50 protein-coding genes and 4 pseudogenes (2 of these 54 cut by a window edge) are annotated in these 57671 nt (G+C 39.7%); 43 read left to right on the top strand and 11 right to left on the bottom strand.

The window, feature by feature from the left end; translation table 11 throughout:
- On the bottom strand, positions 1–714 hold the 5' portion of the coding sequence (ispE, locus tag ACFORE_RS07770; RefSeq protein WP_154454153.1) for a 4-(cytidine 5'-diphospho)-2-C-methyl-D-erythritol kinase. 135 nt of this gene lie to the left of the window's left edge; 714 of the gene's 849 nt are visible here — the first part of the coding sequence; its start codon is at positions 712–714; its stop codon lies beyond the left edge, outside the window.
- A gap of 127 nt (positions 715–841) precedes the next feature.
- Positions 842–2098: a tyrosine--tRNA ligase gene (gene tyrS / locus ACFORE_RS07765; RefSeq protein ID WP_154454152.1), complete on the bottom strand. Its 1257-nt coding sequence runs from the start codon at positions 2096–2098 to the stop codon at positions 842–844.
- A gap of 111 nt (positions 2099–2209) precedes the next feature.
- Between tyrS and pbp1b the strand changes: the two genes are divergently transcribed.
- The 14 genes from pbp1b (at position 2210) to ACFORE_RS07695 (ending at position 19432) form a co-directional block, all read left to right on the top strand.
- Complete coding sequence (gene pbp1b, locus ACFORE_RS07760; protein ID WP_154454151.1) at positions 2210–4525, top strand: penicillin-binding protein PBP1B; 2316 nt, start codon at positions 2210–2212, stop codon at positions 4523–4525.
- A gap of 343 nt (positions 4526–4868) precedes the next feature.
- Positions 4869–8441, top strand: a complete 3573-nt coding sequence (rpoB, locus tag ACFORE_RS07755; protein WP_154454150.1) for a DNA-directed RNA polymerase subunit beta — start codon at positions 4869–4871, stop codon at positions 8439–8441.
- Positions 8442–8595: 154 nt separating this feature from the next.
- On the top strand, positions 8596–12237 hold the full coding sequence (gene rpoC, locus ACFORE_RS07750; protein ID WP_167829244.1) for a DNA-directed RNA polymerase subunit beta': 3642 nt from the start codon (positions 8596–8598) through the stop codon (positions 12235–12237).
- Between the two features lie 116 nt (positions 12238–12353).
- Entirely contained in the window at positions 12354–12662 is a 309-nt protein-coding gene (locus ACFORE_RS07745; protein WP_154454148.1) for a DUF1033 family protein, read from the top strand.
- A gap of 131 nt (positions 12663–12793) precedes the next feature.
- Positions 12794–13735 carry a competence type IV pilus ATPase ComGA gene (gene comGA, locus ACFORE_RS07740; RefSeq protein WP_293677872.1) on the top strand — a complete coding sequence of 314 codons (942 nt, stop codon included), beginning with the start codon at positions 12794–12796 and terminating at the stop codon, positions 13733–13735.
- Positions 13617–14702, top strand: coding sequence for a competence type IV pilus assembly protein ComGB (comGB, locus tag ACFORE_RS07735; RefSeq protein ID WP_373875644.1), 1086 nt, complete (start codon positions 13617–13619; stop codon positions 14700–14702). The genes comGA and comGB overlap by 119 nt, the downstream gene beginning before the upstream one ends.
- Positions 14702–14965, top strand: a complete 264-nt coding sequence (gene comGC / locus ACFORE_RS07730) for a competence type IV pilus major pilin ComGC (protein WP_294423173.1) — start codon at positions 14702–14704, stop codon at positions 14963–14965. The genes comGB and comGC overlap by 1 nt, the downstream gene beginning before the upstream one ends.
- On the top strand, positions 14958–15410 hold the full coding sequence (gene comGD, locus ACFORE_RS07725; RefSeq protein WP_294423174.1) for a competence type IV pilus minor pilin ComGD: 453 nt from the start codon (positions 14958–14960) through the stop codon (positions 15408–15410). Before comGC ends, comGD begins: the two co-directional genes overlap by 8 nt.
- Before the next feature lie 22 nt (positions 15411–15432).
- Positions 15433–15657: a competence type IV pilus minor pilin ComGE gene (gene comGE, locus ACFORE_RS07720; protein WP_264879593.1), complete on the top strand. Its 225-nt coding sequence runs from the start codon at positions 15433–15435 to the stop codon at positions 15655–15657.
- Positions 15617–16078, top strand: coding sequence for a competence type IV pilus minor pilin ComGF (gene comGF / locus ACFORE_RS07715; protein ID WP_264879589.1), 462 nt, complete (start codon positions 15617–15619; stop codon positions 16076–16078). The genes comGE and comGF overlap by 41 nt, the downstream gene beginning before the upstream one ends.
- Entirely contained in the window at positions 16050–16376 is a 327-nt protein-coding gene (gene comGG, locus ACFORE_RS07710) for a competence type IV pilus minor pilin ComGG (RefSeq protein WP_154454144.1), read from the top strand. Before comGF ends, comGG begins: the two co-directional genes overlap by 29 nt.
- Positions 16377–16450: 74 nt before the next feature.
- Positions 16451–17407, top strand: a complete 957-nt coding sequence (locus ACFORE_RS07705; RefSeq protein ID WP_154454143.1) for a class I SAM-dependent methyltransferase — start codon at positions 16451–16453, stop codon at positions 17405–17407.
- Between the two features lie 51 nt (positions 17408–17458).
- On the top strand, positions 17459–18673 hold the full coding sequence (locus ACFORE_RS07700; protein WP_154454142.1) for an acetate kinase: 1215 nt from the start codon (positions 17459–17461) through the stop codon (positions 18671–18673).
- Between the two features lie 120 nt (positions 18674–18793).
- Positions 18794–19432, top strand: coding sequence for a CPBP family intramembrane glutamic endopeptidase (locus ACFORE_RS07695; RefSeq protein WP_154454141.1), 639 nt, complete (start codon positions 18794–18796; stop codon positions 19430–19432).
- 33 nt (positions 19433–19465) lie between these two features.
- Here ACFORE_RS07695 and proC read toward each other — a convergent pair whose 3' ends face one another.
- Both proC and pepA read right to left on the bottom strand, forming a co-directional pair.
- On the bottom strand, positions 19466–20236 hold the full coding sequence (proC, locus tag ACFORE_RS07690; protein ID WP_154454140.1) for a pyrroline-5-carboxylate reductase: 771 nt from the start codon (positions 20234–20236) through the stop codon (positions 19466–19468).
- A 17-nt stretch (positions 20237–20253) separates the two neighbouring features.
- Positions 20254–21321 carry a glutamyl aminopeptidase gene (gene pepA, locus ACFORE_RS07685; RefSeq protein ID WP_294423175.1) on the bottom strand — a complete coding sequence of 356 codons (1068 nt, stop codon included), beginning with the start codon at positions 21319–21321 and terminating at the stop codon, positions 20254–20256.
- A 55-nt stretch (positions 21322–21376) separates the two neighbouring features.
- On the opposite strand from pepA, the gene ACFORE_RS07680 reads away from it, so the two are divergent.
- From ACFORE_RS07680 to ACFORE_RS07660, 5 genes and pseudogenes are all read left to right on the top strand, one after another.
- Positions 21377–21667 carry a DUF4651 domain-containing protein gene (locus ACFORE_RS07680; RefSeq protein WP_154454138.1) on the top strand — a complete coding sequence of 97 codons (291 nt, stop codon included), beginning with the start codon at positions 21377–21379 and terminating at the stop codon, positions 21665–21667.
- Positions 21664–21981, top strand: coding sequence for a thioredoxin family protein (locus tag ACFORE_RS07675; RefSeq protein ID WP_168261077.1), 318 nt, complete (start codon positions 21664–21666; stop codon positions 21979–21981). Before ACFORE_RS07680 ends, ACFORE_RS07675 begins: the two co-directional genes overlap by 4 nt.
- A gap of 8 nt (positions 21982–21989) precedes the next feature.
- Complete coding sequence (gene ytpR / locus ACFORE_RS07670) at positions 21990–22619, top strand: YtpR family tRNA-binding protein (RefSeq protein WP_154454136.1); 630 nt, start codon at positions 21990–21992, stop codon at positions 22617–22619.
- Positions 22620–22689: 70 nt separating this feature from the next.
- Positions 22690–23085: pseudogene (locus ACFORE_RS07665) on the top strand (single-stranded DNA-binding protein).
- 164 nt (positions 23086–23249) lie between these two features.
- Positions 23250–24215, top strand: a complete 966-nt coding sequence (locus ACFORE_RS07660; RefSeq protein ID WP_293677861.1) for a sugar ABC transporter substrate-binding protein — start codon at positions 23250–23252, stop codon at positions 24213–24215.
- Positions 24216–24540: 325 nt separating this feature from the next.
- Here ACFORE_RS07660 and ACFORE_RS07655 read toward each other — a convergent pair whose 3' ends face one another.
- Together ACFORE_RS07655 and ACFORE_RS07650 are read right to left on the bottom strand one after the other, a co-directional pair.
- Positions 24541–24777: a PTS fructose transporter subunit IA gene (locus ACFORE_RS07655; protein WP_366125226.1), complete on the bottom strand. Its 237-nt coding sequence runs from the start codon at positions 24775–24777 to the stop codon at positions 24541–24543.
- A 57-nt stretch (positions 24778–24834) separates the two neighbouring features.
- Positions 24835–25135 (bottom strand): annotated as a pseudogene (locus ACFORE_RS07650) (sensor histidine kinase); the annotation flags it as partial.
- A 210-nt stretch (positions 25136–25345) separates the two neighbouring features.
- Here ACFORE_RS07650 and groES point away from each other — a divergent pair.
- The 5 genes from groES to ACFORE_RS07625 all read left to right on the top strand — a co-directional run bounded on the left by groES (position 25346) and on the right by ACFORE_RS07625 (position 32267).
- Entirely contained in the window at positions 25346–25630 is a 285-nt protein-coding gene (groES, locus tag ACFORE_RS07645) for a co-chaperone GroES (protein ID WP_154454134.1), read from the top strand.
- A 51-nt stretch (positions 25631–25681) separates the two neighbouring features.
- Positions 25682–27310: a chaperonin GroEL gene (gene groL, locus ACFORE_RS07640; RefSeq protein ID WP_154454133.1), complete on the top strand. Its 1629-nt coding sequence runs from the start codon at positions 25682–25684 to the stop codon at positions 27308–27310.
- 125 nt (positions 27311–27435) lie between these two features.
- A complete protein-coding gene (locus ACFORE_RS07635) occupies positions 27436–28314 on the top strand; it encodes an Rgg/GadR/MutR family transcriptional regulator (protein ID WP_235281311.1) in 879 nt (292 codons plus the stop codon).
- A gap of 865 nt (positions 28315–29179) precedes the next feature.
- Positions 29180–31375 (top strand): PTS transporter subunit IIBC, encoded by a 2196-nt coding sequence (locus tag ACFORE_RS07630; RefSeq protein WP_235281154.1) that lies wholly within the window; start codon positions 29180–29182, stop codon positions 31373–31375.
- Positions 31376–31451: 76 nt separating this feature from the next.
- A complete protein-coding gene (locus tag ACFORE_RS07625; RefSeq protein ID WP_168261083.1) occupies positions 31452–32267 on the top strand; it encodes an endonuclease/exonuclease/phosphatase family protein in 816 nt (271 codons plus the stop codon).
- Positions 32268–32313: 46 nt separating this feature from the next.
- On the opposite strand, the gene ACFORE_RS07620 is transcribed toward ACFORE_RS07625, so the two are convergent.
- The 3 genes from ACFORE_RS07620 to ACFORE_RS07610 all read right to left on the bottom strand — a co-directional run bounded on the left by ACFORE_RS07620 (position 32314) and on the right by ACFORE_RS07610 (position 35448).
- Entirely contained in the window at positions 32314–33351 is a 1038-nt protein-coding gene (locus tag ACFORE_RS07620) for a M42 family metallopeptidase (RefSeq protein WP_154454130.1), read from the bottom strand.
- A gap of 85 nt (positions 33352–33436) precedes the next feature.
- Entirely contained in the window at positions 33437–33916 is a 480-nt protein-coding gene (gene nrdI, locus ACFORE_RS07615) for a class Ib ribonucleoside-diphosphate reductase assembly flavoprotein NrdI (RefSeq protein WP_154454129.1), read from the bottom strand.
- Between the two features lie 131 nt (positions 33917–34047).
- Positions 34048–35448 carry a glycoside hydrolase family 1 protein gene (locus ACFORE_RS07610; RefSeq protein ID WP_264879591.1) on the bottom strand — a complete coding sequence of 467 codons (1401 nt, stop codon included), beginning with the start codon at positions 35446–35448 and terminating at the stop codon, positions 34048–34050.
- A gap of 145 nt (positions 35449–35593) precedes the next feature.
- Between ACFORE_RS07610 and celB the strand changes: the two are divergent.
- The 7 genes and pseudogenes from celB to ACFORE_RS07575 all read left to right on the top strand — a co-directional run bounded on the left by celB (position 35594) and on the right by ACFORE_RS07575 (position 43803).
- Positions 35594–36863, top strand: a pseudogene (gene celB / locus ACFORE_RS07605) (PTS cellobiose transporter subunit IIC).
- 91 nt (positions 36864–36954) lie between these two features.
- On the top strand, positions 36955–37905 hold the full coding sequence (gene manA / locus ACFORE_RS07600) for a mannose-6-phosphate isomerase, class I (protein WP_154454126.1): 951 nt from the start codon (positions 36955–36957) through the stop codon (positions 37903–37905).
- 220 nt (positions 37906–38125) lie between these two features.
- Positions 38126–38839 carry a GntR family transcriptional regulator gene (locus tag ACFORE_RS07595; RefSeq protein WP_154454125.1) on the top strand — a complete coding sequence of 238 codons (714 nt, stop codon included), beginning with the start codon at positions 38126–38128 and terminating at the stop codon, positions 38837–38839.
- Positions 38840–38946: 107 nt separating this feature from the next.
- A complete protein-coding gene (locus ACFORE_RS07590; protein WP_293956430.1) occupies positions 38947–41166 on the top strand; it encodes a RelA/SpoT family protein in 2220 nt (739 codons plus the stop codon).
- Positions 41167–41246: 80 nt separating this feature from the next.
- Complete coding sequence (gene dtd, locus ACFORE_RS07585) at positions 41247–41690, top strand: D-aminoacyl-tRNA deacylase (protein ID WP_154454123.1); 444 nt, start codon at positions 41247–41249, stop codon at positions 41688–41690.
- Positions 41691–41721: 31 nt separating this feature from the next.
- Positions 41722–42570, top strand: a complete 849-nt coding sequence (locus tag ACFORE_RS07580) for a helix-turn-helix domain-containing protein (protein WP_154454122.1) — start codon at positions 41722–41724, stop codon at positions 42568–42570.
- A gap of 99 nt (positions 42571–42669) precedes the next feature.
- On the top strand, positions 42670–43803 hold the full coding sequence (locus ACFORE_RS07575) for an ABC transporter ATP-binding protein (protein ID WP_154454121.1): 1134 nt from the start codon (positions 42670–42672) through the stop codon (positions 43801–43803).
- Positions 43804–43940: 137 nt separating this feature from the next.
- On the opposite strand, the gene ACFORE_RS07570 is transcribed toward ACFORE_RS07575, so the two are convergent.
- Complete coding sequence (locus ACFORE_RS07570) at positions 43941–44711, bottom strand: DeoR/GlpR family DNA-binding transcription regulator (RefSeq protein ID WP_154454120.1); 771 nt, start codon at positions 44709–44711, stop codon at positions 43941–43943.
- Positions 44712–45006: 295 nt separating this feature from the next.
- Between ACFORE_RS07570 and lacA the strand changes: the two genes are divergently transcribed.
- The 7 genes and pseudogenes from lacA (at position 45007) to ACFORE_RS07535 (ending at position 50065) form a co-directional block, all read left to right on the top strand.
- On the top strand, positions 45007–45432 hold the full coding sequence (gene lacA, locus ACFORE_RS07565; protein WP_154454119.1) for a galactose-6-phosphate isomerase subunit LacA: 426 nt from the start codon (positions 45007–45009) through the stop codon (positions 45430–45432).
- Positions 45433–45448: 16 nt separating this feature from the next.
- Positions 45449–45964, top strand: coding sequence for a galactose-6-phosphate isomerase subunit LacB (gene lacB / locus ACFORE_RS07560; RefSeq protein ID WP_294607743.1), 516 nt, complete (start codon positions 45449–45451; stop codon positions 45962–45964).
- A gap of 11 nt (positions 45965–45975) precedes the next feature.
- Positions 45976–46908: a tagatose-6-phosphate kinase gene (locus ACFORE_RS07555; RefSeq protein WP_154454118.1), complete on the top strand. Its 933-nt coding sequence runs from the start codon at positions 45976–45978 to the stop codon at positions 46906–46908.
- 5 nt (positions 46909–46913) lie between these two features.
- Positions 46914–47909 (top strand): tagatose-bisphosphate aldolase, encoded by a 996-nt coding sequence (gene lacD / locus ACFORE_RS07550; protein WP_154454117.1) that lies wholly within the window; start codon positions 46914–46916, stop codon positions 47907–47909.
- A 97-nt stretch (positions 47910–48006) separates the two neighbouring features.
- Positions 48007–48903 (top strand): aldose 1-epimerase family protein, encoded by an 897-nt coding sequence (locus ACFORE_RS07545; RefSeq protein ID WP_293651027.1) that lies wholly within the window; start codon positions 48007–48009, stop codon positions 48901–48903.
- Positions 48904–49104: 201 nt separating this feature from the next.
- Positions 49105–49655: pseudogene (locus ACFORE_RS07540) on the top strand (CAT RNA binding domain-containing protein); the annotation flags it as partial.
- A 194-nt stretch (positions 49656–49849) separates the two neighbouring features.
- Positions 49850–50065, top strand: coding sequence for a hypothetical protein (locus tag ACFORE_RS07535; protein ID WP_235280689.1), 216 nt, complete (start codon positions 49850–49852; stop codon positions 50063–50065).
- Between the two features lie 43 nt (positions 50066–50108).
- Here ACFORE_RS07535 and ACFORE_RS07530 read toward each other — a convergent pair whose 3' ends face one another.
- A complete protein-coding gene (locus tag ACFORE_RS07530; RefSeq protein ID WP_216524745.1) occupies positions 50109–50942 on the bottom strand; it encodes an AraC family transcriptional regulator in 834 nt (277 codons plus the stop codon).
- 109 nt (positions 50943–51051) lie between these two features.
- On the opposite strand from ACFORE_RS07530, the gene ACFORE_RS07525 reads away from it, so the two are divergent.
- The 5 genes from ACFORE_RS07525 to gtfA all read left to right on the top strand — a co-directional run.
- The gene (locus ACFORE_RS07525; protein ID WP_154454114.1) at positions 51052–53214 is read left to right on the top strand and encodes an alpha-galactosidase; all 2163 of its coding nucleotides are present in this window, start codon (positions 51052–51054) and stop codon (positions 53212–53214) included.
- Positions 53215–53225: 11 nt separating this feature from the next.
- The gene (locus tag ACFORE_RS07520) at positions 53226–54497 is read left to right on the top strand and encodes an extracellular solute-binding protein (protein WP_269725677.1); all 1272 of its coding nucleotides are present in this window, start codon (positions 53226–53228) and stop codon (positions 54495–54497) included.
- Positions 54498–54509: 12 nt separating this feature from the next.
- The gene (locus ACFORE_RS07515; protein ID WP_154454112.1) at positions 54510–55376 is read left to right on the top strand and encodes a carbohydrate ABC transporter permease; all 867 of its coding nucleotides are present in this window, start codon (positions 54510–54512) and stop codon (positions 55374–55376) included.
- Between the two features lie 9 nt (positions 55377–55385).
- Positions 55386–56219: a carbohydrate ABC transporter permease gene (locus ACFORE_RS07510; protein ID WP_003063108.1), complete on the top strand. Its 834-nt coding sequence runs from the start codon at positions 55386–55388 to the stop codon at positions 56217–56219.
- A 112-nt stretch (positions 56220–56331) separates the two neighbouring features.
- Positions 56332–57671, top strand: partial view of a sucrose phosphorylase gene (gtfA, locus tag ACFORE_RS07505; protein ID WP_154454111.1) — the 5' portion only. The gene runs 106 nt beyond the window's last position; the window shows 1340 of its 1446 coding nt (coding positions 1–1340); it begins with the start codon at positions 56332–56334; the stop codon falls past the right edge of the window.

The raw sequence follows: 57671 nt of genomic DNA, 5'->3' as shown, positions 1-57671 counted from the left end.
ACAACTGAGCATTCGTTGTTTGATTTTTTGGATAAATGGTTTGCGTTTGATGGTAATGTCCTCGAGGGAATTGCCCATGTTTGCAATCATTTGCTTGTAATTGCCTGTCAAGATGGCTTCTTTTAAAGAAGCAATATCAACTCTTGAGATGGTTTGGCAATCGATTTCAGGAAAAATGGTTCGAGTGGAGATGCCAAAATCAGGTTTGACCAAGACTACCCAAGCTGAAGGGTGGTGGTCGAGGTGTTCAACGATTTCCCCTTTTCCAGACACAAAAGCACACCCCGCCTCTAGACAATACGGCACGTCTGTACCGATTTCAAGTCCGATTGCGACCATTTCTTGTTTGGATAAGTGGAGTTGCCATAATTGGTTGAGGGCACGAATCGTAGCAGCGGCGTCGGTTGACCCGCCTCCCAAACCTGCACAAATCGGGATAGATTTTTGCAATTCAATCTTGACGCCAGAGGAGATGTGGTAGGCTTCACGAATGAGTTTGGCAGCCTTAAACACATCGTTTTTATCGTTGAGTGGCATTTTATGATTGTTCGATTCAACGATAATGGCATTGTCATCTATTTCAGATACTGTGATGTAGTCGTTTAAATCCACGCTGACCATAATCATAGACAAGTCGTGATAGCCGTCAGAGCGACGCCCGACAATGTCCAATCCTAAATTAATCTTCGCGGGAGCTTTTTCAATAATAGCCATATAATAATCCTTTTAACATATTAAAGATTATTATAACAAATAAATGTGAAAGAGTGTATTTTGACCTCACTCAAAAAGGGCAGCCACAAAAAAGAAGACCAAACGGTCTTCTTAGAGTCAGGATAAATTAGTAAGTCAAGACGAAGTATTTTTTCTTACCACGACGGATAACAGTTAATTCATCGTCGATTTTATCGGTTTCTGAAAGCGTGTAGTTCAAATCTTGGATGCGTTCACCATTGAGGTAAATGGCTCCGTTTTGAACGTCTTCGCGTGCTTGGCGTTTTGAAGGTGAAATCTTTGCTGCCACTAAAATCTCAACAATATTAAGATTGTCGTCAGCTTGAACAGCGTAGTTTGGCACGTTGTTAAGCCCTTGTTTCAATTCTTTTGCTGAAAGGTTTTTGATGTTTCCTACAAATAGTTGTTCTGTGATATTCAAGGCTTCTTTGTAAGCTTCTTCGCCGTGAACCAAGGTTACCACTTCGCGCGCCAAGATTTTTTGGGCCAAACGTTCGTGACGAGCAGCGTTAAATTCTTTTTCAATGTCCGCAATTTCTTCCAATGAAAGGAAAGTGAAAATTTTCAAGAAACGAACAGCATCATCGTCCATGACGTTGAGCCAGAATTGGTACATTTCGTATGGTGATGTTTTGTCAGCATCAAGCCAAACGGCGTTACCTTCTGATTTTCCGAATTTTTTACCAGTTGAGTCGGTGATAAGTGGAACAGTCATCACATGGCCAGTTTTATCAGCTTTACGACGCAATAATTCTGTACCAGCTGTCATATTACCCCATTGGTCTGACCCACCGATTTGGAGTGTTACGTTGTATTTGTCGTTTAATTCGTAGAAATCGTAGCCTTGCATGATTTGGTAAGCAAATTCTGTGTAAGAAATCCCTGTTTCAATACGTTTTTTTACAGATTCTTTGCTCATCATGGCGTTGACTGTAAAGTATTTTCCGACATCACGCAAGAAGTCGATGAAGCTGATTTGCCCAAACCAATCGTAGTTGTTTACCATGACTGCTTTGTTGTCACCATTGTCAAAATCAAGGAAGCGGGATAATTGATTTTGAATTTTAACCACCCAACTGTCAACGGTTTCTTTGGTTTGGAGGCTACGTTCAACGTCTTTAAATGATGGGTCACCAATCAAGCCAGTTGCCCCACCAACAAGAGCGTAAGGTTTGTGCCCTGCTAATTGAAGACGGCGTGACGTGAGGATAGCCACCAAGTGCCCAAGGTGCAAGCTGTCAGCAGTTGGGTCATAACCAGTATAATAGGATACTTGCCCTTCTGTTAATGCTTTGACAAGGGCTTCTTCATCAGTTGTTTGAAAAACTAAGCCACGTTCTTTTAATTCTTCGAATATATTCATGAGCGTTCTCCTTCGTTGAAAATAGTATAGTTTACAGGCTATTATATCAAAATATTATCCCTCTATGCAAGCTTTATCAAAGTTTGGTATAATGGATAATGAGGTATTTGAATGTTTAAGAAAAAGAGAAAAAAACCACGTCAGTCGTTTGGTTTGTTAGAGTTGGGCTCTGTCATTTTAAGAACCTTCAAACTATTAGCTGACTTTTTTTATATTATTATTATTTTATTTGGTATGTTGGGCATAGGGATTGCCTTTGGTTATCTGGCTAGTCAGATTGACTCGGTTAAGGTACCTGATAAGGATACCTTGGTTCAACAAGTAACATCCTTGAGTCGGGTGTCTGAGATGACTTATTCTAATGGTAGCTCGATTGCAAGTATTGACACGGATTTGTTGCGGACCCCTGTTGAGAGCAGTGCTATTTCTGATAATGTCAAGAAAGCCATCATTGCGACTGAGGATGAAAATTTTGAAAACCATGATGGGGTAGTGCCTAAAGCTGTTTTTCGGGCAACCTTGGCATCTGTTTTGGGGTTGGGCGAAACCAGCGGTGGCTCGACTCTTACGCAGCAATTGATTAAACAACAGGTGCTGGGAGATGATCCGACCTTTAAACGCAAGTCGCGTGAGATTATTTACGCTTTGGCTTTGGAACGTTACCTCAACAAAGATGAGATTTTGACGGATTATTTAAATGTGTCGCCATTTGGTCGCAATAATAAAGGTGAAAATATTGCTGGGATTGAAGAGGCAGCAAGGGGTATCTTTGGCGTGTCGGCTAAAGATTTGACGGTGCCTCAGGCAGCCTTTCTAGCTGGTTTGCCACAAAGTCCGATTGTCTATTCACCTTATACAGCAACAGGGCAATTAAAAGACAAGGACAATTTAGCTTACGGCTTATCTCGTCAACAAGATGTTCTTTACAATATGTACCGTGCGGGCTACCTAACGGAATCCGAGTACGAAGAGTACAAGGCTTATGATGTGAGCCAAGACTTCATTCCGTCAGAATCAGCCACAACCAATGAGCACGACTTCCTTTACTATGCGGTTCTCAGTGAAGCTAAAGACATCATGTATAACTACTTGATTAAGCAAAATGGGGTTTCTGACCAAGAGCTTAAAAACGATACTACTAAAGAATCGTACAAAGAATTAGCTCTAGAAACCTTGCAACAAGGTGGGTACACGGTTAAGACGACGATTAACAAGTCGATTTATGATGCCATGCAAAATACCGTGGCACAGTACGGCAGTACGCTTGACCAAGATAATGCTAAAATGGTCGAAGTTGGTAATGTCTTGATGGCTAATGATACGGGAGCTATCTTAGGATTTGTCGGAGGAAGGAATTACACAACAAACCAAAATAACCACGCCTTTGACACCGCTCGCTCACCAGGGTCAAGTATCAAGCCAATTATCGCTTATGGTATTGCCATTGATCAAGGCCTTTTGGGTAGTGCCAGCATGTTGTCAAACTACCCTACGTCATTTTCAAGTGGTCAAGCCATTATGCACGGTAATGATGTCGGAACAGAAATGATTACCTTGCAAGAAGCTTTGAACACGTCTTGGAATATCCCAGCTTATTGGACTTACCAAATGTTGTTAAACAATAATGTTGATGTGGAATCTTACATGAAGAAAATGGGATACGATATCGACAATTACAATATTGAAAGTTTACCGCTGGGTGGTGGTATTGAAACAACTGTTCTTCAGCAAGTCAATGCCTACCAGATGATTTCAAATGGTGGTGTTTACCTCAAAGGGTACTTGGTTGATAGCATCACTGACAATAAAGGTCAGGTTATTTACCAACACAAGGCCAATCCTGTTCGTGTCTTCTCAGAAGCGACGGCAAGCATTTTGAATCAATTGTTGAAAGAAGTGGTCACAGGTGGGGCTACGACAGAATTTTACAATGATTTGAAAGACTTGAATCAAACGGCAGCAAGTGCTGATTGGACAGGAAAAACGGGAACGACAGACAACTACACCGATGTTTGGCTCATGTTGTCAACGCCAAAAATCACTTTAGGTGGTTGGGCAGGAAATGATGACAACACGTCTATGGATTCCCGCACGGGTTACAAGTACAATGCTCAATACATGGCTTATCTGGTCAATGCCATTTACAATGCCGATTCGAGCGCAATAGGGGTCAATGACAAGTACTCCCTATCTTCTAGCGTTATCAAATCAACCGTCCTAAAAGCGACAGGATTGCAGCCAGGAACTGTAACGGTTAATGGACGTCCACTCTTGGTTAATGGCGAAACCACGACAAGCTATTGGGCGAAAAATGGAGCAGGTAATATGACTTATAAATTTGCCATCGGTGGTACCGACAGCGACTACACCAAAGCTTGGGATAGTTTGCTGCATAATTCTTCTATTACCACAACAAGTAGCAACTAACATATCACTTGCAAAAAAATCAAAAATAAGGTATAATAGTGTCAACTATTTGTCGTCTACCTTAGTTGAAATATTGTCCAACTAAGGTTTGCAGCAGTTAAATCACTCTTAATGGTGTTAGATTTAGCTGCTCTTTTTGTGCTTAATTTTGGAAGAATACAGCATTTGTAACCTATATTTAAAAATTCTAAAAATTCACATTAAGGACAACTTTGGCAGAATACGGCAACGTATTCTAGAGCTAGTTGGGTCAATGCTAGGGTTTTGTGTGGTTATTAAACAAACAAAACAAAGCCGTCAAGCGTCGATTGACCTCTGTATTTTAATGAAGGAGTAATACACTTTGGCAGGACATGAAGTTCAGTACGGGAAACACCGTACACGTCGTAGCTTTTCAAGAATTAAGGAAGTTCTTGATTTACCAAACTTGATCGAAATTCAGACAGATTCTTTTAAAGACTTCTTGGATAATGGATTAAGAGAAGTTTTTGAAGATGTGCTTCCAATTAGTAACTTTACAGATACTATGGAACTTGAATTTGTTGGTTACGAGTTAAAAGAGCCTAAGTATACGCTTGAGGAAGCTCGTATCCACGATGCCTCTTATTCAGCACCAATTTTTGTCACTTTCCGTTTGATTAACAAAGAAACAGGCGAAATTAAAACCCAAGAAGTTTTCTTTGGTGATTTCCCAATCATGACTGAAATGGGAACCTTTATCATCAATGGTGGTGAACGTATCATCGTTTCTCAGTTGGTTCGTTCTCCTGGTGTTTATTTCAATGACAAAGTGGATAAAAATGGTAAGGTTGGATACGGTTCAACGGTTATTCCTAACCGTGGTGCTTGGCTTGAATTAGAAACAGATTCAAAAGACATTGCTTACACTCGTATTGACCGTACGCGTAAAATTCCATTTACAACACTTGTGCGTGCCCTTGGTTTCTCAGGTGATGATGAAATCATGGATATCTTTGGTGATAGCGAACTTGTCCGCAACACCATCGAAAAAGACATTCACAAAAACCCAGCGGATTCACGTACAGACGAAGCCCTCAAAGAAATTTACGAACGCCTTCGTCCAGGTGAACCAAAAACTGCTGACAGCTCGCGTAGCTTGCTTGTAGCTCGTTTCTTTGACCCACGTCGTTACGACTTGGCAGCTGTTGGTCGTTACAAAATCAATAAAAAATTAAACCTTAAAACACGTTTGTTGAATCAAACAATCGCTGAAAATTTGGTTGATGCTGAAACAGGGGAAATCCTTGTTGAAGCAGGAACTGTTATGACCCGCGATGTGATTGATTCTATCGCTGACCAATTGGACGGTGACCTTAACAAATTCGTTTACACACCAAACGATTACGCTGTTGTTACTGAGCCAGTTGTGCTTCAAAAATTCAAAGTGGTGTCACCAATTGACCCAGACCGCGTGGTAACAATCGTTGGTAACGCAAACCCTGATGATAAAGTGCGTGCCCTTACACCAGCGGATATCTTGGCAGAAATGTCATACTTCTTGAACCTTGCAGAAGGTCTTGGTAAAGTGGATGATATCGACCACCTTGGTAACCGTCGTATCCGTGCCGTTGGTGAGTTGTTGGCTAACCAATTCCGTATTGGTCTTGCTCGTATGGAACGTAACGTTCGCGAACGTATGTCTGTTCAAGATAACGAAGTCTTGACACCACAACAAATCATCAACATCCGTCCTGTAACAGCTGCGGTTAAAGAATTCTTCGGTTCTTCACAGTTGTCACAGTTCATGGACCAACACAACCCACTTTCTGAGTTGTCACACAAACGTCGTTTGTCTGCCTTAGGACCTGGTGGTTTGACACGTGACCGTGCAGGTTACGAAGTTCGTGACGTGCATTACACTCACTATGGTCGTATGTGTCCGATTGAAACCCCTGAAGGACCTAACATCGGTTTGATCAACAACTTGTCAACTTACGGACACTTGAACAAATATGGTTTCATCCAAACACCGTATCGTAAAGTTGACCGTGCGACAGGTGTTGTCACAAACGAAATCGTTTGGTTGACTGCCGATGAAGAAGATGAGTACACTGTTGCACAAGCAAACTCAAAACTAAACGAAGACGGTACATTTGCTGAAGACATCGTTATGGGACGTCACCAAGGTAATAACCAAGAGTTCCCAGCAAGCGTTGTTGATTTCGTAGACGTTTCTCCTAAACAGGTAGTTGCCGTTGCGACAGCATGTATTCCTTTCCTTGAAAACGATGACTCAAACCGTGCCCTCATGGGTGCCAACATGCAGCGTCAAGCCGTTCCGTTGATTGACCCACATGCACCATATGTTGGTACAGGTATGGAATATCAAGCAGCCCACGATTCAGGCGCTGCCGTTATCGCAAAACACGATGGACGCGTTGTCTTCTCAGACGCTGAAAAAGTAGAAGTGCGTCGTGAAGATGGTTCACTTGATGTTTACCACATTACAAAATTCCGTCGTTCAAACTCAGGTACAGCCTACAACCAACGTACCCTTGTTAAAGTTGGAGATATCGTTGAAAAAGGTGACTTTATCGCTGACGGTCCTTCAATGGAAAAAGGTGAAATGGCTCTTGGTCAAAACCCAATTGTCGCTTACATGACTTGGGAAGGGTATAACTTCGAGGATGCGGTTATCATGAGTGAACGTCTGGTTAAAGAAGATGTTTACACATCTGTTCACTTGGAAGAATTTGAATCAGAAACACGTGATACAAAGCTTGGCCCTGAAGAAATCACTCGTGAAATTCCAAACGTCGGTGAAGAAGCTTTGAAAGACCTTGACGAAATGGGTATTATCCGTATCGGTGCTGAGGTTAAAGAAGGGGATATCCTTGTTGGTAAAGTGACACCTAAAGGTGAGAAAGATCTTTCTGCTGAAGAACGCCTTCTTCATGCTATCTTTGGTGATAAATCACGTGAAGTGCGTGATACGTCACTTCGTGTGCCACACGGTGGTGATGGTGTTGTTCGTGACGTTAAAATCTTTACACGTGCTAACGGTGATGAATTACAATCAGGTGTTAACATGTTGGTTCGTGTTTACATCGCTCAAAAACGTAAAATCAAAGTTGGAGATAAAATGGCCGGTCGTCACGGAAACAAAGGGGTTGTTTCTCGTATCGTTCCAGTTGAAGACATGCCTTACCTTCCAGACGGAACACCAGTTGATATCATGTTGAACCCACTTGGGGTGCCATCTCGTATGAACATCGGACAAGTTATGGAACTTCACCTTGGTATGGCTGCGCGTAACCTTGGTATTCACATTGCGACTCCAGTTTTCGATGGGGCAACTTCTGACGACCTTTGGGATACCGTTCGTGAAGCTGGTATGGACAGCGATGCCAAAACCGTTCTTTATGACGGACGTACAGGTGAACCATTTGATAACCGTGTGTCTGTGGGTATCATGTACATGATCAAACTTCACCACATGGTTGATGATAAACTTCACGCTCGTTCAGTAGGTCCTTACTCACTCGTTACCCAACAACCTCTTGGAGGTAAAGCACAATTTGGTGGACAACGTTTTGGTGAGATGGAGGTTTGGGCATTGGAAGCCTATGGTGCATCAAATGTCCTTCAAGAAATCTTGACTTACAAGTCTGATGACGTGACCGGACGTCTTAAAGCTTATGAAGCCATCACTAAAGGTAAGCCAATTCCAAAACCAGGTGTGCCAGAATCATTCCGAGTTCTTGTCAAAGAATTGCAATCTCTTGGTCTTGATATGCGCGTGCTTGACGAAGATGACAACGAAGTAGAACTTCGTGATCTTGACGAAGGTGAAGATGATGATGTCATGCACGTTGATGACCTTGAAAAAGCACGTCAAAAACAAGAAGCCGAAAAAGCAGAAGCATCTATCAAAGAAGAATCTGAAGAAAAATAAAGCCAGTCAGGCTATGGGAAGCTTTCTTAGCTTTCCATAGTATTGATGGTGTGCTAAAACAGAGATAAAAAGCTTATGAAGTTTTCTTTGTAAGTTGTCGCATTTAAGAAAGTAGCTTGGCTATTTTCAAAGAACATAAAGAAAGGTAAATCTAGTGGTTGACGTAAATCGTTTTAAAAGTATGCAAATCACATTAGCCTCACCAAGCAAAGTCCGCTCATGGTCTTATGGTGAAGTTAAAAAACCTGAAACAATCAATTATCGTACGCTCAAACCCGAACGTGAAGGACTTTTTGACGAAGTTATCTTTGGTCCAACAAAAGACTGGGAATGTGCTTGTGGTAAATACAAACGTATTCGTTACAAAGGGATTATTTGTGACCGCTGTGGTGTTGAAGTAACACGTGCTAAAGTTCGTCGTGAACGTATGGGACACATCGAATTGAAAGCACCCGTTTCTCACATCTGGTATTTCAAAGGTATTCCATCACGTATGGGGCTTACATTGGACATGAGCCCACGTGCTCTTGAAGAAGTTATCTACTTCGCAGCTTACGTTGTTATTGATCCAAAAGATACACCGCTTGAACCAAAATCACTTTTGACTGAGCGCGAATACCGTGAAAAATTACAAGAATATGGACAAGGCTCATTTGTTGCGAAAATGGGTGCTGAGGCCATCCAAGACCTTCTTAAACGCGTTGATTTAAAATCTGAAATCGCTGAATTAAAAGAAGAATTGAAAACGGCTACTGGTCAAAAACGTATCAAAGCTGTTCGTCGTTTGGATGTGTTAGATGCCTTCTACAAATCTGGTAACAAACCAGAATGGATGGTACTTAACATCTTGCCAGTTATTCCACCAGATCTGCGTCCAATGGTTCAATTGGATGGTGGACGTTTTGCGGCATCAGACTTGAATGACCTTTACCGTCGTGTAATTAACCGTAACAACCGTTTGGCTCGTTTGCTTGAATTGAATGCCCCTGGTATCATCGTGCAAAACGAAAAACGTATGTTGCAAGAAGCGGTTGATGCCCTTATCGACAATGGTCGTCGTGGTCGTCCAATCACAGGTCCGGGTAGCCGTCCATTGAAATCTTTGAGCCACATGCTTAAAGGTAAACAAGGTCGTTTCCGTCAAAACTTGCTTGGTAAACGTGTTGACTTCTCAGGTCGTTCTGTTATCGCTGTAGGTCCAACACTTAAAATGTACCAATGTGGTGTGCCACGTGAAATGGCTATCGAATTGTTCAAACCATTTGTTATGCGTGAAATTGTAGCGCGTGACTACGCTGGTAACGTAAAAGCTGCTAAACGTATGGTTGAACGTGGTGACGAACGCATTTGGGATATTCTTGAAGAAGTCATTAAAGAACACCCAGTACTTCTTAACCGCGCACCGACTCTTCACCGTTTGGGTATCCAAGCATTTGAACCAGTCCTTATCGATGGTAAAGCCCTTCGTCTTCACCCACTTGTTTGTGAGGCCTACAATGCCGACTTTGACGGTGACCAAATGGCCATCCACGTGCCGCTTTCAGAAGAAGCGCAAGCAGAAGCACGTCTTCTTATGTTGGCCGCAGAACACATCCTTAACCCTAAAGATGGTAAACCAGTCGTAACCCCATCTCAAGATATGGTTCTTGGTAACTACTATTTGACAATGGAAGATCCAGGTCGTGAAGGGGAAGGTATGGTCTTTAAAGACCGTGACGAAGCGATTATGGCTTACCGCAATGGTTATGTTCACTTGCATTCACGTGTTGGTATCGCTGTTGATAGTATGCCAAACAAACCATGGACAGATGAACAAAGACATAAAATCATGGTGACAACAGTTGGTAAAATCCTCTTCAACGCTATCATGCCTGATGATCTACCATACCTTCAAGAGCCAAACAACGCTAACTTGACTGAAAAAACACCAGATAAATACTTTTTGGCACCAGGTCAAGAAATCCAATCTGTCATTGATAACCTTGAAACAAACATTCCATTCAAGAAGAAAAATCTTGGAAATATCATTGCTGAAATCTTCAAACGTTTCCGTACAACAGAAACATCTGCTTTCCTTGACCGTTTGAAAGACCTCGGTTACTACCACTCAACCCTTGCTGGTTTGACAGTGGGTATTGCCGATATCCCAGTTATTGATAACAAACAAGAAATCATCAATGCCGCTCACGCGAAAGTTGAACAAATTAACAAAGCCTTCCGTCGTGGTCTTATCACTGACGATGAACGTTATGTTGCGGTTACGACAACTTGGCGTGAAGCAAAAGAAGAGTTGGAACAACGTCTGATTGAAACACAAGATCCTAAGAACCCAATCGTTATGATGATGGACTCAGGAGCCCGTGGTAATATCTCTAACTTCTCACAACTTGCCGGTATGCGTGGTTTGATGGCCGCTCCGAACGGACGTATCATGGAATTGCCTATCCTATCTAACTTCCGTGAAGGTTTGTCTGTTTTGGAAATGTTCTTCTCAACTCACGGTGCGCGTAAAGGTATGACTGATACAGCCCTTAAGACTGCTGACTCTGGATACTTGACACGTCGTTTGGTTGACGTTGCCCAAGACGTTATCATTCGTGAAGACGACTGTGGAACTGACCGTGGTCTTGTAATCAGCGCCATTACAGACGGAAAAGAAGTGACAGAAACACTTGAAGAACGTCTTGTTGGTCGTTACACTAAGAAATCTGTTAAACACCCAGAAACAGGCGAAGTCATTGTTGGTCCTGATGTTTTAATCACAGAAGACTTGGCTGCTACTATTGTTAAAGCTGGTGTTGAAGAAGTAACCATCCGTTCAGTATTTACATGTAATACTCGCCACGGTGTTTGCCGCCACTGTTATGGTATCAACCTTGCGACAGGCGATGCCGTTGAAGTTGGTGAAGCTGTTGGTACAATCGCCGCTCAATCTATCGGTGAACCTGGTACACAGTTGACTATGCGTACCTTCCACACGGGTGGTGTAGCGTCAAATACCGACATCACACAAGGTCTTCCTCGTATCCAAGAAATCTTTGAAGCCCGTAATCCTAAAGGGGAAGCGGTCATCACAGAAGTTAAGGGTACTGTTGTTGACATCGAAGAAGATGCCGCAACACGTACGAAGAAAGTCTTTGTACAAGGTAAAACAGGTACAGGTGAATACGTGGTACCATTTACAGCTCGCATGAAAGTAGCTGTCGGTGACGAAGTACACCGTGGTGCCCCATTGACTGAAGGTTCTATCCAACCAAAACGCTTGCTTGAAGTTCGTGACACCTTGTCAGTTGAAACCTACCTTCTTGCTGAGGTACAAAAAGTTTACCGTAGCCAAGGGGTAGAAATCGGTGACAAACACGTCGAAGTAATGGTTCGCCAAATGCTTCGTAAAGTTCGTATCATGGATCCAGGTGATACAGAATTGCTTCCAGGTACTTTGATGGACATCTCAGACTTTACAGATGCCAACAAAGATATCGTTATTGCTGGTGGTATTCCTGCGACATCACGTCCAGTCTTGATGGGTATTACCAAAGCTTCCCTTGAAACAAATTCATTCTTGTCAGCAGCATCATTCCAAGAAACAACTCGTGTTCTTACAGATGCCGCTATACGTGGTAAGAAAGATCATCTTCTTGGTCTTAAAGAAAATGTTATCATCGGTAAGATTATCCCAGCTGGTACAGGTATGGCACGTTACCGCAATATAGAACCACAAGCTGTTAATGAGCTTGAACCTACTGAAGAAGTAGATGTTGTGGTGGAAGAAGAAATCATCACAAGTGCTGAATAAAACCCAAAAGAGAGAACGATTCGTTCTCTCTTTTTTTGTAATCATGATAAATAAGCAAAAATTTTTTAAAATAGCGTTAATTTTTATATAATAAATCTTAAAAGGAAGTGAGGTAAATGTATCAAGTTGTAAAAATATATGGCGACTGGGAACCCTGGTGGTCATTGGAAAATTGGCAGGAAGACATCATAGAAACAAAATGCTTTGATGATTTTGAAGAAGCACGTGCTTTTTACCAACAAGAATGCCAAACACTCAAATCATATTTACCAAGTTGTAAATGCCATGACAATTTTCAAGCAGCTTTTTGGAACCAAGAGGACCAACGCTGGTGTGAGATGTGTGGCAGCTACTTGCAACAGTACCATTCCATTGTTATACTCGAAGATGGTCGTGAGTTATCAAAAGAGGCATTGTCTTACTAAATGTATTTAATGGAGTAGGCAATGCTTATTCTTTATATAAACGAAGAAGGTAGCTTAGCTATCTTTTTTTGTTTTTGGCTAAATGGCCATGATACCTTTCTTTTTTCGAATAATGAGATGAGGAGGTTTTTATGATTCAAGATTTAGCAAAAGCTATCATAGCAAATGCGGTCGCTAAAGCTGCTCAAGATATTTATATCCTACCTAGGCAAAACCGCTATGAAGTCTATTATCGGCTAGGTAATGACAAGGAATTGATAGATTGCTTTGATGCTGACAAAATGACTAACCTGATTAGCCATTTTAAATTTGTCGCAGGCATAGACGTTGGGGAAAAGCGTCGTAGCCAACTAGGTTCGTGCGACTACACCTTTGCAGAAGATGAGCAAATCTCGCTACGTTTATCAAGTGTCGGGGACTACCGCGGTCGAGAGAGTTTGGTAATTCGTTTGCTTTATTATGGTCAAAAATCTCTCCATTATTGGTTTGATGGGCTAGAGGAAGCTTTATCTGTTGTCAATGGTAGGGGACTTTATCTCTTTTCAGGTCCAGTTGGTAGTGGAAAAACCACGCTGATGTATCAGTTGGTTCAGGAAAAATTTCCAGATAAACAAGTCATTACCATCGAAGATCCTGTGGAAATTCAGCAGGATAATATGTTGCAGCTGCAATTAAACGATGAAATAGGCATGACTTACGATGAGCTGATCAAATTGTCCTTGCGGCATCGACCAGATATTCTCATTATCGGAGAAATTCGTGATAGCGATACGGCACACGCGGTTATTAGGGCCAGTTTAACAGGAGCTGTGGTATTTTCGACCATTCATGCTAAAAGCATTTCAGGTGTTTATGCGCGTTTATTGGAATTAGGTATCAGTCAGCAAGAGTTGGAGAATAGTCTGCACGCAGTGGTTTACCAACGGTTAATTGGGGGAGGAGGTGTGATAGATGTTGCAAAAGATAGATTTAAAGAGCACCAGCCAAGCAACTGGAATCAAAAAATGGACCAGTTGGTTGCACAAGGACATCTTTCCAAAGAACAAGCGGCCATTGAAAAAATTACCCTTTAGCAAACAACGAAAACTCATTCAGTTATTTAATAATTTGTTTCATAGTGGATTTCATTTGTCGGAAATTCTGTCCTTTCTAAGACGTAGTCAGCTGCTGGAGGCTGATTATATCGATGTGATGCAAAATAGCTTATTGGCTGGAGGTAATCTATCGCTCATGATGTCCCAGCTAGGTTTCTCTGATACGATTGTAACGCAGATGGCTTTGGCGGATATTCACGGCAATAGTCAAAGGAGCCTTGTAAAAATTGATGCCTATCTAACTAGCATGGGTGCCGTGAGAAAGAAATTGCTCGAGGTTATGACCTACCCTGTCATGTTACTTGGCTTCCTTGTGTTGATTATGGTGGGGCTAAATCATTATTTATTGCCACAACTGGAAGGTAGCAATCTAGCCACTCAGTTGATTCAGCATTTTCCCCTGCTGTTTTTAGTGGGAACTGTGATGATTACGCTCGTGGTTCTTGCGCTTTATCTTTACCAAAAACGCTTGCCTCGCATTCGGGTGTACAGTCAACTCAGTCGCCTTCCTTTTATTGGAAATACCATTCGGTTGTATTTGACGGCTTATTACGCACGGGAATGGGGCAATCTCATCGGTCAAGGTGTTGAGTTGATTGACATTGTGGCGATTATGCAGCAACAAAAATCACGCTTGTTTCAAGAAATTGGGCAAGATATGCAAGAAGCTTTACTGTCAGGGCAAGCCTTTCATCAAAAAGTATTGGATTATCCTTTTTTTCTGACAGAACTAGGACTGATGATTGAGTACGGTGAAATCAAATCAAAATTAGGCAGTGAATTAGACATTTACGCCGAGGAAACCTGGCAACGTTTCTTTGGCAAAATGAACCAAGCAACCCAGTTGATTCAACCGCTAGTCTTTATCTTTGTGGCTTTGGTGATTGTCTTGATTTACGTAGCGATGTTGTTGCCAATGTATCAAAATATGGGAGGGTATTTTTAATGAAAAATAGATTAGCTAAATGGCGTAGAAAGACTGTTCGTGGATTCACTCTGGTGGAAATGTTAATTGTTTTGCTTATTATTAGCGTTTTGATGTTGCTTTTTGTACCAAATTTAAGCAATCAAAAAGATGCGGTGCGTGAAAAAGGTAACAAGGCAGTGGTCAAGGTGGTAGAAAGTCAGCTATCGCTTTATGAACTCAAAGAAGGTGAGAAACCAAGCATTGAACAACTTGTTAAAGCGGGTTATATTACAGATGATTAAGCCGAAACCTATCGCAAAACTAAGCAATAAAGGTGTTCCAGCTTTTACCATTTTGGAATCCTTGGTGACTTTGGGCATAACGTGTTTTATGGTCATGAGTTTGTCGGGTTCGCTAAACGGTATTTTTCAAAGTTTGGAAGAAACCTTGTTCTTTTTATCGTTTGAAAATCTTTATCGCGATACGCAAACGCTAGCCAACGTTAACCAAAGAGCAATGACTTTGACTATTTCAGAAGATGCGATTTCAAATGGCGTGTCTAAGGTGAGCCTTCCACGTCAGGTAAAAGTGGGAGATACCGAGCAGATTGTATTGAGCAAGGAAGGGGGCAATTCATCTTTGGGCAAGGTTGTTTTTCAATTACAAGACAAAGAGATTTATTATCAATTGTATTTAGGGAGTGGTAAATATAAAAAAACAGAGAGTAGCCGCCTACATACTCCTTGAGAGTTTAGTTGCCTTGGGCTTAATGGCGACCATTACCAGTCTTGTTTTGGGAGAAGTCACCAAAAGCAGGCAACAGATGCAAGCAAGCCTGCACCAACAAGCAGTATTAAATGTGGCAACAATGGCGATTCAAACAGAACAAGGTCATTTGGCAATCAATGGGGTTGAGGTCAGCATTGTAGAACAAGAAGGTGAGCTTTTAGTTTATGAAGGAAAAAAACGGATATTACACATTAAAAAAGACTAGACTAAAAGCATTCACCCTTTTAGAATGCTTGGTGGCGTTGCTGGTTATCGCAGGAACGGTCTTGGTTTATGACGGTTTAGCATGTTCGGTCAAAGCCAATATCCACTACCTATCCAACAATCAGGAAGAAGAGTGGCTTTTATTTTCCCAGCAATTACGCTCGGAACTAGAGGGGGGCCAATTAGACAGAGTAGCATCTAATAAACTGTATGTCACTAAAGCCAATCAGCACCTAGCTTTTGGTCAATCTAACAGCCATGATTTTCGCAAAACAAACGCTTCTGGTCGTGGTTACCAACCCATGCTTTTTGGCTTGCAATCATCGAGCATATCACAAGACGGTCAGCAAGTAACGATCAAACTTGGCTTCAAAAATCGTATGGAGAGAGAATTTGTTTACACTTTTAAGACGGAAGGTTAAGGCTGGTATTTTGCTGTATTCTTTGCTCATGGTAGCTGTATTTGCCTTGGTTTTGCAGTTTTATTTGGGGCGCGTGGTAGCAGTTGAGCAAAAACACCAAGCGCAGCGAGCCTCAAGTCAGGCTTATCTGATGGCAAAAGTAGTGGATAAGTTTGCCAAGGAACATTCAGGACAAATGCATTTTGACAAAGGCAAGGCTCAATATCACATTCAAGGTCAGCATATTCATATCACCGTCACCTTAGCCAATCAGAAAGAATTTCAATACCAATTTCACAGAAATGATGAAAATGATTAGTGACTTTTTTTGAAAAAGGTGACTTCTTCCCATTTTTCTTATTTTTTGATATGATAAAACGTGCGGAGGAAGCTATGAATTTTGAAAAAATCGAACAAGCCTACGATTTCATTTTAGAAAATATCCAATTGATTGAAAATGAGTTGAAAACACATCTTTACGATGCCCTGATTGAACAAAACTCGTTTTATCTTGGAGAAGAAGGTGCAAGTGAGGAAGTAGCTGCAAATAATGACAAACTACGTCAATTGCAATTAAGTCAGGAAGAGTGGCGTAGAGCCTTTCAATTTATTTTCATTAAGGCAGCTCAAACCGAGCAATTACAAGCCAATCACCAATTCACACCAGATAGCGTGGGATTTATCTTACTATTTTTAGTAGAAAGCTTAACAGCCCCTGATACGGTTGATGTGTTAGAAATCGGTAGTGGAACGGGAAATTTGGCTGAAACTTTATTAACAAACAGTTCCAAAACCCTGAACTATCTTGGTATTGAAGTGGATGATTTATTGATTGATTTATCTGCTAGTATCGCTGAAGTGATGGGCTCATCTGCTCAGTTTATCCAAGAGGATGCTGTACGCCCACAAATTTTAAAAGAAAGCGATGTGATTATTAGTGATTTACCAGTCGGTTTTTATCCTAATGATGCCATTGCTAAACGTTACCAAGTGGCTAGCAGCAAAGAACACACCTACGCTCACCATTTGTTAATGGAGCAATCTTTGAAATACCTGAAAAAAGATGGTTTGGCTATCTTTTTAGCACCGTCTGATTTGTTGACAAGTCCACAGAGTGATTTGCTTAAAGAGTGGTTAAAAGGCTATGCAGATGTGATTGCGGTCATTACCTTGCCTGAAACCTTATTTGGTAGTGCAGCCAGCACCAAGTCCATCTTTGTTTTCAAAAAACAATCCACTCATCCAGTGGAAACTTTTGTTTACCCCTTGGTAGATTTGAAAGAACAAGCTGTTTTGGAAGATTTTGTAAAAGAATTTCAAAATTGGAAAAAAGACAATAGGCTTTTCTAAAAAAATATGATAGAATGAGTTATATTAAGAAAGCGCTTTAGAGGTAAAGTTATGGCAAAAACGATTTCTATCAATGCAGGAAGCTCAAGTCTAAAATGGCAATTATACAATATGCCAGAAGAAGAGGTTATTGCAAAAGGGTTAGTTGAGCGTATTGGTCTTTCTTGTGGGATTTCTACGGTTAAATTCAAAGGGAAAACTCATTCAGAAACAAGAGATATTCCAGACCATACGGCAGCTGTTAAAATTTTGTTGGATAATTTGATTTTGATGGCTATTATCACAGGCTATGACGAAATTGACGGTGTCGGACATCGTGTTGTGGCTGGTGGCGAATATTTTAAAGAGTCTGCATTGGTGACGGATGATGTCATTCAAAAAGTGGAAGGGTTGTCAACTTTGGCTCCTCTACACAACCCTGGAGCAGTCCTTGGTATCAAAGCCTTTAAAGAGCTTTTGCCAGATATTACCAGTGTCGTTGTTTTTGATACGGCTTTTCACACATCAATGCCAAAAGTCGCTTATCGCTACCCAATTGCGAACCGCTACTACAAAGAATACAAGGTACGTAAATATGGAGCACACGGGACTAGTCATCAATACGTCGCCCAAGAAGCTGCCAAAGTCCTTGGAAAACCATTGGAAGAGTTGAAATTGATTACTTGCCACATTGGTAATGGGGTTTCAGTTACTGCGGTTAAGGGCGGTCAATCGGTTGATACGTCAATGGGCTTGACACCGCTTGGTGGTACCATGATGGGGACACGTTCAGGAAGTATTGATCCTGGTGTGATTGCTTTCTTAATGGATTCAGATCCTGAACTCAATACGTCTGACGACATTCGAACAGTGCTAAACCGTCAGTCAGGGCTTCTTGGTGTTTCTGAAAAATCAAGTGATATGCGTGATATTCTTGCTGGCAAAGAAGCTGGAGATGCTAATTGCGAGTTAGCTTATGATATGTATATCGACCGTTTGCGAAAATACATTGCGCAGTACTTTGCTGTGTTAAATGGCGCAGATGCAGTTATCTTTACGGCTGGTATTGGTGAAAATTCAGATGTCGTGCGTGAGGATATTATTGCTGGCATGACTTGGTTTGGTGTGGATATTGATCCTGCTAAGAATGTACCAGGTGCTTATGGCGTGATTTCAACGGATCAAGCACGCGTGAAAGTTATGGTCATCCCAACAGATGAGGAACTCGTGATTGCGCGTGATGTTGAGCGTTTTAAAAACGCAACTAACGAAGTTATCAATTATTAAATATGATAAGACCATTAAAGCTGGCCCATTTGGGTCAGCTTTTTTGCAGTTGTTTGGATTGTTTTTGGGCTGGATTTTGTTTACAATAGTACGAAACAGGATGTTAGGAGAGATGATGAAATGAAACGATTTGTAACGGCCGTGGGTTATTTTTTCTTGGCTTTTGCTCTGATTTTTTTAGAACAATTGCCAACGGTTTTTATTAGAGCTAACCAACCATTCAACCAAACTTTGGGAATTACTTTGGCTTTGCTGGTGGTGTCAATTTTTACGATTTACGTTGCTAGGCGTGTTGGTTTTTTGAAACAGTTGGAGGATTTAAAAACCTGGCAGGCTTGGAAAATCATTCTTATTGGCTTTACGGCCTTGACGGTTGTCAAATATATTGGTGGTGTCATTTTGGTTTTGGAAAAAGGCCTTGACGCCAATACAGGCAATCAAGCAGCGATTGAGCAAGTTGGTATGTCGCCAATATTGCTAATTACGTTGACGGTGATTACTGCACCGATTGTGGAAGAAACGGTCATGCGAGGGCTGATTTTAGGAAAGGTCTTTAACAATTCTTACCTTGGTGTTTTGTTAAGTTCTTTCTTGTTTGGCTTGTTGCACATGCCGACTGACCTTGGAAGTTGGATTATTTATGGCGGTATGGGGTTGGTTCTCGCTCTCATTTATCACCGTACGCAAAAGCTCGAGTACACGATAGCTGTTCATTTTATTAACAATGCTTTGGGTGTGCTTTTCATGTTATTGTTATAAAAAAAGCTGGGCTTTCGCTCAGCTTTTTGACTATTATAAGTTTTTGGCTTTATCAATTGTGGCATCAATGCTAGAGATGACGCTAGCTGTTAAACCTGTTTTTTCAAGGTCAAGCAATCCTGCGATAGTTGTACCACCAGGACTTGAGATTTTATCAATCAAATCGTGTGGGCTATCGGCCCCTTGCAGCAAATTTTCAGCGCTGGCTAGGACCGTTTGTGTGACAATTTCTAATGATTTTCCCTTTGGAATACCGTATTTGACACCCGCTTTGGCGAGCGCTTCGATAAATAGGTAAATGTAGGCTGGACTAGAACCAGCAAGGGCTGTAAAGGTGTCGAAATCTTTTTCTGGTATGTCAAATGTTGTACCAAAACTGTCCGTGATTTCTTTAGCGCTTGTGAGCAGTTCTTCAGAAACGTGTTCATTGATGCAAATAGCCGTTGTACTTTTTAAAATTTGTGCGTTGATATTTGGCATGATGCGAATCAAGGGCAGTTCAGGGCTTGTTAATTTGCCAAGACGCTCCAAGGTGACACCTGCAGCCATTGATAGAATAGGTTGATGAAAATGAAGTTCGGAAAGAACAGGTTCAAACATTTGTGGCTTGATACCAAGGACAACCAAATCCACTTGGTCAATGAGTTCTTGGTGTGATGGTGCTGCCGTTACATTTAGCTGCTCAGCTATTTCGCGTGAGCGAGCTAGTGATGACCCTGAAATGATAATGTCATGCGATGTTGTCTTGAGTCCGTTGATAATGGCAGAGGCCATTTTACCAACTCCGATAAATCCAATTTTCATGCTTCCTTCATTCCTCTCTAATAATTTTTGATTAAATCAACAGTTGAGCGGTCTAATTTGTTAACAATAGCTTGTAAGAAGGCTTGGGCTTGTAAGAAGTCATCCATAGCGTAAAGGGTTTGGTGTGAGTGAATGTAACGGGCACAAACACCGATAGTTGTTGATGGGATACCCTCATTTTGAAGGTGGGCAGCACCAGCGTCTGTTCCCCCTTTAGAAGGATAATATTGGTATTTGATACCAGCTTCTTCGGCAGTTGTCAAAAGGAAATCACGCATATTTTTTAGCATGATGTGGCCTGGGTCGTAGAAACGGAAAAGGGTTCCGTCGCCAATTGTACCTTGGTTGCCATAAATATCTCCCGCAGGTGAACAATCAACGGCAAAGAAGAGTTCAGGTTTGAATTTGGTTGTTGACACGTGTGCCCCACGCAGCCCAACTTCTTCTTGAACATTTGCCCCAGCGATAAGGGTGTTGTCCAAGCGTTTTCCTTTAAGGCTTTCGAGCAATTCAGTCATCATTAAAATACCAAAGCGATTATCCCAAGCTTTAGAAATCACATTTTTTTGGTTAGCCGTAAGGATGGTTTCTGATTTTGGTACAATGATATCACCAGGAAGGACACCAAAGCTTTCTGCTTCTGCCTTGTCTGCAAATCCAGCATCAAAAATAATGTCATCGATTTTTGGAAGTGATGCAGAGCCATTTGCCCCACGAAGAAAATGTGGTGGAACAGAACCAGATACAACTGGAATGGCACGACCTTCACGAGTGTAAAGGGTAAAACGTTGCGAACTCAAAACCAAAGGGTTCCAGCCGCCGATACCCACGGCACGCATTGTCCCATCTGCTTTGATGTCGCTCACCATAAAACCGACTTCGTCCATGTGAGAGGCCACCATGATACGTGGAGCCTCTTTGGCATCAGAGTTTTTGATTCCAAAAATACCGCCCAGACCATCTGTTTGCACGTCATCAACTAGTGGCGTGATTTTCGAACGTAAAAAGTCTCGAACGTTGTACTCATAGCCTGCAATACCATCAAGTTCTGTAACTTCTTTTATTTTAGAAAATAATTCTGACATAAAAACCTCGATTCTATATTTTCTATTTTAGCATAAAAATGGTAAAATAAAGCGTATGATAAGTAAAAAAAGCAGTTTCCTTTTGGGCTCTAGTGTGGTGGGAGTGACTGGTCTTATCGCCTTTAGCACAATGTTAAGCAAGCAACAGGAAAAGAAACGGCAAGAAAGAGTTAAAAGAGAAGTGCGTGATTGTTTTAGTCAGCTTGGTTCTATTTTGGTTCTTTATGTGAATCATTTTGAGTCTGACAAAACAACAACGACAGGTGGTGTTGTCCTGACAGATGGTCGTACTTTTCGATTTGTTCACCAAAGGGGTGACATTAGCTATGTGGAGGAGAAAAAATGATTAGTCCAGCGTCTTATGAAGAAATGGCGACTTATTTGGAAAAACCTGGCAAAGTGGTTTTCTTTTTTACGGCAAATTGGTGCCCAGATTGCCAATTTATCTATCCTGTCATGCCAGAGATTGAAACTGAAAATCCTGAATTTACCTTTGTCCGTGTTGATCGTGACGAATTTATGGAAGTCGCACAACGCTGGGATATTTTTGGTATTCCAAGTTTTGTAGTGACCGAAAATGGCAAAGAAATCGGGCGTTTAGTCAACAAATTACGCAAAACCAGAGCAGAAATTAACAGCTTTTTAGCTGAATTGAAATAGGAGAGAAAATGATTTTTACGTACAACAAAGAACACGTCGGTGATGTCCTTATGGTGATTGTCAAAGATAGCAAGGGTGCTAAGCTTGATTACGAACGCAAAGGCAAGGTATCACGCGTATTTCTTGAAAAAAATGGTGAAACAGTTGCTTGGAATATTTTTGATGTGTCAAGCTTGATTGCGATTAGTGGTAAGGGTCAAGTGACCTTGTCTGACCAAGATGTGGCAACCCTTAACGCTGAATTGACAAAAGAAGACTTCAGCGAGCAATTGGAAAATGACCCATCACCAAAATTTGTCGTTGGTCAAATCAAAGAAATGGCTGCTCATTCAGACAGTGACCACTTGAATATTTGCCAAGTGAAAATTTCAGATGATAAAACCGTTCAAATTGTTGCAGGAGCGCCAAATGCAGCAGTTGGCTTAAAAACTATTGTTGCTCTTCCAGGTGCAATGATGCCAAACGGTAGTTTGATTTTCCCAGGTGCCCTTCGCGGTGAAAAGAGTTTTGGGATGATGTGCTCACCTCGTGAATTGGCTCTTCCAAATGCGCCACAAAAACGTGGGATCATTGAATTGGATGATACAGCAGTGGTTGGCGAAGCCTTTGATCCAGAAAAACACTGGAAAGCTCAATAGTAATGAAAGGAGTCGGAGTTTCCAGCTCTTTTTTCTCTTGTTTTTCGAATAATAAGATAGGAGGAAGCTTATGTACAATAAAGTTATTATGATTGGTCGCCTGACTGTACAACCAGAGCTGGTGACAACACCAAACGATAAATCAGTCACACGCGTGACTTTGGCAGTTAATAGACGATTTAAATCGCAAAATGGGGAACGTGATGCGGATTTTATTTCCCTTGTGGTTTGGGGACGTTTGGCAGAAACCCTAACGTCTTACGCGGGAAAAGGTAGCCTCATATCAGTCGATGGCGAACTTCGCACACGCAAATACGATAAAAATGGACAGACGCAGTACGTGACCGAAGTCCTATGTCATTCTTTCCAGTAACTAGAAAGCCGCACCAAACGTGCCATGCGAGAAAACAACACCCCAAACAACCTAGCCGACCTCGTACTAGAAGAAGAGGAACTCCCGTTTTAATATGAAACAGTTCAAGTTTTTGACTTGGGCTGTTTTTTGTTGGATGATAGTTGAAGTTTAAGTGTTATCTATACTTTTTGACTGAATTGTATATACAATTTAAAAATGTTATAATTAAGATAAAATAATTATTGGTTTTTCAGAGATTATTGAAAAGGTATAGAATGAAAAAACAAAAAAATTTAGGTATTTTAGTGAGCGCCATCTTTGGTTTTTTGATAGTAATTGGCTCTTATTTAAATTATAAAATATTTCCCTCAAATTCGAGTCGCATCAAAATTGGTGCCACCTATATGACGATGAATAATGATTTTTATAAGGTATTAAACAACGAAATTGAAAAGGTTGTTAAAGAGAATAATGATATTTTGTACACTAGAGATCCCGCTCTAGATGTAGATAAACAAAAACAACAAATTGACTCATTTATCCAAAAAGAAGTTGATATCATTATTATCAATCCTGTTAGCGCTAATAGTCCAAAATTGATAAAAGCTTTAAAGGATGCTAAAAAAGCCGGTATTAAAATCGTTGTTGTAGATAGTCAATTATCAGACGATTCTTCAGTAGATACGACCATTGTATCAGATAATTATCAAGCTGGTGTTCTATGTGCTCAAAATTTAATGCAGATAAAATCTAACGCTAAGATTTTGTTACTAGAGCACAATGATGCGGTATCTGCCGTGGAACGTATCAATGGATTTTTAGATACAATAGAAGGAAATGACGCTTATCAAGTGATTGAACGAAGAGATTGTTTAGGACAAACAGAAATTGCTATGCCGCAAGTAGAATCTGTAATTACTTCAGGTATGGAATTTGATACAGTAATGGCACTTAATGATCAAGTAGCTATCGGTGCTCTAGCAGCAATTGAAAATAAACATATAGGCACTCCAATAAAAATCTACGGTGTTGATGGTTCCCCTGATATGAAGAACCTATTAGCTACAACAAATTCAATTCAAGCAACAGTAGCCCAATCCCCTTTGACCATGGGGAAAAGAGCTATACAGACAGGATATTCTTTACTTAAACAAAGGTCAGTGGATAAGGAGATTATTATTCCTGTTGAATTTATGACTAGTGAGACTGTATGTAATTTTGACTTAACAGGATGGCAGTGATGAAAAGTCTAAGAAATATTGATTTGGCTAAATTTATTCTGATTATCATTAATTTTTTAGCTGTTTTATTTTATAGTTCGGTTTATTTAGCAGCGACTAAATATATTATCAATAATGGTTTGAGTCGCTCTTTATTAGAAAAGATTAGTATTATTCCCAGTTCACCTGAACAAATTTTTTGCTTGTCTAATCTTTTTTTGCAATACTTTTATTTGTCATATATGCTAGAAATCAGAAGTTAAAAAAAGAGACAGTAGTTCGTGATTGGTTTGCTATTTTAGAGGTTTAGGAACTTTTTCAATATTATGTCAAGGGGAAAAATAAACTACTTTTGATATGATTGCAACCTAAATTCAAGGTCTCCTATCACTTTTTCAATATTTTGTTTTCCACGATAAATACCATAGCCAAATAATAACATACCAATAGCGCCAATAAAAATTAGAACGCATCCTATAACAAATAGAAGGAGATTGGTTTCATGAAAAAAATATGACATTAGCAACCCCAAACTGACCACTATAAAAAATAAAGTGAGCCATCGATTAAGATTTTCAATCATAGTAATTTGAACTTCAGTTGCTCGACCATACCTTAAAGAATTAGTTAAAGACTCCTGAATAATACGAAAAATAATATTTAACGAAACCAAGCAATTTTTTTATAAAAAGAATGGCTAAACGTGTACTTGAAGGAAAAACATCAATATAGACATCTAATTCAGGAGTACGGACTAATAATGATAGAACATCGTAATTTGACAATAAAAGAGCGCCAAAGTTTGCTAAAATAAAGAATAGCCATGATCTCTTCTCACGAAAAGTATAAAAATCTGTATACGAAAAAAAGATATCCATGAAAACTAATAAAATCAAACCATTATAGGAAAACTGTAATGCTACAAATGTAGCTAAAAGTAAAAAATGCTGATAATCTCCCAGCTAGGAACTTTTTCAATGCTCAAATAACTGCTTGACTTATTTTTTAGAAATTGAGTTTTTTTCTTGACTATTTCTGACCAAGTGCTAAAATAGTTATTGTAATGAGTTAGCACTAAAGAGTGTAGAGTGCTAATTTGAGATTTAGGTTTCTATTTCTCAGGATAAATAAGAAATTTGGAGGCAAAAGGCATGTTAAAACCATTAGGAGATCGTGTTGTTTTAAAAGTCGAAGAAGAAAAAGAACAAACCGTTGGTGGTCTTGTCCTAGCTGGAGTAAGTAAAGAAAGAACACAAGTAGCGACTGTTGTGTCTGTCGGTGAAGGTAGCCGTACGTTGACTGGTGAATTGGTAGCACCAAGTGTTGCTGCCGGTGACAAGGTTCTTATTGAACATGGTTCTGGAATTGAAGTCAAAGATGGTGACGACAAAGTCATGATTGTTCGTGAAGCAGAAATTTTAGCGGTATTAGCTTAATAAAAACGTCAGTGGTACGTTAATCTATTAAAGTTAAAAGAGGGATATATTATGGTTAAAGATATTAAATTTTCATCAGATGCGCGTGAAAGTATGGTACGCGGGGTTGATATTTTAGCAGATACGGTGAAAGTAACCTTAGGTCCTAAAGGACGCAATGTGGTACTTGAAAAATCATTTGGTTCACCATTGATCACGAATGATGGTGTGACAATCGCCAAAGAAATCGAATTAGAAGACCATTTTGAAAATATGGGTGCTAAATTGGTATCAGAAGTTGCCTCTAAAACAAATGATATCGCTGGTGATGGTACAACAACTGCGACTGTTTTAACACAAGCTATCGTGCGTGAAGGTCTTAAAAACGTGACTGCAGGAGCAAATCCAATTGGTATTCGTCGCGGTATCGAATCTGCGGTTTCAGTAGCTGTCGATGCTTTGAAATCAATTGCACAACCAGTTGCTAACAAGGAAGCAATTGCCCAAGTTGCTGCCGTATCATCACGTTCTGAAAAAGTTGGTGAATACATCTCAGAAGCTATGGAAAAAGTTGGTAATGACGGTGTTATCACAATCGAAGAATCACGTGGTATGGAAACAGAACTTGACGTGGTTGAAGGGATGCAATTTGACCGTGGTTACTTGTCACAATATATGGTAACTGACAATGAAAAAATGGTTGCTGAACTTGACAACCCTTATATCTTGATTACCGATAAGAAAATCTCAAATATTCAAGACATCTTGCCATTGCTTGAAGAAGTCTTGAAAACAAGCCGTCCGCTTCTTATTATTGCCGATGATATCGATGGTGAAGCTCTTCCAACACTTGTTCTTAACAAAATCCGTGGTACCTTTAATGTCGTAGCGGTTAAAGCACCAGGCTTTGGTGATCGTCGTAAAGCCATGCTTGAAGATATTGCTATCTTGACAGGTGGTACAGTGATTACTGAAGACCTTGGTCTTGAGTTGAAAGACGCAAACATGACTGCTCTTGGACAAGCCGCTAAAGTAACCGTTGATAAAGACAGTACAGTTATAGTGGAAGGTGCTGGTGATAGCGCTGCTATTGCTGACCGTGTCAATGTAATTAAATCACAATTGGCTGCAACAACATCTGAATTTGACCGTGAAAAATTGCAAGAACGTCTTGCTAAATTAGCAGGTGGTGTTGCCGTAATTAAAGTCGGCGCTGCAACAGAAACAGAATTGAAAGAAATGAAATTGCGTATTGAAGATGCCCTTAACGCGACACGTGCTGCCGTTGAAGAAGGTATCGTTGCTGGTGGTGGTACAGCACTTGTTAATGTCATTTCAAAAGTTGCAGAACTTGAATTGGAAGGTGACGAAGCAACAGGACGTAACATCGTACTTCGTGCCTTGGAAGAACCTGTTCGTCAAATTGCAACAAACGCTGGTTACGAAGGTTCAGTTGTCATTGAACGTTTGAAAAATGAATCACTTGGTACAGGTTTCAACGCTGCTAACGGTGAATGGGTAGATATGGTTGAAGCTGGTATCATCGACCCAGTGAAAGTAACACGTTCAGCTCTTCAAAACGCTGCCTCTGTTGCTAGTTTGATTTTGACGACAGAAGCTGTCGTGGCTAACAAACCGGAACCTGCTGCTCCAGCACAACCTGCTCCAGGTATGGATCCATCAATGATGGGTGGCTTCTAATTATCCACTCTAGTCAGATTTTACTCGATAAAGAAGTTAAGAGGTTTCTCTTAGCTTCTTTTTTTTAGTTTTTCCCTTAAAATTTGATATAATAGGACAAATATGACACATGATAAGGTTTGCAGATGGAGGTGAGGGTATTGGATGATAAAGAATTCCTGCAGATTGGGGAATTGTATCGGGAATTACGCTTAGCGCGTGGTTTGAAATTAAAAGACGTTGCTAACCAACAATTATCCCTTTCCCAACTCTCTAAATTTGAAAATGGGCAGACCATGATTGCGGCAGATAAGTTGTTGGTTGCGCTGTCTGGCATTCACATGAGTTTAGCAGAATTTGGCCACGCTCTTAACCATTACCAAGAGAGCCCCTTCTTTTCTAAAGGCAAGCAAATTGCGATGCTTCAATTGACAGGTGATGTTGATGGTTTAAAAGCTTTGATACATGATGTGGCAGATACCGATGTTTACACGCGTTTGAATGCCATCGATGTGGCTAGTGCTATTCAGTCGCTTGACCCAGTTTATGCGATTTCAGAAGCAGACAAGGCTTTTTTGACAGATTATCTCTATGGCATCGAGGAGTGGACAGAATACGAACTCTACTTGTTTGGCAATACCATGTCTATCTTGTCTAGTAAGGATTTGATTTTTCTGGGTAAAGCCTTTGCTGAGCGGGACAGCTTTTACCAAACCTTGCCTCAGCACAGAAAGACAGCTGAGTTGATCTTTTTAAATATCATGTTTGCCTTAATTGAGCGGCGTGAGTTGCATCACATTCCTTATTTTATGGAAAAATTGGAAGCTTTGCTGACTTATCAAGATATGTTTGCCTTGAGCGTCTTGACCTTTTTGCGACAAGTACTTGATTACCTCAATGGCTCTTTGGTAAGTGTGACACCTATCAAAGATTATATTGATATGGTTAAAAAAGTGGGCAATCCGACCTTGGCTGATTTGCTGACTGAGCGTCTTGCAGCCTTTGGATTGATAGAAAAAATCTGAGCCTTTGCACTCAGATTTTGATAATTATTTCTTTAAAATGGCCAAATACGAAAAGTAAGTAGCAAAAAAGCCAAAAGCAATCCTTTAAAACGCATCTCAAAAACCTCCTTTTCTTACCATTATAACCGAATAACCGAGAAATGACTAAAAACATCTGATTATCAGATGTGAGAATAAAAAATTTATTTTCATATTTGAAAATTCTGTAAATTTCACTTTTTTTATGGTATAGTATTCTTATAAGTATTTACTGATAGTACTTATGCAACAATTGTTTGATTTGGCGATGCTAAAAAACGATTGTTAGGGGGACTAGGTTTTCCTAGGGAGAGATGAAAGATCATTACTTGTAAAAGAATTTGACGCTTGACTTGCTCAAACTAACAGGTCATACCTAAGATAAATACCATGGTGGTGGTTCGGTGCATTATGGATCGATTTTTAAATTAATGCAGTAGCAGGTATGACAAGAGAAATGATTTGTAAGGTCTAAGGTTCTCGACTAGAGTGTTTCTAGTAGGCCTTATTATTATTTGACAGGCATCACTAGTTATCTAGTGGTGTTTTAATATATTTTTAATTAAGCAAATAAGGTCGAAATATCCTTGCTTTTTTGGTTGTCTTAAAAGAGGATAAGCGCACAGTTGTAACTGTTTTCAAGTTCTAAAAAGCTTTTTTTAAAAAAATTCAGAAAACGCTTTACAAAATGAAAATACGTGCTATAATAAAATCATCAAAGCAACGCAAACGTTTGCGTAGCTTTAAGCGCAAATCAATCTCTTTTTAAATGGAAAAATAGATGGCATTATTTTTTTAAGTCAAAAAGCAATTGGTTTATTAGCAAAAAGGTTTAAGGAGTTATTACATGAAGAAAGCATTTCAAAAGTTAACCAGCTTTGAATTTTGGCAAAAGTTCGGTAAATGCTTGATGGTTGTTATTGCTGTTATGCCAGCAGCAGGGTTGATGGTTAGTATCGGAAACTCACTTCCTCTGATCAATGCCGACTCAGCTATCTTAGCAACTGTTGGTAACGTTATTGCCCAAATTGGTTGGGGAATTATCAATAACCTTCACATTCTCTTTGCATTAGCTATCGGGGGTAGCTGGGCTAAGGAGCGTGCAGGTGGTGCGTTCGCAGCTGGTATTGCATTTATTTTGATCAATCTTATCACAGGTCACGTTTATGGTGTTACCCTTGATATGATTGAAGATGGAACAAGTGTGGTTCACAACGTTCTTGGTTCACCAATGCTTGTTTCTGACTATTTCGTTGACATTCTTGGACAACCTGCTCTTAACATGGGTGTCTTTGTCGGAATCATCTCAGGTTTTGTAGGGGCAACAGCTTACAACAAATACTACAACTACCGTAAATTGCCAGATGTTTTGTCATTCTTTAACGGAAAACGTTTTGTTCCATTTGTCGTTATCTTCCGTGCAATAATCGTTGGTTTGATCATGGCTGTTGTTTGGCCAATCATCCAATCAGGTATCAATGGATTTGGTACATGGATTGCATCATCACAAGATTCTGCTCCATTCTTGGCGCCATTCTTGTATGGTACGTTAGAGCGTTTGCTTCTACCATTTGGTTTGCACCACATGATTACAATCCCAATGAACTACACTTCTCTTGGTGGTACTTACGTTATCCTTACAGGTGCTCAACAAGGTGCAGAAGTATTTGGACAAGACCCACTTTGGTTGGCATGGGTAACTGACCTTATCAACCTTAAAGGTTCTAATGTAACAGAATACCAAAACCTTCTTGCAACAGTTGTTCCAGCTCGTTTCAAAGTTGGACAAATGATTGGTGCAACTGGTACTTTGATGGGGGTTGCTTATGCAATGTACCGTAATGTTGACCCAGACAAGAAGAAAAAATACTCTGCTATGTTTATCTCAACAGCAGCAGCAACTTTCCTAACAGGTGTAACTGAGCCAATCGAGTACATGTTCATGTTCGTTGCGATGCCACTTTACGTTGTGTATGCAGTGGTACAAGGTTTGACATTTGCATTGGCTGACTTGGTAAACCTACGTCTTCACTCATTCGGTAATATCGAATTGCTAACACGTACACCGATGGCTATTAAAGCAGGACTTGGTGGCGACTTATTCAACTTTGTTATTTGCTCAATCTTGTCAGGTGTGTTGATGTACTTCATCGCAGACTTCATGATTAAGAAATTTAACTACGCAACTCCAGGTCGTAACGGTAACTACGACGATATGGATTCTGAAGATGCAGCAGCATCAGGTGATTCATCAAACGGTGGCACTATCGGTCACGCAGATACTCAAGTTATCCAAATCATCAACCTTCTTGGTGGACGTGAAAACATTGAAGATGTAGATGCTTGTATGACGCGTCTTCGTGTAACTGTTAAAGATATTGCTAAAGTCGGTGACGAAGAAACTTGGAAAAAAGCTGGTGCGATGGGCTTGATTATCAAAGGTAATGGTGTTCAAGCGGTTTACGGACCAAAAGCTGATATCTTGAAATCTGATATCCAAGACTTCCTAGACTCAGGTGCTGAAGTTCCAAAAATTGATTTTTCAGAAGTAGAAGGTCACGACGTTACTCAAGTATCTTATAAAGGTGCTGTTGAAATGGTTGAATCTATCGTTGATGGTGAAGTACGACCAATCACAGACGTTAAAGACCCTGTCTTTGCAGGTAAAATGATGGGTGATGGTTTCATCGTGGAACCTGAAAATGGTAACATCTTCTCTCCTGTATCAGGTATCGTGACAAGTGTCTTCCCAACAAAACACGCCTTTGGTTTGTTGACAGATAACGGACTTGAAGTGCTTGTTCACATTGGTTTGGATACAGTAGCCCTTAACGGTGTGCCATTCTCTGTTAAAGTGGCTGAAGGTCAACGTGTGAAAGCTGGCGATCTTCTTGTAGTAGCAGACCTAGCAGCTATCGAATCTGCAGGACGTGAAACAACTGTTATCGTTGCCTTTACAAATACTGCTGAAATCAAATCAGTAACCTTGACAAAAGTTGGTAAACAAAAAGCCAACACAGTGGTTGCTAAAGTAGAATTATAAGATTAGAATATCTAATAAGCAAAGAGAGTCTAAGATAAGAATCGAGGACTCTCCTTTGATTTTTGGGGAGAAAGACATGGCTAAATTTTTAACGCTTAATACGCATTCTTGGTTAGAGGCAAATTCATTAAAGAAATTATTCGATTTGGCGGAGCACATTTACATTGAAGATTATGATGTGATTTGTTTGCAAGAAATCAATCAAGATATTCGTGGTTTATTAACCAAAGAGATTGAAGGGTATGAGGAATTACCAGGTAGTCCAGAACTCCATCGTGACAATTATGCCCTACAATTAGTCAATTATCTTAAGAGCCAAGGCAGACATTATTACTGGTCTTGGGCTTATAATCATATCGGTTATGACAAATACAATGAGGGTGTTGTTATCTTGTCAAAAGAGCCACTGAAAGTCAAAGATGTTTTAGTGTCTGATGTGGACGATGAAACGGATTATCACACACGACGTGTCCTTGTTGGTGAAACCAAAGCCGATGGAAAGCCTATTACAGTTGTTAGTTTGCATATGTCTTGGTTTGGCAAAGGCTTCGAAGAAGAATGGAACAAGCTGGAAACCGCTTTGAGTGATTATCCAAAACCAATGGTGCTCATGGGAGATTTTAATAACCCGACAGATACTGCTGGTTATGACATGGTTTTAAAGAGCCCGCTTGAGTTGCAAGATAGCCACAAGGTAGCAAAAGTCATTCAAGGTGATCACACCATCATCGAAGATATCGACGGTTGGGAAGGGAATAAGCAGTCTCTAAAAGTTGATCACGTCTTTACAAGTAAAGATATTGATGTCTTGTCGTCTGTGGTTGTATTTGACGGCGGTGCTTCACCAATTGTGAGCGACCACTTTGGTATTGCGGTTGATATTGAGTTTTAATGAGCAAAAATAAAAGGAAGATGTTGTCATCTTCCTTTTTGCTATGTTAATCAATAATTGGGCTTTTTAGGTAAGCATCAACGAGGCGTTCGGTTGCTTGAACAGAATCGATGTGCGTACGTTCGTATGAGTGGCTTGATTCGATACCTGCACCAAATAGAGCGTGTTTGACCTCAGCGCCTGCGCGAAGAGCTGCTGAAGCGTCACTGCCGTAGTATGGGTAAATATCCAATTTATAAGGAATTTTATTTTCTTCAGCCAAATGGACCAAGTGTTGACGCAATTCGTAATGGTAAGGTCCTGAAGCATCTTTGACACAGATTGATACACTGTATTCGTCTGTTTGTTGATCATCTCCCATGGCTCCCATGTCAACGGCAAGGTATTCAACAGTTTCAGCTGGGATACTTGAGTTGGCACCGTGTCCTAATTCTTCAAATGCTGAGAAATAGAAGTGGGTTGTGTATGGTAAGGCGATATTTTCTTCCTTGTAGGTTTTAAGCAGTTTGATGAGAATGGCTGCTGAAACTTTATCATCTAAGTGACGTGATTTGATGAAACCTGATTCTGTGACAACCACACGAGGGTCAAATGAGATGAAATCACCGACTTCAATGCCCAAAGCGCGTGTTTCTGCTTCAGAAGTGACTTTCTCATCCAAACGGATTTCCATATTGGCTTGGTTGCGTTCGGCTGTACCAGCATCTTTGTAAACGTGGACAGATGTTTGGTGCATGAGAATGGTTCCGCTGATTTGTTTGCCGTTTTTAGCCACATGGACAATACAGTTTTCCCCTTCGATCGCATTGTAAACAAAGCCACCGATAAGGTCCATTTTTAGGCGACCGTCTGGTTTGATGGCACGAACCATGGCACCAAGTGTATCAAGGTGAGCGGTCACGATGCGGTGTTTGTTATCGTCTTTTCCTGTCACGCTAACCATGACACCCCCTTTATTGGTACGAGTTGGAACGTAACCAAAACTTTCCAATTCAGCAATGAGGTAATTCATGATGTGGCTAGTGTAGCCAGTAGGTGATGGAATATTCGTGAGTTTTGTAATGTAATCAACTGTTGTTTGCATAATGATCTCCAATAATATCTAATCAGCTTATAAAATAAGCTCATTACCATTATACCATGACTTTTCCGTTTGGTAGAAGATTTGGCTAATGGGCTTGGCTGACTTGGGCTAATCGCTTCATGGTAATTTTGGCAAGACGTTCCACATCTGCACCGGTCCCACGTAATTCAAAATCACCTAACATTGGGAAACCAAAACGTTTGGCGTATTGTTTGGCTGTCAGGCAATACTGCTCGTTGAAATTGCGGTTTCCAGAGCCAATAATACCAATGCAGTGCTTATCATTGCCGTGTGCAGCGATGAAATCCCCCAAAGGATTGGTTAAAATTTCCACATCGCCTGTATCAATGCCGTTTCCTCCCTCTAAATAAGTTGGCAAAATGGCGACAAAAGGTTCTGTAATAGGGAAAGTATCATGATTAAGGTCTTTAACATTGATTTCTTCTGTCTGTAAGTCATACTGACTCAGCAAATGCTCCCTAAAACGCTTGGCAAAGCTCTTGGTATTGCCACTTAAACTAATATAAACAACATATAAGAGTGATTGTCTCTTTTGATCTAACATCGCAATGTACCTTTCAATAGTCTACCTAAAAATGTAACATAAAGGACTGAGATAGACAAGGAAGAGGGGAACTATAGATTTTAAAATACCCCTAAAGGATCAGATGCGCTGTAAACCTTTAGGGGTATTGACTACTCATTAAATCCGTTGTCAACAGTAACTTGTTTGAACCACTCACCAGATTTTTTAATTGTTTTGACTTGTGTATGAATATTATTTGATATAAATCCATAGCGATTACGATAAGCATTCACCCAAGACCAACAATCAATTGGTGTCCAAAGGTGATATCCAAAACAATTTGAACCTTCCTTGATTCCTCGGTGAAGACAAGCAAGATGTTCTTTGATAAAGTCAATACGATAGTCATCCTGAATTTGCCCATTTTCGTCCATGAAACGTTCCTCATGAGAAACCCCCATCCCATTTTCAGAAACAAACCAAGGAATGTTCTTATAATTATCTCGAATATTGACAGCGATGTCGTAAATAGCTTCTGGATAAATTTCCCATCCTTTATCAATATTCATACGACGACCAGGCATTTTGTATTCATCGTAGTAACGGTTTGGTAACCAATCGCCTACAGAATTCGGCGCAATATCAGGTGCTTTTACACGATTGGGGTGATAAAAATTAACTCCTAAAAAGTCCACAGTATTTGCTTTAAGGATGTCAGAATCTCCAAGTTCTGTTTGCCAAATAACCCCATCATTTGTTAGAATCTCTTCGAGTTCTTTTGGAAATTCTCCATTGATAGCAGGTTCAAGGAACATTTTGTTGTTCCAAAGTTCAGCAAAGTGTGCTGCGGCTAAATCTTCTTTGGAATTAGAGGCAGAGTAAGTAGGTGTTAAATTTAAAATTGTACCAATTCGTCCACCGTCTTTATCTAAACCAAGCTCTTTAAATTTAGCGATAGCTTTTGCAGAAGCAATATTTAAGTTATATGCAACTTGAACTGCTTTTTTACCATCAACTAATTTAGGGTAATGAAATTGATAAAGGTATTCTCCGTCAACAACAACCATTGGTTCATTGTGTGTTGTCCAATCTTTAACGCGATCGCCAAAAGCCTTAAACGCTTGTTCTGCAAAGCCAACATAAAGATCTACGACATGGCGTGCTTCCCACCCTCCATATCTGTGATAAAGCTCAACAGGTAGATCGAAGTGATGCAAATTCATAATGGGACGAATGCCATTTTCGATGAAGCAGTCGATGACATTATTATAGAATTCTAGTGCCTCTTGATTAACGGTATTTGTTTCAAGGTCATCGATTAGACGGGTCCATTGAATAGAGGTACGAACACTATTAAGCCCAACTTTTTTCATTAAAGCAATATCTTCTTTATAGCTATTATAAAAGTTTGAGGCTGTATCAGGTCCTACATGGTTATAAAATACCTCAGGTTCAATTTCATACCAATAGTCAAACATATTAGCGTGTTTTTTATTGAAACGTCCTTCGCTTTGAGGTCCTGATGTAGCAGCACCCCACCAAAAATGATTTGGAAATGTGTAAGTTACCATAAGCTTCACCTCATTTTATTTTTAATAAAATTATATACTTTTTAAATACAAAAAACAATATTTATATTTAAAAATACTAGACTTTTAAGCGGGAATATTTTATACTTACACTGTAAAGATAAAATTAGAAGAAAGAGGCGTAGTTATGAACAAATTTCTGGATAGTATTAGCGACAAGCTCTTACCTGTAGCAAACAAATTAGCATCAAATCGATATCTATCAATTTTAAGAGATGCTTTTATGTTGGCGTTTCCTTTAACCATGTTTGGCTCGATTGTTGTGGTTATTTGTAATCTTCCTTTTTTTAAACGACGAAATGAAAGCGCTTTTGAACGAACTGTTAGGTAGTGGTCAAAGTGCAACCATGTCTATTATGACTGTCTTTGTTACTTTTGGTATTGGTTATTATTTATCAAAATCTTATGATGTGGAAGGTATTTTTGGGGGTGCTATTTCATTTGCAAGTTTCCTTATATTGACACCATTTTTTGTCACAAGCGATAGTGGTGAAACGATTTCGAATGTTTTAAGTCTTGATCGACTTGGTGCTAAAGGGATGTTTCTTGGAATGATTGTATCTTTTATAGCAGCTGAGATTTATAGTAGAACTAGCCGAAAAGGTTGGCAAATAAAAATGCCTGATAGCGTTCCACCTGCAGTTGCTAAATCATTTGCCGTATTGATTCCATCTATATTAACTTTATCTATTTTTACCGCTATCAATGCTATTGTGACAGTTGGTTTAAATACCAATCTTCATGATGTTATTTATAATATTATTCAAGTTCCGTTAGTTGGTTTGGGAAGTAGTATTTGGGCAACGTTGCTTGCTATCTTCTTTATTCAATTCTTATGGTTTTTCGGACTTCATGGACAAATTCTTGTAAATTCGGTAATGGATCCCGTTTGGAATACTCTAATGTTCGAAAACTTGGAAGCCTACAAAGCAGGTGAGCATCTTCCTCATATTATTACAAAACCTTTCATGGAGGTATTTACAGTTGGTTTAGGTGGCTCAGGTATGACTTTGGCAGTTGTCATTATTATGGCATTCTTCTTGCGAAAGAAACAATATCGTGATGTTGGTCGTTTAGCGTTAGGTGCAGGAATATTCAATGTTAACGAGCCTGTTATCTTTGGTTTACCAATTGTACTAAATGCAACGATTCTTATTCCTTGGGTCATTGCTCCAATCATTGTTACAGCATTTAATTATTTTGTTATGGCCATTGGGATCGTGCCTGCTCCAACAGGTGTGTCTGTACCTTGGACTGTCCCAATATTCTTTAGTGGTATAATTGCAACCAATTCGCTAGCAGGAGGACTTCTCCAAATTGTCGATTTTATACTTGTAGGATTTATTTGGTATCCATTCTTAAGAATGCTAGACAAACAAGAGGATTCTGCGTTATAATAAAGGTATTATTGGAATATTGGTCTATACATTAGGACCTTATTAAAATAAAACGTACAGTAAGGAATGGACTTGGAGGAGGCAGGCATTTATGTCAGAACCGTTATTTTTAAAATCGCAAATGCATGATAAAATTTGGGGAGGCACGAAGCTTCGTGAGGCCTTTGGTTATGATATTCCAACTGAAACAACGGGTGAGTATTGGGCAATCTCAGCTCACCCAAATGGGGTTTCGGTTATCAAAAATGGTATTTACGAAGGCGAAGGCTTAGATCAATTGTATCGCGAGCACAAAGAGCTTTTTGGCCACCCAAAATCAGAAGTTTTTCCTTTGTTAATCAAGATTTTGGATGCTAATGACTGGCTTAGTGTTCAAGTTCACCCTGATGACGCTTTTGCTTTAGCTCACGAAGGCGAACTTGGTAAAACAGAATGCTGGTATATCATTGCAGCAGATGAAGGAGCTGAGATTATATACGGTCATAATGCCAAGTCAAAAGAAGAGTTACGCCAATGGATTGAAGAAGGTCGCTGGGATGATTTGTTAACAAAAATCCCTGTTAAGGCTGGTGATTTCTTCTATGTTCCAAGTGGGACGATGCACGCGATTGGTAAGGGGATCTTGATTTTAGAAACACAACAATCCAGTGATACAACTTATCGTGTGTACGATTTTAATCGTCGTGACGCCCAAGGCAATTTAAGAAAGCTTCACATTGATAAGTCAATTGATGTGTTAACTATTGGGAAACCAGCAAACAGCACGCCAGCAACGATGGCAGTTGACCATTTGGAATCAACCTTGTTGGTATCAAACAAATTCTTTTCTGTTTACCGTTGGGAAGTTACAGGCTTGGTCGATTTCACGCAAACTGTTCCTTATTTGTTGCTTAGTGTCCTGTCTGGTCAGGGGCAATTGACTGTTGATGGTCGTGTCTATGATCTGAAAAAAGGTGATCACTTTATCTTGCCAAATGACGTGAAAGAATGGTCATTTGATGGGCAATTAGAGATGATTGTGAGCCATCCTAACGAAGACTAATACGCATCTTTGGTTTGTTCTACTTTTTATAATAAAACAGGAAATCCGTATGGATTTCTTTTCTGTTATCTTGTCAACAACCTGTGACAAGATGTTTTACTTGTGTCAACGAGAAAAAGTTAGTTATATTAGCGTCTAACATCTGATGGGTTGACAAGTTTGTCAAGTTAAGTTGGCAAACTTGTCAACGACGTGTCAAGGCTTGAAAGAAGGGAAAATTATGGAAAAATACAATCTTATTGCAAACGATGTCCGAAAGAAAATTTTAGAAGGGTTTTATAAGCCAAATGAGCAGTTGCCTTTTGAACGTGATTTTTGTGAGTACTACAATGTGAGTAAAATGACGGTTAAAAAAGCTCTGGATATTTTGGTGGCGGAAGGTTTGATTTACAAACGTCGTGGGGCTGGGACTTTTGTCATGGATTTACCAGTTGAAAAGATGGAAAAAATGCTGATGGATATTCAGATGATGGGGACGACAGCTTTTTATCCTGATAAAACGATTACTAGTCGAGTTTTGGATTTTTCAGTGGTGAAAGCAACACCTGAAATTGCTGATAAATTGAAAATCAAAGAAACCAGCTTTGTTTACAAAATCAATCGCGTGCGTTTTGTGAATGATAAGCCTACTGTCATCGAAGAAACTTATATGCCTATCGATTTGATTACAGGATTGCGCTTAGAGCAAGTTGAGCATTCGATTTATGATTACATTGAGAATGATTTGGGTTTGAAAATCCAATCAGGTCACCGTACGATTACGGTTCGCCGTGCAACAGATACGGAAGCACATTATTTGGATTTGGAAAGCGGCGATCCTGTGGCAGTTGCGGTTCAAACAGGTTATTTAAATACAGGTGTGGCTTTTGAATATTCTATCAGTAAACACCGCTACGACGAATTTTCTGTTGAGATTGTTTTGACCCATAATTAATGCTAGAGATGCCGTGATTTTTACGGCAGATGAGTTGGTATTTTAGGGTATTTAATGTTAAAATAATAGACAATATCAACAATCTGTATGCGTAAGAAGAGGTCATTATGGCAAAAAATGTAAATTTAACAGGAGAAGAAGTCGTTGAGCTGACAGCTCAGTACATGAGCGAATCTGATGTTCAAATGGTCCAAAAGGCGTTGGATTATGCTACTAAAGCTCATTTTTACCAAGTCAGACAATCTGGTGAGCCTTATATCATTCACCCGATCCAAGTAGCGGGCATTTTAGCGGAACTTCATTTGGATGCGGTAACAGTGGCTTGTGGTTTCTTGCACGATGTGGTAGAAGATACCGAGTTGACTTTGGAAGACATTGAAAAAGAATTTGGACGCGATGTGCGTGATATCGTGGATGGAGTGACCAAGCTTGGTAAGGTTGAATACAAATCACACGAAGAACAATTGGCAGAGAACCATCGTAAAATGCTGATGGCGATGTCAAAAGATATTCGCGTTATCTTGGTCAAATTGGCAGACAGGCTACACAATATGCGTACGTTGAAACACTTACGTAAGGATAAGCAGGAACGCATTTCGCGTGAAACCATGGAAATTTACGCACCTTTGGCACACCGTTTAGGGATTAGCCGTATCAAGTGGGAATTGGAAGATTTGTCTTTTCGTTACCTTAATGAAGTCGAGTTTTACAAGATTTCTCACATGATGAAGGAAAAACGTCGTGAAAGAGAAGCCTTGGTTGACGAGATTGTCAAGAAAATCAAGGACTACACGCAAGAACAAGGGCTTTACGGCGATGTTTATGGACGTCCAAAACACATTTACTCAATTTACCGCAAGATGCGTGACAAAAAGAAACGCTTTGATCAGATTTATGATCTGATTGCCATTCGTTGCATCATGGAAACACCAAGCGATGTTTATGCCATGGTGGGTTACATTCACGAATTGTGGCGCCCAATGCCAGGACGTTTCAAAGACTACATTGCGGCTCCAAAGTCAAATGGTTATCAATCAATCCATACCACTGTTTATGGTCCAAAAGGTCCCATTGAAATCCAAATTAGAACCAAGGAAATGCACCAAGTCGCCGAATATGGTGTAGCTGCTCACTGGGCTTATAAAAAAGGAATCAAAGGCAAGGTTGACAAGCAAGAACAAGCGGTCGGCATGAGCTGGATTAAAGAGCTTGTGGAATTGCAAGACGCTTCAAACGGTGATGCCATTGACTTTGTGGATTCTGTTAAGGAAGATATTTTCTCAGAGCGCATTTACGTCTTTACACCGACAGGTGCCGTGCAAGAATTGCCAAAAGATTCTGGTCCGATTGATTTTGCCTACGCTATCCACACACAAGTAGGTGAAAAGGCAGTTGGTGCCAAGGTTAATGGACGCATGGTTCCCTTGACGGCTAAATTAAAAACAGGTGATGTCGTTGAAATTGTCACCAATCAAAATTCATTTGGGCCTAGCCGTGACTGGATTAAGATTGTTAAGACCAACAAAGCTCGCAATCGTATTCGTCAATTTTTGAAAAACCAAGACAAGGAACTCTCGACCAATAAAGGTCGTGAGTTGTTGGTGGATTATTTTCAAGACCATGGTTACGTTGCTAATAAATATCTAGATAAAAAGCATATCGAAGCGATTTTGCCACGTTTTAGTGTGCGCAGTGAGGAAGCCTTGTATGCAGCTGTTGGATTTGGCGAAATCAGCGCCGTTGCTGTCTTTAATCGCCTGACTGAAAAAGAACGTCGTGAGGAAGAGCGTGCGAGAGCCAAAGCCGAAGCCGAAGAATTGATGAAAGGCGGCGAAGTCAAGACTGAAAACCGCGATGTTTTGAAGGTTCGCAGTGAAAATGGCGTGATTATTCAAGGGGCGTCAGGTTTGCTGATGCGTATCGCAAAATGTTGTAATCCTGTACCAGGTGATCCTATCGAAGGCTACATTACAAAAGGTCGCGGGGTTGCCATTCACCGTGCTGATTGCCATAATATCAAGAGCCAAGAGGGCTATGAAGAACGTTTAATTGAAGTGGAGTGGGACGATGCTAATTCAAGCAATGACTACTTGGCGGAAATTGATATTTACGGCTTGAACCGTTCAGGATTGCTCAATGACGTGCTACAAGTCGTGTCAAATGCGACAAAAAACGTATCAACCGTCAATGCCCAACCAACTAAGGATATGAAGTTTGCTAATATCCATATTAGCTTTGCTATTCCTAATCTAACAGCTCTGACAAGCGTGGTTGATAAAATCAAAATCATTCCAGATGTTTATTCTGTTAAGCGAACAAATGGGTGATGTTTTCTGTTAAATAAAGCACAGACTCCCAGTAGTTTTGTTCACTATTGGGGGTCTTTCGTCTAAGAAAGGTAATTAAAATGAAAATTGTGATGCAACGTGTCAAGCGTGCAGCCGTAAGCATCGATGAGGCTACTGTTGGTGCGATAGACCAAGGACTTCTATTATTGGTTGGCGTGGGACCAGATGACCAGCAGGAAGATTTGGATTATGCGGTGCGTAAAATCGTCAATATGCGTATTTTTTCAGATGATAATGGTAAGATGAACTTGTCAGTCCAAGATATCAAGGGCAAGATTTTGTCTGTTTCTCAGTTTACGCTGTTTGCAGAAACCAAAAAAGGCAATCGCCCAGCTTTTTCAGGTGCTGCAGAGCCTGAGATGGCAGAGAAGTATTATCAAGCGTTTAATGCTGCCCTATCCCAATTTGTCCCAGTTGAAACAGGGCAATTTGGTGCTGATATGCAGGTAAGTCTAGTCAATGACGGCCCTGTGACTATCCTACTAGACACCAAATCGCGCTAGTAATGTCTGTATTTAAAATGATTGGAGAGATATGTCAATAGAGAAATGGTTCCCTGAAGCTCGTCGTGACAAAGAGGACACGTCTGGTGAGGAGTGGATTGTTTTAGAGGAAAATGGTCAAAAGTGGTACCTTCCCATTGCCCAACTCAGTGAGCGTGAAAAAGCCTTGCTGCAGTTTAAGCAGGTGGCCATTTCAGATAATAGTCACACCAACCATCCTTGGTATCGGTATTTGGTGCAAAAAAAGGGCAATCCTCCAACAACCTACAAACGACTACAGATGATTTACATCGAGCATCCTTATGCCCTTCCCAAAGAGTTGTTCACGTTTTTTAAGACGCTATTGCCTAATCTCATTACGGTGGTGACCTTGTCGGAAAATCGTAGCTTGCTCTTGCTCAATCAAGAACAGCCAATGGTGGTTGAGGATGTCATTCAAGATGTGTTGCCGACTTTGGAGAGTGATTTTGGAACCAAGCTGACCGTTTTCTTTGGCAATTGCTGGAATTGTGTGAAAAAGGAAGATGCTCAGATTTATTTTGAGGAGGAGATGCGGCTTTTTTCAAGTGTCAAATTGTATGGTGGCAATGAGAGAACCAGTACTTTTTCAGAATTGCTCCTCTTAAACCTTGCGCATGCTTCAGATGTTCCTACGATTAAACGCACGCTGTTGGAGTGTATTGACAATAGCAAAGATATGCGTGATGTCATCGTGATGTTGTGGCAAGAGCAGGGGAATTTAGCTAAAACAGCTCAACACCTGTACATTCACCGCAACTCCCTTCAGTATAAGTTGGAAAAATTTCGCTTAGCTTCTGGTTTGAATGTGAAAAACTTAAATGATTTGACCTTGTCTTATTTGTTGGTCAAGATGTCTTAATTTTGGTCATCTTGCACAAAAAAACTTGGGCATTTTGTCTCTATTTTGTAAACGCTGCCTTTGCTATAATAAAAGCACATCGTTCAAAGGAGTAACAAAATGGTCGAATTAAATCTTAACCACATTTACAAAAAATACCCAAATGCAAGCCACTATGCTGTTGAGGACTTCAACCTTGACATTAAAGATAAAGAATTTATCGTCTTCGTAGGACCTTCAGGTTGCGGGAAGTCAACAACGCTTCGTATGGTTGCAGGTCTTGAGGACATCACAGAAGGTGAACTTAAAATTGACGGCGAAGTGGTCAATGACAAAGCACCAAAAGATCGTGATATTGCCATGGTTTTCCAAAACTACGCCCTTTACCCACACATGAGCGTTTATGATAACATGGCCTTTGGTCTGAAATTAAGAAAATACAAAAAAGACGATATTGACAAACGTGTTCGTGAAGCTGCTCAAATCCTTGGTTTGACCGAGTTTCTTCAACGTAAACCAGCTGACTTGTCAGGTGGCCAACGCCAACGTGTTGCCATGGGACGTGCAATTGTCCGTGACGCCAAAGTATTCTTGATGGATGAGCCTTTGTCAAACTTGGATGCGAAATTGCGTGTGTCAATGCGTGCTGAAATCGCTAAAATTCACCGCCGTATCGGGGCAACAACTATCTACGTTACCCACGACCAAACCGAAGCCATGACACTGGCTGACCGCATCGTTATCATGAGTTCAACGAAAAACCCTGACGGTTCAGGAACTATTGGACGCGTGGAACAAATCGGAACCCCACAAGAACTCTACAACCGTCCAGCTAATAAATTTGTCGCTGGCTTTATCGGAAGCCCAGCCATGAACTTCTTTGAAGCAACTGTTGACGGTGATACGCTAGTGAGCGATGGTGGCTTCACTGTGAAATTGCCAGAAGGCCAAAAGAAATTGCTTGAAACCAAAGGATACAATGGCAAACGCGTTATCTTTGGTATTCGTCCAGAAGACGTATCAAATAACCCATTGGCACGTGAAACTTACCCTGGCGCAACGCTTTCAGCTGAAGTGACCGTATCAGAGTTGCTTGGTTCAGAAACCATGCTTTACGTTCGTTCAGGTGGTGTTGAATTGGTAGCACGTACCGATGCGCGTGATGTTTACCAACCAGGTTCAAAAGTGGAATTGACATTGAATGTTGCCAAAGGTCACTTCTTTGACTCAGAAACGGAGGTAGCTATTCGCTAATTTAACGCTATCCAAAACAGAACTCTTCTAGAATACAACCCAAAAAGCCTTACGTCTAACAGCGGAGGGCTTTTTTGGGTTTTCATCATAAAATAAAGTTACTTACCAAATGATAAGTAACTTTTTATTGTCTAAACTTATTCGTCAGCGACCATGATATCAGTTAATTGACCAAATTTTTCTTTAGCATCTTCAGAAATATTAGAATCAGTGACCAGGTGATCGATTTTGCTAACATTGTAGAAATCATAAAAATCGTATTTATTGAATTTTTCATGGTCGACGAGAAGGAATTTTTCAAAGGCATTATCAAGAGCAATGCGTTGAATTTCTCCTTCATTTTCGCTGTAAGTGGCTACAGAATCCCCAAAGACACCATTGGCACTGACAAATGCTTTTGAGAATTTGAGATTTTGCAAGTAGTTAGCAGTCAGTGAGCCGACAAAGGCACCTGTAATATCACGATATTCACCGCCGGTTAAGATTAAATCGGTGCTTTTATTTTGATTTAAAATAGTGAATACTGGCAAACTATTTGTCACGACACGGATGTTTTTGGCAATAAGTTCGTGAGCAAAATGTTCCAGCGTTGTTCCAGGACCGATGAAAACTGTTTCGCCATCTTGGATGAATTGACTTGCAAATTTTGCAATAGCGCGTTTTTCTTCAATTTGTAGTTCTTGTTTTTCAGTGTTTGATTTTTCGTATTTAGGTTTTACTTTTGGTGTATCGATACTTTGGGCGCCACCATGGATACGAATCAACAAACCTTCTTTATCGAGTTCGTCAAGGTCACGACGAACAGTCATATCTGAAACACCAAGTTCTTTAATGATGTCGTTAACAGTAATAACACCTTTTACGTTGATTTTCTCAAGAATCCACTGGAGGCGTTCTTTTTTTAACATACTAAACTCCTTTTTTTTATTTCTCCTTGTCATTATCATAGCACAATTAAATTACTAACTCAACAAATAAGAAAAAAAGAAACAATTCGAAACATTGTCGTCATAAAGGTAACAATTACTGAAAATAAAGGATTTCTATGACGTTGTTTTCAATGAAGAAAACAAAAATCAACAAACATTTTTGAAAAACACTAAACAAATATGTTGACAAATGTTTGTTTTAGTTTTATTATATAAACATAAAAAACGTTTTTAAAAAATTATCTAGATAAAAGAAAAATTTTGAGGTGTTAAAATGACAGTTATTCTTGGTTCAGATGCTGCAGGTAAAACTTTGAAAAATATTATCAAAGATTACTTGCTTGAAAATAATTATGATGTTAAAGACGTCACAGAGGTTAATAAAGATTTCGTTGATAACACGCTTGCTGTTGCGGCTGGTGTCAACGAATCAGATGAAAATTTAGGTATTATGATTGATGCCTATGGTGCAGGTAGCTTTATGACAGCAACTAAAATCAAAGGTATGATTTGTGCGGAAGTTTCAGATGAACGCTCTGCTTATATGACACGTGCTCACAATAATGCTCGCATGATTACTATGGGTTCTGAAATTGTCGGAGTTACTTTGGCGAAAAATATTGTTAAAGGATTTTTGGAAGGTCACTATGATGGTGGTCGTCACCAAATCCGTGTCGATATGCTAAATAAAATGTGCTAGGAGCGAGGAAGATAAAATGAAAATTGCAATTGGATGTGACCATATCGTAACAACAGAAAAAATGGCAGTGTCAGATTTCTTGAGATCAAAAGGTTACGAAGTAATTGACTGTGGGACTTATGACCACACACGTACGCATTACCCAATTTTTGGTAAAAAAGTCGGTGAAGCGGTGACAAGCGGTAAAGCAGATTTAGGTGTTTGTATCTGTGGAACAGGTGTTGGAATCAACAACTCTGTCAACAAAGTTCCAGGCATTCGTTCTGCTTTGGTTCGTGATATGACAACAGCGATTTACGCTAAAGAAGAATTAAATGCTAATGTCATTGGTTTTGGTGGCAAAATCACAGGTGAATTACTCATGTGCGATATTATTGAAGCCTTTATTAAAGCTGAATACAAACCAACAGCAGAAAATAAAGCTTTGATTGAAAAAATTGCACAAGTCGAAACGGTTAATGAGGACCAAACATCACTAGATTTCTTTGATGAATTTCTTGAAAAATGGGACCGTGGCGAATATCACGACTAGGAGAAAATCAGATGATTCTTACAGTAACACTGAATCCGTCAATTGATATTTCTTATCCGCTTGATGAACTAACTTTGGATACGGTCAATCGTGTTTCTGAGGTTAAGAAAACAGCAGGTGGTAAGGGTTTGAACGTCACACGTGTGCTATCAGAAATTGGTGACAATGTGACTGCGACAGGCTTTATCGGTGGAAAGCTCGGTGACTTTTTAACCAGTAGGCTTGATCAAAATGGTATTCAACATCGTTTCTTTCCGATTCATGGGGAAACCCGCAATTGCATTGCGATTTTACATGAAGGTTTGCAGACAGAAGTTTTGGAAGCAGGTCCGATGATTGACCGAGATGAGGCAGATGGTTTTCTTAATCATTTTCGTTACCTTTGCCCGTCTTATGAAGTCATCACGATTTCAGGAAGCCTTCCAGCGGGGCTTGAAAGCGATTATTATCAAAAAGTCATTGGCCTTGCTAATTCGCAAGGCAAAAAAGTGGTGCTAGATTGTTCTGGTAAGGCTCTGGAAGCTGTTTTAACAGGTGATGACAAACCGTTTGTTATCAAGCCAAATACAGAAGAATTATCACAACTTGTTGGAAGAGAAGTGAGCGATGATGTGGAGGAGTTAAAAGAAATCTTGCAAGATGATTTGTTTGCAGGGATTGATTGGGTGGTCGTTTCACTAGGCAGCAAAGGAGCTTTTGCGAAACACGGTGACCACTATTACCGCGTTACCATTCCAAAAATTGATGTCGTCAATCCTGTTGGTTCTGGTGATTCAACGGTGGCTGGTATTGCGTCAGCAATTATCCATAACCTTTCCGACAAAGACTTCTTACGTCATGCGAATGCCCTTGGTATGCTAAACGCTCAAGAAAAAGTGACAGGTCATGTCAATATGACAAATTACGAAAACTTATTTAATCAAATTCAGGTAGAAGAGGTATAAGAAAAATGGTATTAACACAAGAAAAACGCAGATTACTTGAGAAGCTTAGTCGTGATGGCGTGATTTCTGCTTTGGCATTTGACCAACGTGGAGCACTTAAACGCATGATGGCGAAATATCAAACAGAAGAACCAACAGTTGAACAAATCGAACAATTGAAAGCCTTAGTTTCAGAAGAATTGACACCGTATGCGTCATCTATTCTTCTTGACCCTGAGTATGGTTTGCCAGCAAGTAAGGTTCGTAATGCGAATACTGGACTTTTGCTTGCTTATGAAAAAACAGGTTATGATGCGACAACGACTAGCCGCTTGCCAGATTGCTTGGTCGAATGGTCTGCTAAACGTCTTAAAGAAGAAGGAGCTGATGCAGTGAAATTCTTGCTTTATTATGATGTTGATGGTGATGAATACGTTAATCTTCAAAAACAAGCTTATATCGAACGCATTGGTGCCGAATGTAAAGCTGAAGATATACCATTCTTCCTTGAGATTTTGACTTATGATGAAAACATCACTGACAATACAAGCGCAGCATTTGCCAAAGTAAAACCTCACAAAGTTAACGAAGCCATGAAAGTTTTTTCTGACGACCGCTTTGGTATTGATGTGCTCAAGGTTGAAGTCCCTGTCAACATGAAATATGTTGAAGGTTTTGCGGGCGGTGAAGTGGTTTACACTAAAGAAGAAGCTGCTAAAGCTTTCAAAGACCAAGAAGCAGCAAGTCATTTACCATATATCTATCTTAGCGCAGGTGTTTCAGCAAAGTTTTTCCAAGAAACGTTGGTATTTGCGGCTGAATCAGGTGCTAAATTCAATGGTGTCCTTTGCGGACGTGCTACTTGGGCTGGCTCTGTACAAGTGTATATCGAAGAAGGCGAGGCCGCAGCGCGTGAATGGCTAAGAACACAAGGACGCAAGAATATCGAAGAACTCAACGCAGTCCTTATCAAAACAGCCAGCTCATGGAGTGAGAAAGTTGTAGAACCAGCACTTGCCTAATCTAACTCACTAAAACTTCTTTTATTATTTTGTTTTTACGCGTGATGAGAATGGCAGTTATGAGGCTGTTCATTCTCATTTTATTTAGGAGAAAGTAATGGTTATTGAATTAAAAAATGATTTCTTAACAGTTCAATTTAAGGAATTTGGTGGCGCTTTGTCATCCATAAAAGATAAAGACGGCGTCGAATATTTGTGGCAAGGAAATCCAGAGTATTGGAGTTCACAAGCACCAGTATTATTTCCGATTTGTGGGAGCTTACGTGATGATGAAGCTATTTATCGTCCTAGTAGCCGTCCCCATTTTACAGGTGTGATACCGCGACATGGTTTGGTGCGTAAGAAGACTTTTACTTATGAACCATTATCTGAAAATAGCCTTGTTTTTTCAATCACCCCTGATGCGGAAATGTTGGCAAATTATCCTTATGATTTTGAGTTGAAAATCATTTACACTTTGATTGGAAAGACGATTAAAACAAGTTACCAAGTGACAAATCGCGAGACGGAAAAGGTCATGCCTTACTTTATTGGTGGGCACCCTGGGTTTAATTGCCCATTGCTTGCTGATGAGTGTTATGAAGATTATTATCTCGAATTTGAAAAAGAGGAAACTTGTACTGTTCCAGAATCTTTTCCAGAAACAGGGCTTCTTGATGTGAATAAGCGTACGCCATTTTTAGAAAAGCAAAATATTCTAAATTTGGATTATGCTTTGTTTGCCAAAGATGCCATTACTTTGGATAAATTAGCTTCACGCAGCGTTTCTTTGAAATCTCATAAACACGATAAAGGATTGCGTTTGGATTTTGAAGATTTTCCAAATTTGATTTTATGGTCAACCGTCAATAAGAGTCCTTTTATTGCTCTAGAGCCGTGGAGCGGCTTGTCAACGTCGCTTGATGAAAGTGATATTTTAGAAGATAAATGTCAAGTAACTTTTGTAGCGAGTGGGGAAACGAGTAAAAAATCCTTTGATATTACGATTTTTTGAATTTGTTTAAAATAAACAAAAAAAAACCAAAAAACACAAAGAAAGGGTTTACAAAGTTAAAATTATGTATTATATTATAATCGTAGAAATTAATAGAGTGGATTGTAACTAAGACATTAGGCAAGACAGCAAATGACCTAGAAGGGAGGATTCTAGTTTGTTTGTGGTTTTTTTATCTAGAAACCACGTGAGGAGAGTAGAATGTTTCGGATTGTACAAGCGCTCAACAATAATGTCGCTCTGGTAAAAATGAGCAGGATGACCAAGCCGTTGTCATGGGGCTAGGGATAGTCTTTCAAAAGAAAAAAGGTGATTTAATCACTCCAAGCAAAGTCGAGAAAGTTTTCCTTTTGAAAACAGAGGAATCCAAAGAAAACTTTTTAACCCTTTTGAAAAATATTCCGCTTGATATTCTAACGGTGACTTATAACATGATTGATGATTTGGTAGCCAAATATCATTTTCCTGTTCAGGAATACCTATATGTAAGCCTTACCGACCACGTTTATTTGGTATATCAAAAGCTTTTAAAGGGAGCTTATCAGGATAGTCATTTACCAGATATTTCAGCGGCGTATGTTACTGAGTTTCAAATGGCGCAAGAAGCTGTTGCTATTTTAAGTCAAAAGTTGTCAGTAACTTTTCCAGATGATGAAGTCGGACGAATGGCTCTGCATTTCATTAATGCCAAAGGTGATTACGAAGTTTCTGATAATAACAAAGAGGATGCAACTAAAAAAGTGATAGCTTTGAATGGGATGGTTATACCGAAAGTCCATCATCTTGGAATGTTTGGAAAAATGGCCAAATTTCTGGGATTAAGACCGAAGTTTATGATAATACGCGTTATAAACTCAGCTTCTGGTCAGACAAAGCATATGAAAGTTCTATCTATCAAACAGTAGGAAATCTCAGCTCAGGTACTTACAAATTAAGCATCGATGCTATGGGTGGTACAAGTCTTGAAAATGCAGAACTTTATATCAAAAACTACGGTGGCAACGAACAAAAAATCTCTCTCAAAGATTCAAATACTTGGAAAACCTATACCATTGACAACATTCAAATCACAAACGGACAGTGTGAAGTTGGCGCTTACGTCAAATCATCTGCCAACAAATGGTTAAACATTGATAACGTCCGACTTGTTAAAGTTGATTAAGAAAAACTCCCCCAAGAACTTAGTTCTAGGGGAGATTTCTGTTTTATTTTTTCAGCGCTCTTCGGTAATGGCTTGGGCTTTGTCCGAAATGTTTTTTGAAAGCCTTGCTGAAGGCGAGAGCGTCTGGAAAGCCTACAGCGTTTGCGATTTCTGATATGTGAAAAGTCGTGCTGGTAAGCAAATCAGCACTTTTTTTCATGCGGATTTGAATGAGATAATCCTTGAGAGAATAATCTGTTTCTTCTTTGAAAATCTTGTACAAGTAGGAGCGATTTAGATTGAGCTTTTTTGCAATCTCACTGATTTTTAATGGATTTCCATATTGTGTGTGAATGATTTTTTTAGCTTGCTTGATGTAATTTTGAATCAAAATACTGCTATCAGACATTGCTTTGCTTGGAAATTCTTCTATTAAAAATGCTAGCAATTTGTAAAGTTCAGCAATCAGCTGAAGCTCTGTAATGTCATCGAGTTTTTGATCACGGAATTGTGTTAATTTGACTAGCTGATCGAGGATTTTAGAGTTGAGCGTTGAATGACAAAAATAGTGTTCAAGAAGTTGTGTTTTATTTAAGATGCTTTCAGCTTTTGAGCCACTAAATCCAACCCAAAGATAAGTCCAAGGGTGCTTGCTATCAGATTGGTAGAAGGTCACTTTTCCTTTTGGCAAAATGAACATATCACCTGTTTTAAGTTCGGTCGTTGTGCCATCAATTTTGAAAGTTCCCTTGCCATCAACAATGAAATGAAGGACGTAGTTATCCCTAACAGTAGGTCCAAAAGAGTAGTTTTTATCACAAATCTCGGCACCATAATGGTCGACGTTCAGGTCAAAATTATTCATGTCAAATTCGTTGTAGGTATTTAGAACATTCAAAGTATCAACTCCTTTATAAACAACATTTTACCATATTTGCCCAACATGATACAATTAAAGAGGTAACTAAATGATGGTAAAATTTTAGTAAACAAAGGGAGGAATTATCATGGGAATTCGCATCGAAGGGAATCTTTTTTACATTCAAAGTAAAGAGATGTCAATGATTATCGAAAATAAAGAAGGGGATTTGCTTCTTCGTCATATTGGAGGTAAAATCGCCAAATATCACGGCTCAAATGCTATTTTGGAGAAGGACCACGCTTTTTCAGGAAATCCAACTCCAGATAACCGCACCTTTAGTTATGATACACAACGCCAAGTTTTTGGCGTTCATGGATTCGGAGATTTCCGACAACCATCTCTAAAAATAGCACACGCTAATAACGAATTGACACAATTTAAGTTAACATCTAGTGAGATTTTAAATGGTGCAAAAGAAGCAACAGGATTACCTAATCCACATTCAACAGAAGATGCCGAAACTTTAGTTTTGACACTTGAAGACAAAGTCGCTGCGCTAGAATTAAAACTATACTACACTGCTTATGCTGATTGCAGCACTATTTCAACTCATGCTGAGGTTCGAAATTTATCAGATAAAGCAGTTGTTATCAATCGTGCTTTGTCAACCATGCTTGATGTGCCAGCTTCTGATTATGATGTGGTGACATTGCAAGGTGCTTATGCGCGTGAAAAAACGGTTCGTCGTCAAAAAGTTGAACAAGGTATTTTCACAGTTGCTTCAAATCGTGGTGCTTCAGGTCATTCACATACACCTGCTATGATTTTATGTGAGCATACAGCAACAGAAGATGCTGGTCAGGCTTTAGCTCTTCAACTGCTTTACAGCGGTAATTTCCAAGCTTTTGTCCAAAAAAATCAATTGAACGAAGTTCGTTTAGGTATCGGAATCAACGATGATAATTTTGCTTGGCAACTATCAGCTGGCGATAGCTTTGAAACACCAGTGGTTTTGATGACCTTTTCAAATCAAGGTCTTGGAAAACTTACTCAAGAAAGTCAATTGTTCATTCAAGATCACATCATGCCAAAACAATTTGCACATGCTGAACGTCCAATTCTCATTAACAATTGGGAAGCGACTTATTTTAATTTCAAAAAAGAAAAATTGCTTGATTTAGCTGACGAAGCAAGCAAACTTGGTATCGAGCTTTTTGTTCTTGATGACGGTTGGTTTGGTAATCGATTTGATGATAATCGTGCGCTTGGTGACTGGGTTGTCAACGAAGAAAAACTCGGTGGACCTCTGAATGACTTGATTGCTGAGGTGCATGCCAAAGGTTTGAAATTTGGTTTGTGGTTTGAACCAGAAATGATTTCTGTTGATAGTGACCTTTATCGTGCGCATCCAGATTGGGCTATTCAAGCTGAAGGTCGTGGTCATACTTATTCTCGTAATCAATTGGTGCTCAACCTTGCAAATCCTGATGTCGTAGCCTACATCAAGGCAGCTATTGATAAGATTTTGACAGAAAATACTATTGATTATGTTAAATGGGATTATAACCGTAACATCACAAATATCGGAAATGGTGATACTTATCTTGCGACCCAAATGCAATCTCATGCTTACATGCTAGGTTTGTATGATTTGGTGTCTTATTTGACAGAAAAGCATAGTAACATTCTCTTTGAATCTTGCTCAGGTGGCGGTGGTCGAAATGACCTTGGTATGCTGCGCTATTTCCCACAAGTTTGGGCTAGTGACAATACTGATGCCATTTCACGTTTGCCAATTCAATACGGCTCGAGTTACCTTCACCCAACCATTTCAATGGGCTCTCACGTATCAGCAAGTCCTAATCACCAAATGGGACGCACAACACCGATTGAAACTCGCGGTAATGTTGCCATGATGGGAAATCTTGGCTATGAACTTGATTTGACCAGCTTGCCACAAGCTGAAAAAGATGTAATTACTGCTCAAGTTGCTCACTACAAAGACATTCGTCCAGTGATTCAATTTGGTAAGCAATATCGCTTGATTAATCCAGAAGAAGGGTCAAATGAAGCAGCGGTTCAATTTGTTTATGAAGATAAGGTAGTTGTCACTTATGTTCGCACACTTTCAACCATTGAAATCATTGAAACAACACTTAAGTTGAAAGGATTGGAAGAAGAGGCAACTTACCAACTACAAGGGATAGATCAAGTCTTCTCAGGGGCAGAGCTCATGTATGCGGGCCTCACAACGATTCTCCCACAAGGTGATTACCTCAGTAAACAATACTATTTCGTGAAACAATAAGGAGGTTTTCCATGAAATGGCCTAAACGATTAATAGTGACTGGAGTGGCAATGTTGACAGCGGCAGCTGCTTTGACATTGACAGCTTGTTCAAAAAACAGTGATTCCTCTAATGATGGCAAGGTAACTATCGAATATTTCAACCAAAAAACAGAAATGGTTGATACGCTAAAAGAAATCATTAAGGATTTTGAAAAAGAAAATCCAAAGATCCATGTTAAAATGACCAGTGTGCCAAGTGCTGGTACCGTCCTAAAAACACGTATGCTTGCAGGCGATGCTCCAGATGTCATTAACATTTACCCTCAGAACGTTGATTTTAAAGAGTGGGCAAAAGCAGGTTACTTTGAGAATATGACTGGAAAATCATACCTTGAAAACATCAAAAATCATTACGAAAAAAATTATGCTGTCAACGGCAAAATTTATAGCGTCCCGCTATCAGCCAACGTTTCAGGGATTTATTTTAACAAGACAAAATTTGAAGAATTAGGCCTCAAAGTTCCAGAAACGTGGGATGAATTTGAAACACTTGTTAAACAAATTAAAACTGACGGTGAAACACCATTTGCGCTCGCTGGCAGTGAAGGTTGGACTTTAAATGGTTATCACCAATTAGCCTATATCAGTGTGACTGGCAGTGGTGATAAGGCAAATGATTATCTTCGTTTTTCTCCTGTTAATTCTATTTCAACTTCAGATAGTGAGGTTAAAGGGGTGCTAACGCGTCTAGATTTGCTTGCTGATAAGGGTAATCAACAAACTAACTGGCAAGGTGCTTCCTACAATGATTCTGTAGTGGCGTTTGCAACTGGAAAAGCCTTGATGATGCCTGGTGGTTCATGGGCTTTAGCTGCCATCGAGCAACAAAATCCAGATTTTGAAGTATCAACATTTGCATTTCCTGGTGAAAAAGCTGGTCAGGAAGTAACTGTCGGTGCAGGTGATTTGGCCTTATCTATCTCATCATCAACTAAGCATAAAAAAGAATGTGAAGCATTCATTTCTTATATGGCTTCAGCTAAAGCAATGCAAAAATATTATGACGTCGATGGCTCACCAGTATCTGTAAATGGTGTGGTTGAAGACGAGAACTCTCCCCTTGCTCCGCTTTATCAATTAGCTTTTACAGATAAGCACTATGTTTGGCTTGGTGAAAATTGGACAAGCGAAGAAGACTTCTTTAGTTTGACAGCCAATTATTTGATGAGCAAAGATGCTAAGCAATATACAGATGAATTAAATGCCTTTTTCAATCCGATGAAAGCCGATGTGACGAAGTAGGAGGAAACTAGAATGCGAAAATTTTTAAATAAATATTGGGGCTGGGTGTTCTTGATTGTTCCCTTGATTTTACAAGCAATTTTCTTCTATTTCCCAATGATTCAAGGTGCTTTCTACAGTTTTACAAACTGGACTGGATTGACTTACAATTTTGATTTTGTTGGTGTCAACAATTATAAAATCTTGCTAACGGATACCAAATTCTTTAAAGCTCTTGGCTTTACTTTGATTTTGACCATTGCATTAATTATCGGTGAAATTGTGATTGGTATCTGGGTGGCGCGTGCTTTGAATGCTAAAATCAAAGGTCAAACGTTCTTTAGAGCTTGGTTCTTTTTCCCAGCTGTTTTGTCAGGGTTGACAGTGTCTTTGATTTTTAAACAGGTTTTTAACTATGGTTTGCCTGCTATCGGTGAAGCTTTGAACATTGAATTTTTGAAAACAAGTCTTTTAGGAACAACTGGCGGTGCTGTTTTTGCAGCAATCTTTGTTATGTTGTGGCAAGGTGTTGCCATGCCGATTATTCTCTTCCTATCTGGTCTTCAAACCATTCCAAGTGAGATTACAGAAGCGGCCGCAATCGATGGCGCAAACAGCAAACAAACGTTCTGGAACATTGAATTACCATATCTGTTACCAAGTATTTCTATGGTCTTTATCATGGCACTAAAAGGTGGCTTAACAGCTTTTGACCAAATCTTTGCTTTGACTGGTGGTGGACCAAGTAATTCAACAACATCAATCGGACTTTTGGTTTACAATTATGCCTTTTCAAGTAACCAATACGGTTATGCTAACGCAATTGCCTTGATTCTTTTTGCCATCATTGTTCTTGTTTCAGTGTTGCAACTTAAATTATCAAGTCGTTTTGAAGTATAGGAGTGAGAGATGAAAAAAGAAGAACGTTATAATACTTTTTGGAAATATGTGCTCTTAATTGCGGGTTCAATTCTGATTTTGATTCCTTTATTAGCAACTGTCTTTAGTTCGTTTAAGACAACTAAGGATATCATGCAACATTTCTTTGCTTTTCCAAATCCTGTCACTCTAAGCAACTACACACGCTTGCTTGCTGATGGCATCGGACATTATTTCTTAAATTCAACGATTATCACCGTTGTATCAGTGATTTTGGTGACTTTATTTATTCCTGCGGCTGCTTATTCAATTGCTCGTAATATGAGCAAAAAACGTGCTTTCAATATCATGTACAGTTTGTTGATTTTGGGAATTTTTGTGCCATTTCAAGTTATCATGATTCCAATCACAGTAATGATGAGTCGACTTGGCTTGACTAATATTTGGGGTTTGATTATCTTGTACTTAACATATGCTGTACCACAAACCTTATTCTTGTATGTCGGATACATCAAGTTAAGTGTTCCTGACAGTTTGGATGAAGCAGCTGAGATTGATGGTGCTGATAAATTCACAACTTATCGCAAAATCGTCTTTCCAATGTTAAAACCAATGCACGCTACAACTTTGATTATCAATGCACTTTGGTTTTGGAATGACTTCATGCTTCCACTCTTGATGCTGAATAAATCATCAGACTCTTGGTCATTGCCACTTTTTCAATACAACTACACAGGACAATACCTCAGCGACTACGGACCAAGCTTTGCATCATACGTCGTTGGTATTATTACTATCACAATCGTTTACCTCATTTTCCAAAAACATATCATTTCAGGAATGAGCAACGGCGCAGTGAAATAAGGAGTCGACGCAGTGTCATTAAGACACAAGGAGGCTCATCTTTTTCACCCAGCCCGTAGCCCGAGTTCAACTTTTGCTGGGTGCTAAAATCCAAAAGGGTAAAGGAGTAACTATGACAATACAAAATAAAACAATGCTTATTACTTACTCAGATAGTCTGGGAAAGAATTTGAAAGAATTAAATGAAAATCTTGGCAAGTATTTTGGAGAAGCTGTCGGCGGGGTTCATCTTTTGCCATTTTTCCCGTCAACAGGTGACCGTGGTTTTGCGCCAGTCGATTATGATGAGGTTGATGCTGCATTTGGGGATTGGGATGACGTGAAGGCATTGGGTGAGAAGTATTATCTCATGTTTGATTTCATGATTAACCATATTTCTCGTCAATCAAAATATTACAAAGATTATCAAGAAAAGCACGAAGCTAGTGCTTACAAGGATATGTTTCTTAACTGGGATAAATTTTGGTCAGAAAATCGTCCGACACAAGCTGATGTGGATTTGATTTACAAGCGTAAAGACCGCGCACCAAAACAAGAAATTCACTTTGCGGACGGTTCAGTTGAGCATCTCTGGAACACATTTGGTGAAGAGCAGATTGACCTTGATGTGACAAAAGACGTGACCATGGATTTCATTCGAAAGACCATCGCGCATTTAGCTGAAAATGGTTGCGACCTTATTCGATTAGATGCTTTTGCTTATGCAGTTAAAAAATTAGATACTAATGATTTCTTTGTAGAACCAGAAATCTGGGAATTGCTTGATAAAGTCCGTAGCATTGCTGCGGAATCTGGTACAGAGTTACTTCCAGAAATTCACGAGCATTATTCGATTCAGTTTAAAATCGCTGAGCACGATTACTATGTTTATGATTTTGCCCTTCCGATGGTGGTTCTTTATAGCCTTTACAGCGGAAATGTTAATCGTTTGGCGAAATGGCTTAAAATGTCTCCCATGAAACAATTTACGACACTTGATACGCACGATGGTATTGGAGTTGTTGATGTCAAAGATATCTTGACGGATGAGGAAATTGATTACACGTCAAATGAACTTTATAAAGTAGGTGCCAACGTCAACCGAAAATATTCAACAGCCGAGTATAATAATCTTGATATCTACCAAATCAATTCAACTTACTATTCTGCGCTTGGGGATGATGACAAGAAATATTTCTTAGCTCGTTTGATTCAAGCTTTCGCGCCAGGCATTCCACAAGTGTATTATGTTGGCTTTTTAGCTGGTAAAAATGATCTTGAATTGTTAGAAAAAACAAAAGAAGGTCGCAATATTAATCGTCATTATTATAGCAGTAGCGAAATTGCAGAAGAAGTCAAACGTCCAGTTGTTCAATCTTTGCTAAAATTATTTACTTTCCGTAATCAATCGGCTGCTTTTGACCTGGATGGCAGTATTGAAGTTGATGAACTTGATAGTCACACAATTCTTAT

Origin of the sequence: Streptococcus alactolyticus, assembly GCF_042649785.1 — a bacterium.
Lineage (GTDB): Bacteria > Bacillota > Bacilli > Lactobacillales > Streptococcaceae > Streptococcus > Streptococcus alactolyticus.
Note: the sequence above shows the minus strand (reverse complement) of the source record. Positions and strands in the feature narration are given on the sequence as shown.

Coding starts and splice junctions, on each gene's coding strand:
- ACFORE_RS07680 (WP_154454138.1), top strand. CDS start 21,377: ATGATAAGTAAAAAAAGCAGTTTCCTTTTGGGCTCTAGTGTGGTGGGA.
- tyrS (WP_154454152.1), bottom strand. CDS start 2,098: ATGAATATATTCGAAGAATTAAAAGAACGTGGCTTAGTTTTTCAAACA.
- proC (WP_154454140.1), bottom strand. CDS start 20,236: ATGAAAATTGGATTTATCGGAGTTGGTAAAATGGCCTCTGCCATTATC.
- ACFORE_RS07635 (WP_235281311.1), top strand. CDS start 27,436: ATGGAGGTGAGGGTATTGGATGATAAAGAATTCCTGCAGATTGGGGAA.
- comGF (WP_264879589.1), top strand. CDS start 15,617: ATGAAGGAAAAAAACGGATATTACACATTAAAAAAGACTAGACTAAAA.
- ACFORE_RS07745 (WP_154454148.1), top strand. CDS start 12,354: ATGTATCAAGTTGTAAAAATATATGGCGACTGGGAACCCTGGTGGTCA.
- ACFORE_RS07675 (WP_168261077.1), top strand. CDS start 21,664: ATGATTAGTCCAGCGTCTTATGAAGAAATGGCGACTTATTTGGAAAAA.
- ACFORE_RS07525 (WP_154454114.1), top strand. CDS start 51,052: ATGGGAATTCGCATCGAAGGGAATCTTTTTTACATTCAAAGTAAAGAG.
- ACFORE_RS07610 (WP_264879591.1), bottom strand. CDS start 35,448: ATGGTAACTTACACATTTCCAAATCATTTTTGGTGGGGTGCTGCTACA.
- ACFORE_RS07630 (WP_235281154.1), top strand. CDS start 29,180: ATGAAGAAAGCATTTCAAAAGTTAACCAGCTTTGAATTTTGGCAAAAG.
- ACFORE_RS07620 (WP_154454130.1), bottom strand. CDS start 33,351: ATGCAAACAACAGTTGATTACATTACAAAACTCACGAATATTCCATCA.
- comGE (WP_264879593.1), top strand. CDS start 15,433: ATGGCGACCATTACCAGTCTTGTTTTGGGAGAAGTCACCAAAAGCAGG.
- groES (WP_154454134.1), top strand. CDS start 25,346: ATGTTAAAACCATTAGGAGATCGTGTTGTTTTAAAAGTCGAAGAAGAA.
- ACFORE_RS07570 (WP_154454120.1), bottom strand. CDS start 44,711: ATGTTAAAAAAAGAACGCCTCCAGTGGATTCTTGAGAAAATCAACGTA.
- comGC (WP_294423173.1), top strand. CDS start 14,702: ATGAAAAATAGATTAGCTAAATGGCGTAGAAAGACTGTTCGTGGATTC.
- ACFORE_RS07590 (WP_293956430.1), top strand. CDS start 38,947: ATGGCAAAAAATGTAAATTTAACAGGAGAAGAAGTCGTTGAGCTGACA.
- nrdI (WP_154454129.1), bottom strand. CDS start 33,916: ATGTTAGATCAAAAGAGACAATCACTCTTATATGTTGTTTATATTAGT.
- comGA (WP_293677872.1), top strand. CDS start 12,794: ATGATTCAAGATTTAGCAAAAGCTATCATAGCAAATGCGGTCGCTAAA.
- ACFORE_RS07575 (WP_154454121.1), top strand. CDS start 42,670: ATGGTCGAATTAAATCTTAACCACATTTACAAAAAATACCCAAATGCA.
- ACFORE_RS07535 (WP_235280689.1), top strand. CDS start 49,850: ATGGGTGGTACAAGTCTTGAAAATGCAGAACTTTATATCAAAAACTAC.
- dtd (WP_154454123.1), top strand. CDS start 41,247: ATGAAAATTGTGATGCAACGTGTCAAGCGTGCAGCCGTAAGCATCGAT.
- ACFORE_RS07625 (WP_168261083.1), top strand. CDS start 31,452: ATGGCTAAATTTTTAACGCTTAATACGCATTCTTGGTTAGAGGCAAAT.
- lacB (WP_294607743.1), top strand. CDS start 45,449: ATGAAAATTGCAATTGGATGTGACCATATCGTAACAACAGAAAAAATG.
- ACFORE_RS07700 (WP_154454142.1), top strand. CDS start 17,459: ATGGCAAAAACGATTTCTATCAATGCAGGAAGCTCAAGTCTAAAATGG.
- pbp1b (WP_154454151.1), top strand. CDS start 2,210: ATGTTTAAGAAAAAGAGAAAAAAACCACGTCAGTCGTTTGGTTTGTTA.
- ACFORE_RS07695 (WP_154454141.1), top strand. CDS start 18,794: ATGAAACGATTTGTAACGGCCGTGGGTTATTTTTTCTTGGCTTTTGCT.
- ACFORE_RS07705 (WP_154454143.1), top strand. CDS start 16,451: ATGAATTTTGAAAAAATCGAACAAGCCTACGATTTCATTTTAGAAAAT.
- ACFORE_RS07655 (WP_366125226.1), bottom strand. CDS start 24,777: ATGATTGAAAATCTTAATCGATGGCTCACTTTATTTTTTATAGTGGTC.
- ACFORE_RS07520 (WP_269725677.1), top strand. CDS start 53,226: ATGAAATGGCCTAAACGATTAATAGTGACTGGAGTGGCAATGTTGACA.
- ACFORE_RS07660 (WP_293677861.1), top strand. CDS start 23,250: ATGAAAAAACAAAAAAATTTAGGTATTTTAGTGAGCGCCATCTTTGGT.
- lacD (WP_154454117.1), top strand. CDS start 46,914: ATGGTATTAACACAAGAAAAACGCAGATTACTTGAGAAGCTTAGTCGT.
- ACFORE_RS07555 (WP_154454118.1), top strand. CDS start 45,976: ATGATTCTTACAGTAACACTGAATCCGTCAATTGATATTTCTTATCCG.
- ACFORE_RS07545 (WP_293651027.1), top strand. CDS start 48,007: ATGGTTATTGAATTAAAAAATGATTTCTTAACAGTTCAATTTAAGGAA.
- ACFORE_RS07595 (WP_154454125.1), top strand. CDS start 38,126: ATGGAAAAATACAATCTTATTGCAAACGATGTCCGAAAGAAAATTTTA.
- lacA (WP_154454119.1), top strand. CDS start 45,007: ATGACAGTTATTCTTGGTTCAGATGCTGCAGGTAAAACTTTGAAAAAT.
- ACFORE_RS07510 (WP_003063108.1), top strand. CDS start 55,386: ATGAAAAAAGAAGAACGTTATAATACTTTTTGGAAATATGTGCTCTTA.
- ACFORE_RS07515 (WP_154454112.1), top strand. CDS start 54,510: ATGCGAAAATTTTTAAATAAATATTGGGGCTGGGTGTTCTTGATTGTT.
- groL (WP_154454133.1), top strand. CDS start 25,682: ATGGTTAAAGATATTAAATTTTCATCAGATGCGCGTGAAAGTATGGTA.
- manA (WP_154454126.1), top strand. CDS start 36,955: ATGTCAGAACCGTTATTTTTAAAATCGCAAATGCATGATAAAATTTGG.
- ACFORE_RS07580 (WP_154454122.1), top strand. CDS start 41,722: ATGTCAATAGAGAAATGGTTCCCTGAAGCTCGTCGTGACAAAGAGGAC.
- comGD (WP_294423174.1), top strand. CDS start 14,958: ATGATTAAGCCGAAACCTATCGCAAAACTAAGCAATAAAGGTGTTCCA.
- ytpR (WP_154454136.1), top strand. CDS start 21,990: ATGATTTTTACGTACAACAAAGAACACGTCGGTGATGTCCTTATGGTG.
- pepA (WP_294423175.1), bottom strand. CDS start 21,321: ATGTCAGAATTATTTTCTAAAATAAAAGAAGTTACAGAACTTGATGGT.